This window comes from Microbulbifer mangrovi (genome assembly GCF_002009015.1).
In the GTDB taxonomy this organism is placed as follows: Bacteria; Pseudomonadota; Gammaproteobacteria; order Pseudomonadales; family Cellvibrionaceae; genus Microbulbifer; species Microbulbifer mangrovi.
On the sequence record NZ_LZDE01000346.1, the window covers coordinates 57,672 to 110,444 of the forward strand.

Annotated in this window: 48 protein-coding genes and 3 tRNA genes (1 of these 51 cut by a window edge); 33 read left to right on the forward strand and 18 right to left on the reverse strand. The window is 58.1% G+C overall.

Annotation, left to right across the window (positions count from 1 at the left end):
• On the forward strand, positions 1 to 641 hold the end of the coding sequence (locus B4U49_RS17920) for an indolepyruvate ferredoxin oxidoreductase family protein (protein WP_078085982.1). Its footprint begins 2,911 nt before the window's first position; 641 of the gene's 3,552 nt are visible here — the last part of the coding sequence; its start codon lies beyond the left edge, outside the window; its stop codon occupies positions 639 to 641.
• Between the two features lie 141 nt (positions 642 to 782).
• On the opposite strand, the gene B4U49_RS17925 is transcribed toward B4U49_RS17920, so the two are convergent.
• A complete protein-coding gene (locus B4U49_RS17925) occupies positions 783 to 2,024 on the reverse strand; it encodes an OprO/OprP family phosphate-selective porin (RefSeq protein WP_078085983.1) in 1,242 nt (413 codons plus the stop codon).
• Between the two features lie 336 nt (positions 2,025 to 2,360).
• Positions 2,361 to 3,281, reverse strand: coding sequence for a TraB/GumN family protein (locus B4U49_RS17930; protein WP_239692701.1), 921 nt, complete (start codon positions 3,279 to 3,281; stop codon positions 2,361 to 2,363).
• Positions 3,282 to 3,547: 266 nt separating this feature from the next.
• Between B4U49_RS17930 and B4U49_RS17935 the strand changes: the two genes are divergently transcribed.
• Positions 3,548 to 4,696: a glycosyltransferase gene (locus B4U49_RS17935; RefSeq protein WP_158078651.1), complete on the forward strand. Its 1,149-nt coding sequence runs from the start codon at positions 3,548 to 3,550 to the stop codon at positions 4,694 to 4,696.
• On the opposite strand, the gene B4U49_RS17940 is transcribed toward B4U49_RS17935, so the two are convergent.
• The 5 genes from B4U49_RS17940 to B4U49_RS17955 all read right to left on the reverse strand — a co-directional run bounded on the left by B4U49_RS17940 (position 4,675) and on the right by B4U49_RS17955 (position 8,559).
• Positions 4,675 to 5,688 (reverse strand): glycosyltransferase family 4 protein, encoded by a 1,014-nt coding sequence (locus B4U49_RS17940; RefSeq protein WP_158078652.1) that lies wholly within the window; start codon positions 5,686 to 5,688, stop codon positions 4,675 to 4,677. The two genes, B4U49_RS17935 and B4U49_RS17940, sit on opposite strands and share 22 nt — an antisense overlap.
• A 207-nt stretch (positions 5,689 to 5,895) precedes the next feature.
• Positions 5,896 to 6,492: an acyloxyacyl hydrolase gene (locus B4U49_RS17945; protein ID WP_078085987.1), complete on the reverse strand. Its 597-nt coding sequence runs from the start codon at positions 6,490 to 6,492 to the stop codon at positions 5,896 to 5,898.
• 147 nt (positions 6,493 to 6,639) lie between these two features.
• Positions 6,640 to 7,791, reverse strand: a complete 1,152-nt coding sequence (locus B4U49_RS17950; protein ID WP_078085988.1) for a sigma-70 family RNA polymerase sigma factor — start codon at positions 7,789 to 7,791, stop codon at positions 6,640 to 6,642.
• A gap of 10 nt (positions 7,792 to 7,801) precedes the next feature.
• Entirely contained in the window at positions 7,802 to 8,074 is a 273-nt protein-coding gene (locus tag B4U49_RS18930; RefSeq protein ID WP_143735737.1) for a hypothetical protein, read from the reverse strand.
• Positions 8,075 to 8,106: 32 nt separating this feature from the next.
• Positions 8,107 to 8,559: a hypothetical protein gene (locus B4U49_RS17955; RefSeq protein WP_143735738.1), complete on the reverse strand. Its 453-nt coding sequence runs from the start codon at positions 8,557 to 8,559 to the stop codon at positions 8,107 to 8,109.
• Positions 8,560 to 8,732: 173 nt separating this feature from the next.
• Here B4U49_RS17955 and B4U49_RS17960 point away from each other — a divergent pair, with 173 nt between their 5' ends.
• Positions 8,733 to 9,071: a hypothetical protein gene (locus B4U49_RS17960; RefSeq protein ID WP_078085990.1), complete on the forward strand. Its 339-nt coding sequence runs from the start codon at positions 8,733 to 8,735 to the stop codon at positions 9,069 to 9,071.
• Between the two features lie 130 nt (positions 9,072 to 9,201).
• Here the strand turns inward: B4U49_RS17960 and murQ are convergent, their stop codons facing one another.
• The 5 genes from murQ to B4U49_RS17985 form a co-directional block, all read right to left on the reverse strand.
• Positions 9,202 to 10,137 (reverse strand): N-acetylmuramic acid 6-phosphate etherase, encoded by a 936-nt coding sequence (gene murQ / locus B4U49_RS17965; protein ID WP_078085991.1) that lies wholly within the window; start codon positions 10,135 to 10,137, stop codon positions 9,202 to 9,204.
• 185 nt (positions 10,138 to 10,322) lie between these two features.
• Positions 10,323 to 11,078 (reverse strand): YciK family oxidoreductase, encoded by a 756-nt coding sequence (locus B4U49_RS17970; protein ID WP_078085992.1) that lies wholly within the window; start codon positions 11,076 to 11,078, stop codon positions 10,323 to 10,325.
• 63 nt (positions 11,079 to 11,141) lie between these two features.
• On the reverse strand, positions 11,142 to 11,810 hold the full coding sequence (locus tag B4U49_RS17975; protein ID WP_078085993.1) for an HAD family hydrolase: 669 nt from the start codon (positions 11,808 to 11,810) through the stop codon (positions 11,142 to 11,144).
• 18 nt (positions 11,811 to 11,828) lie between these two features.
• Complete coding sequence (gene ubiG, locus B4U49_RS17980; protein WP_078085994.1) at positions 11,829 to 12,533, reverse strand: bifunctional 2-polyprenyl-6-hydroxyphenol methylase/3-demethylubiquinol 3-O-methyltransferase UbiG; 705 nt, start codon at positions 12,531 to 12,533, stop codon at positions 11,829 to 11,831.
• A 119-nt stretch (positions 12,534 to 12,652) separates the two neighbouring features.
• Positions 12,653 to 14,020 (reverse strand): TRZ/ATZ family hydrolase, encoded by a 1,368-nt coding sequence (locus tag B4U49_RS17985; protein ID WP_078085995.1) that lies wholly within the window; start codon positions 14,018 to 14,020, stop codon positions 12,653 to 12,655.
• 246 nt (positions 14,021 to 14,266) lie between these two features.
• On the opposite strand from B4U49_RS17985, the gene gyrA reads away from it, so the two are divergent.
• From gyrA to B4U49_RS18055, 14 genes are all read left to right on the forward strand, one after another.
• Positions 14,267 to 16,846 carry a DNA gyrase subunit A gene (gene gyrA, locus B4U49_RS17990; protein ID WP_078085996.1) on the forward strand — a complete coding sequence of 860 codons (2,580 nt, stop codon included), beginning with the start codon at positions 14,267 to 14,269 and terminating at the stop codon, positions 16,844 to 16,846.
• A 221-nt stretch (positions 16,847 to 17,067) separates the two neighbouring features.
• Entirely contained in the window at positions 17,068 to 18,147 is a 1,080-nt protein-coding gene (gene serC, locus B4U49_RS17995; RefSeq protein ID WP_078085997.1) for a 3-phosphoserine/phosphohydroxythreonine transaminase, read from the forward strand.
• A 33-nt stretch (positions 18,148 to 18,180) separates the two neighbouring features.
• Entirely contained in the window at positions 18,181 to 19,284 is a 1,104-nt protein-coding gene (pheA, locus tag B4U49_RS18000) for a prephenate dehydratase (RefSeq protein WP_078085998.1), read from the forward strand.
• Positions 19,285 to 21,576 carry a bifunctional prephenate dehydrogenase/3-phosphoshikimate 1-carboxyvinyltransferase gene (locus B4U49_RS18005; protein ID WP_193432864.1) on the forward strand — a complete coding sequence of 764 codons (2,292 nt, stop codon included), beginning with the start codon at positions 19,285 to 19,287 and terminating at the stop codon, positions 21,574 to 21,576.
• A 73-nt stretch (positions 21,577 to 21,649) separates the two neighbouring features.
• Entirely contained in the window at positions 21,650 to 22,336 is a 687-nt protein-coding gene (gene cmk, locus B4U49_RS18010) for a (d)CMP kinase (protein ID WP_078085999.1), read from the forward strand.
• Between the two features lie 181 nt (positions 22,337 to 22,517).
• Positions 22,518 to 24,197 carry a 30S ribosomal protein S1 gene (gene rpsA / locus B4U49_RS18015; protein WP_078086000.1) on the forward strand — a complete coding sequence of 560 codons (1,680 nt, stop codon included), beginning with the start codon at positions 22,518 to 22,520 and terminating at the stop codon, positions 24,195 to 24,197.
• 140 nt (positions 24,198 to 24,337) lie between these two features.
• Positions 24,338 to 24,646: an integration host factor subunit beta gene (gene ihfB, locus B4U49_RS18020; protein ID WP_078086001.1), complete on the forward strand. Its 309-nt coding sequence runs from the start codon at positions 24,338 to 24,340 to the stop codon at positions 24,644 to 24,646.
• A gap of 76 nt (positions 24,647 to 24,722) precedes the next feature.
• Positions 24,723 to 25,031: a lipopolysaccharide assembly protein LapA domain-containing protein gene (locus B4U49_RS18025; protein ID WP_239692703.1), complete on the forward strand. Its 309-nt coding sequence runs from the start codon at positions 24,723 to 24,725 to the stop codon at positions 25,029 to 25,031.
• 1 nt (position 25,032) lies between these two features.
• Positions 25,033 to 26,223 carry a lipopolysaccharide assembly protein LapB gene (gene lapB / locus B4U49_RS18030; RefSeq protein WP_078086002.1) on the forward strand — a complete coding sequence of 397 codons (1,191 nt, stop codon included), beginning with the start codon at positions 25,033 to 25,035 and terminating at the stop codon, positions 26,221 to 26,223.
• Between the two features lie 54 nt (positions 26,224 to 26,277).
• The gene (pyrF, locus tag B4U49_RS18035) at positions 26,278 to 26,994 is read left to right on the forward strand and encodes an orotidine-5'-phosphate decarboxylase (RefSeq protein WP_078086003.1); all 717 of its coding nucleotides are present in this window, start codon (positions 26,278 to 26,280) and stop codon (positions 26,992 to 26,994) included.
• 180 nt (positions 26,995 to 27,174) lie between these two features.
• Positions 27,175 to 27,477, forward strand: a complete 303-nt coding sequence (locus B4U49_RS18040; protein ID WP_078086004.1) for a ComEA family DNA-binding protein — start codon at positions 27,175 to 27,177, stop codon at positions 27,475 to 27,477.
• A gap of 98 nt (positions 27,478 to 27,575) precedes the next feature.
• A complete protein-coding gene (locus B4U49_RS18045) occupies positions 27,576 to 28,508 on the forward strand; it encodes an NAD-dependent epimerase/dehydratase family protein (protein ID WP_078086005.1) in 933 nt (310 codons plus the stop codon).
• Positions 28,509 to 28,711: 203 nt separating this feature from the next.
• Positions 28,712 to 29,401 (forward strand): MraY family glycosyltransferase, encoded by a 690-nt coding sequence (locus B4U49_RS18050; RefSeq protein WP_158078653.1) that lies wholly within the window; start codon positions 28,712 to 28,714, stop codon positions 29,399 to 29,401.
• Between the two features lie 81 nt (positions 29,402 to 29,482).
• Positions 29,483 to 31,483: a polysaccharide biosynthesis protein gene (locus B4U49_RS18055; protein ID WP_239692704.1), complete on the forward strand. Its 2,001-nt coding sequence runs from the start codon at positions 29,483 to 29,485 to the stop codon at positions 31,481 to 31,483.
• 160 nt (positions 31,484 to 31,643) lie between these two features.
• Here B4U49_RS18055 and B4U49_RS18060 read toward each other — a convergent pair.
• A tRNA-Asn gene (locus B4U49_RS18060) sits at positions 31,644 to 31,719 on the reverse strand.
• Between the two features lie 237 nt (positions 31,720 to 31,956).
• Between B4U49_RS18060 and uvrB the strand changes: the two genes are divergently transcribed.
• From uvrB to B4U49_RS18090, 6 genes are all read left to right on the forward strand, one after another.
• Positions 31,957 to 33,966, forward strand: a complete 2,010-nt coding sequence (gene uvrB, locus B4U49_RS18065; protein WP_078086008.1) for an excinuclease ABC subunit UvrB — start codon at positions 31,957 to 31,959, stop codon at positions 33,964 to 33,966.
• Between the two features lie 102 nt (positions 33,967 to 34,068).
• Positions 34,069 to 34,752, forward strand: a complete 684-nt coding sequence (locus B4U49_RS18070) for an ABC transporter ATP-binding protein (protein ID WP_078086030.1) — start codon at positions 34,069 to 34,071, stop codon at positions 34,750 to 34,752.
• Positions 34,740 to 35,708 (forward strand): HlyD family secretion protein, encoded by a 969-nt coding sequence (locus tag B4U49_RS18075; protein WP_078086009.1) that lies wholly within the window; start codon positions 34,740 to 34,742, stop codon positions 35,706 to 35,708. Before B4U49_RS18070 ends, B4U49_RS18075 begins: the two co-directional genes overlap by 13 nt.
• Positions 35,705 to 36,724, forward strand: coding sequence for an HlyD family secretion protein (locus B4U49_RS18080; RefSeq protein WP_078086010.1), 1,020 nt, complete (start codon positions 35,705 to 35,707; stop codon positions 36,722 to 36,724). The genes B4U49_RS18075 and B4U49_RS18080 overlap by 4 nt, the downstream gene beginning before the upstream one ends.
• 2 nt (positions 36,725 to 36,726) lie before the next feature.
• Positions 36,727 to 37,944 (forward strand): efflux RND transporter periplasmic adaptor subunit, encoded by a 1,218-nt coding sequence (locus B4U49_RS18085; protein WP_078086011.1) that lies wholly within the window; start codon positions 36,727 to 36,729, stop codon positions 37,942 to 37,944.
• A complete protein-coding gene (locus tag B4U49_RS18090; protein ID WP_078086012.1) occupies positions 37,941 to 39,179 on the forward strand; it encodes an ABC transporter permease in 1,239 nt (412 codons plus the stop codon). Before B4U49_RS18085 ends, B4U49_RS18090 begins: the two co-directional genes overlap by 4 nt.
• Positions 39,180 to 39,203: 24 nt before the next feature.
• Here B4U49_RS18090 and B4U49_RS18095 read toward each other — a convergent pair whose 3' ends face one another.
• The 5 genes from B4U49_RS18095 to B4U49_RS18115 all read right to left on the reverse strand — a co-directional run bounded on the left by B4U49_RS18095 (position 39,204) and on the right by B4U49_RS18115 (position 44,421).
• Entirely contained in the window at positions 39,204 to 39,914 is a 711-nt protein-coding gene (locus B4U49_RS18095) for a proteasome-type protease (RefSeq protein WP_078086013.1), read from the reverse strand.
• Between the two features lie 67 nt (positions 39,915 to 39,981).
• The gene (locus B4U49_RS18100; protein WP_078086014.1) at positions 39,982 to 40,845 is read right to left on the reverse strand and encodes a transglutaminase family protein; all 864 of its coding nucleotides are present in this window, start codon (positions 40,843 to 40,845) and stop codon (positions 39,982 to 39,984) included.
• A complete protein-coding gene (locus B4U49_RS18105; protein WP_078086015.1) occupies positions 40,842 to 41,777 on the reverse strand; it encodes an alpha-E domain-containing protein in 936 nt (311 codons plus the stop codon). Before B4U49_RS18105 ends, B4U49_RS18100 begins: the two co-directional genes overlap by 4 nt.
• Positions 41,771 to 43,204: a circularly permuted type 2 ATP-grasp protein gene (locus tag B4U49_RS18110; protein WP_078086016.1), complete on the reverse strand. Its 1,434-nt coding sequence runs from the start codon at positions 43,202 to 43,204 to the stop codon at positions 41,771 to 41,773. The genes B4U49_RS18105 and B4U49_RS18110 overlap by 7 nt, the downstream gene beginning before the upstream one ends.
• A 230-nt stretch (positions 43,205 to 43,434) precedes the next feature.
• The gene (locus B4U49_RS18115) at positions 43,435 to 44,421 is read right to left on the reverse strand and encodes a DMT family transporter (RefSeq protein ID WP_078086017.1); all 987 of its coding nucleotides are present in this window, start codon (positions 44,419 to 44,421) and stop codon (positions 43,435 to 43,437) included.
• Positions 44,422 to 44,633: 212 nt separating this feature from the next.
• On the opposite strand from B4U49_RS18115, the gene B4U49_RS18120 reads away from it, so the two are divergent.
• The 10 genes from B4U49_RS18120 to B4U49_RS18165 all read left to right on the forward strand — a co-directional run bounded on the left by B4U49_RS18120 (position 44,634) and on the right by B4U49_RS18165 (position 52,771).
• Positions 44,634 to 44,710, forward strand: a tRNA-Val gene (locus tag B4U49_RS18120).
• A gap of 133 nt (positions 44,711 to 44,843) precedes the next feature.
• Positions 44,844 to 46,790, forward strand: a complete 1,947-nt coding sequence (thrS, locus tag B4U49_RS18125; protein WP_078086018.1) for a threonine--tRNA ligase — start codon at positions 44,844 to 44,846, stop codon at positions 46,788 to 46,790.
• A 54-nt stretch (positions 46,791 to 46,844) separates the two neighbouring features.
• A complete protein-coding gene (gene infC, locus B4U49_RS18130) occupies positions 46,845 to 47,372 on the forward strand; it encodes a translation initiation factor IF-3 (RefSeq protein WP_078086019.1) in 528 nt (175 codons plus the stop codon).
• Positions 47,373 to 47,516: 144 nt separating this feature from the next.
• The gene (gene rpmI, locus B4U49_RS18135; RefSeq protein WP_078086020.1) at positions 47,517 to 47,711 is read left to right on the forward strand and encodes a 50S ribosomal protein L35; all 195 of its coding nucleotides are present in this window, start codon (positions 47,517 to 47,519) and stop codon (positions 47,709 to 47,711) included.
• Positions 47,712 to 47,747: 36 nt separating this feature from the next.
• The gene (rplT, locus tag B4U49_RS18140; protein ID WP_010131381.1) at positions 47,748 to 48,107 is read left to right on the forward strand and encodes a 50S ribosomal protein L20; all 360 of its coding nucleotides are present in this window, start codon (positions 47,748 to 47,750) and stop codon (positions 48,105 to 48,107) included.
• Positions 48,108 to 48,300: 193 nt separating this feature from the next.
• Positions 48,301 to 49,314 (forward strand): phenylalanine--tRNA ligase subunit alpha, encoded by a 1,014-nt coding sequence (pheS, locus tag B4U49_RS18145; protein ID WP_078086021.1) that lies wholly within the window; start codon positions 48,301 to 48,303, stop codon positions 49,312 to 49,314.
• Positions 49,315 to 49,394: 80 nt separating this feature from the next.
• Positions 49,395 to 51,773 (forward strand): phenylalanine--tRNA ligase subunit beta, encoded by a 2,379-nt coding sequence (gene pheT / locus B4U49_RS18150; RefSeq protein ID WP_078086022.1) that lies wholly within the window; start codon positions 49,395 to 49,397, stop codon positions 51,771 to 51,773.
• 132 nt (positions 51,774 to 51,905) lie between these two features.
• Positions 51,906 to 52,211: an integration host factor subunit alpha gene (gene ihfA / locus B4U49_RS18155; protein WP_043315900.1), complete on the forward strand. Its 306-nt coding sequence runs from the start codon at positions 51,906 to 51,908 to the stop codon at positions 52,209 to 52,211.
• Complete coding sequence (locus tag B4U49_RS18160) at positions 52,192 to 52,557, forward strand: MerR family transcriptional regulator (protein ID WP_078086023.1); 366 nt, start codon at positions 52,192 to 52,194, stop codon at positions 52,555 to 52,557. Before ihfA ends, B4U49_RS18160 begins: the two co-directional genes overlap by 20 nt.
• Before the next feature lie 137 nt (positions 52,558 to 52,694).
• Positions 52,695 to 52,771 (forward strand) — tRNA-Pro (locus B4U49_RS18165).
• Positions 52,772 to 52,773 lie beyond the last annotated feature (2 nt).

Genomic DNA, 52,773 nt, shown 5'->3' on the forward strand with positions numbered 1-52,773 from the left:
CGCGGCGCTATCAGGCACTGGTTGACAAGGTCAAGGATGCGGAAATCCTCAAAGTGCCAGGCAGCGAATCGTTGGCCGAGGTGGTCGCGCGCAACTACGCGAAATTGCTGGCCTACAAAGACGAGTACGAGGTGGCGCGCCTCTACAGCGATGGTCGCTTCGTGGAATCCCTGCGCGAAAACTTTGCCGGTGACTTTGAGCTGGAATTCAATTTGGCGCCGCCGCTGATTAGCCGGTTTGATAAAAACCTCGGGCGACCGCGCAAAATCAAATTCGGTGGCTGGATGCATAAGGCCTTCGGGATGCTGGCCAAGTTCAAATTCCTGCGCGGCACCGCTCTTGACGTATTTGGGTATACCGCCGAGCGCAAGATGGAGCGCTCACTGATCCGCGAATACGAAAAGCTGGTCGATGAAGTGGTGGGCCGTTTGAATGCGGATAACCACGCAGCAGCCATTGAACTGCTGGGTTATGCGGATCAGATTCGCGGTTATGGCCCGGTCAAGGACCGCAATGTCGACCTGGCTCGGGAAGCGCGCGATCTGTCTCTACAACGGTTCTACAACCCGAAGGAGACTGTGAAGGACATGCCCGCTCAGGTGGAAGTGTTTGACCCAGCCAAAGCCCAGCAGGTGGGTTGATCCCGGGGACGCGGCGATTGTCGCGGAATTGAGAAGTACAAAAAAAGCGAGCTGGATAGCTCGCTTTTTTTGTGGGTCACATTGGTTGTAGCCTCTGTGGGCTTCTGGGATTGGCGAGTGCCAGCCCCCTTGTCAGCCGTTTTACCAGCCCATTTGCACCCGCAATCCCAGCTGGTTGGTTTTGTCACCGGTAAATTCGTTGTCGCCAAAGATCAGGTTCAGCATCACGCGCACGTTGCGATTGGCATAGTAGTTCACACCAACCTGTGCACTGTTGGCTTTCAGGTCGCGAATGTCCCGGTTTTCCATGGTGTCGTAACGGGCGGTGAGTTCCCAGGCGCCGCCCCAGAGGCCATCACCTGACGGTCTGGCGGAATTGAAGGCGCCGCGCTTTTTATTGTACGTCTTGTGCTCTCCGGTCAGCATCCAGCTGCCCTGGACATACCAGGTGTGTACTGACTGATCCTGGATATAGCAGCCGAATTGCGGATCGCAATAGAAGGGTGCCGGTGCGCCAAACTCGTCTTCGAAATCGGCCTCACTCAGAAAGTAGTCGGCCTCAAAATCCCCGATGGCATATTCAGACTGTACATACAGGGGGCCGTAGCTACCTGCCAGCTCCAGTGCTGCAGTGGTGACATCTCCACCAAACTCGCCTGGGGTCAGCGCCATCAGCTGGGAGGGGCCACGGCGGCCAGCGTAGTCCGCCTCGGCGGTGAGGTCGCTGGAGTTCTGGTTGGCGTTCTCGTAGTTGATGGACGTGCCCAGGTGGAACGTGGCCATATCGGTATTGATCGGGGCCCAGGCCAGGCGGCCAGCAGTGCCGATACCGGCGTTGCGCGGGGTGCTGGCGTCGCGCAGGTTGAACGCCATCAAGCCCATGGTGAAGCAGTCCATTACCCCGGTCCAGCCGATGCCCTGCTGGAACTGGTAGTCCTCGTAGAGGCCGGTGGCGCTGGAAAAGGGGCGTTCCAACATGGTGATTTCGTTGGAGCTGGTCATCTCGGCCATGGAGCGGAAGGGCTTGAACTGCCCGATGCGAACCTCACCGTTTAGAAATTTGTGGGCAATAAATACATCGCGGAAGCCGCCAGTGGTGCTGCCGCCGGTAAAGTCCTGCTCCAGCACGTATTTCCAGTCGTAGATACTGCCCTTGAGGGTGATGCGCGCCCGGCGAAAATCCGTGGTGCTCACGGGATCCTCGATATCGGTATCAAACAGGTAGGTATCAAAGTGAATGCGCCCACCCAGCGAAGCGGAAAAGTTTCCGTCGTCGGAGGTGATTTTCAGGCCGCCCTTGGTTTCCGCTTCATCTGCCGCGGCGGCTCCAGAGAGCAGGCTGGTCAGGGTCAAGGCCATCAGGCTCTTGTGGAAGGGTTGCATGTACAGTCCTATTTTTTCTGGGAATTTATGGCGGCGGAGTCTATCAGTGTCATCAATCCGTAAGAAATTAGAAACATTTCTGACATGCCGGGGATCCATAAAATGATTTATGTCCACCTGTAATAATCCTGTAACAAACTCAGGTTATGGCTCCACGGGCTTAATACCGGAGAGTCTTGTGGTCGCCGAATTCGTTGGGGCACAGGGGGCTGCGGCAGATCGCAGTCATCACTTGGGGGGAGTATAGGCACCTCACGCGCAAGGTGTGAGGTGCGGGGAAGGGGTGAGTGTAAAAGGGTGTCCGAGATCGCCTCTGATGGCAACCCCGGGAATTACTCAAATCTGTTCGATGGTAAATCCGGAATTTTCCAGCAGCTCGGTGACAGATTTACTGCCCACGAGATGGCCGGCACCGACTACGACAAACAGGGATTGATAGCGTTGGCTGAGTTTGTCGATGTTCTCTGCCATTTCCCGGTTGCGCTGGTAGAACAAGAGCTCGTACAGCTGTGCATATTCCGGATGCTCGTCCAGCCCTTCCTTGATTACCAACTGGTACAGGTCTTTCTGGTCCCCCGATTTCCAGGCTCTGGTCATGCGCGGGACAAAGGTGTCCATTTGCGACACCTGTTCCAGTGTCTGTTGTAGGAAGAGCTCCGGTTTCTGGAGGCTGTTCAGGAGGCGAAGCTGCTGCAGGACACTCTCGAGCTCCAGAACCTGTTTCCCCTCCCTGTGCGCCTGATTCAGGAAGTGCCGGTCGATACCGGCTTTGGGGTCAAGGCCGCGCGCCTGCATTTCGATCAGGCTAAGCGTAATCATTGCGATGGCCGGGCGCATACGGTTGAAGTTGGCTTCCGGAATCTGCCGCTTGCGCAACCACTCCTGCAGTTGCCCATAGACCTCCGGAGAGATGTTGTCTTTCAATTGTTGTCCCGGTGGGTACAGGGATTCCAGCATGACCTTTCGCTGGAGTTCCGGATCGGACTCCATTGCGATGACGTCCGCTTCCACCACCAGTGCATCACTGTTCCGGTAGGCTTTCTCGATGGTACCTCGGAGCGGGTAAAAAGTGTCATCGGCGAGATGGATGGAGCCCAGCATGTAGACAGTGCGATTGTCCTTTTTTGCTTGCAGTAACAGACCGCGGTCGTTGGCTGCCAGGGCAGGGGGCGCGCACAGGATGATCAGCAGAGCGAGTGCGGCGAAAAGCCCGCCCCAACAGATCTGGAATTTTTGCGAGTAGTGGCTGACTGCCATAGGAATCCGGGCGTGCATATAGGTTCCGTCGTATTGTAGTTATGAACTGCTCGTTATGTGTCCGGTTAAGGCCGCACTAAAACGAGTCAGGCGGCAGAAAATTCTACATGATTCCGCGCGACTTGTGATTTACATCGCCAATGTGGAAATTGTGCGCCTTGGCGCAGAAATCAGCTGTACAATCAAGGTTCCTTTGGCGGCTGAGCATCGTTCAGTCAGTAGGAAATAATTCGAACGATTTACAGGGATTTGAGGCGTTAACCATTATGCGGATTGTACAACTGGTGCCATCTCTCGATGAGGGAGAGTTGGCACAGGAAGCACTGGAGTTCGCTGTTGAACTCGTCCGTCTGGGGCATGAGTCCGCAGTGATATCCGCGGGAGGGGCGCTGGTTTCTCGGCTGACCCTGCACAATTGTCAGCATGTCGAAATGCCTGTGAATCAGAGGAAGTGGCTGAATGGGAGATTACACCGCAAGTTACGCCAGCAGCTGAAGGCGCTGGATGCGGACATCCTGCTATGTCGCGGTGCTCAGTGTGCCTGGCACGGTGCCCAGGCAGTAAAGCGCCTGCCAGCCGGGCAGCGCCCGCGACTGGTCACCAGCGTTCACCAGTGGCCAACGACGGGCCTGTTCCGCAAGCGTCGCGTGAATGCGGCGCTGGTGCGGGGGGAGTTGGTCCTGTCGGCTTCCGACGGCCTGGGGCAGCAGGTGTCTCAGCGCTACGCGGACGCCCGGGCGTTGCGCACCCTGTATCGCGGTGTGAACACGCGTGAACTGGACAAAAATGCACCGGTTTCCGGCCATTGGCATCACCGTATGCTGAATGATTTCCCGCAGCTGGAAGAGCGCAATTGGCTGTTGTTGCCCGGTCCCATAGGCCCGGGAAGAGGGCAGGAGCAGTTTCTAGAGCTATTGGCGGTGCTCAAGCAGGAGCGGCAGGATATTTTCGGCTTGATCGTGGGAGACATCTCGCCCGGGCAGGAGAAATTTGTCCGTGCCCTGGAGCAACGCGCGGCGACTATGGGTCTATCGGAGTACGTATTATTTCTGGGGCCGCGGCGGGATATGCGGGAACTCTATGCCAGCGCGCGTATCACGTTTGATCTCGCCGGAGATCGCTCTGCGGCACAGCGTCCGAGCGGCCGTGTGGTGGCGGAATCCCTGGCAATGGGGTGTCCTGCGGTCGCCCTTGGTGGGACCGGAGTTGAGTTGCTGAAACACTGTTTCCCCCAGGGCGTACTGGATGAAACTGCCGCTGGCACCGCGGTTGCGCGGCTCGATGCACTGGCGGCGATCACCAGGGATATCCTGCAGAATCCGGGGCCGCTGGATTTTTCTGGATTCAGTCTCACCGAGACAACGTCGCGCGCAGTGGAATGGTTTAACGACCTTCAGGCGATCAGCTGCGAGTAAACCTGCCACGTAGCCCTGGCCATAGATTCCAGCGTGAACTCTTCCCCGGCCCGCTCAAACAGCGGGCCAAAGTCCTGCTCGATGTTCGCGCGCGAGAGTGCTCTGTCAATTTTTTCAGCGATATGCCTCGGCTCGAGGTTGTCCAGCAAATATTCGCTGGGCAGGTAGTCAATGGCGTTGCCACTGCGATTCGCTATCACGGGTTTTCGGTGTAGCAACGCTTCTATCAGGGTATAGGGAGTTCCTTCTACCGCCCCCGGAATAACCACTAAATCGGCCATCTCAATGAAGTTGGCGACAGTGTTGTCGCCGGTGAAAAATGTCACTCGCTGCTCGAGCCCGAGTTCCGAAACCTGATTGCGCAAGGTTTCTTTTTCCGGACCATCCCCCAGCACCATCAACCTGCATTCCGGAAGCCGTTGCATGGCTTCGATCAGTAAATCTACATTGCGTGCCTTGATCAGGCGACTCGCCACGAGCAACCTGGGTTTGTCGTTTGGCAGGGAGTTCTGGAGAGATGCGTTCGCGGCGGGTGTGACCAGCTCAACGCCATTGTGAATGATGTTCCAGTCGAGCTTGGAATTTGCGACTGTGGCGTTACTGATGGCGATACGCGCATCAAAGGCGCTGGCAAGTTTGTCTCGCGGGTGCCGGACATTGTGCCGTGTAATTACCTGTCGGGTTTCCGTGTAGGGTTGCACCGCGGCCAGTAATTGCGCCGATTTGGAGCCGTGTCCGTGGACGATCTGGTATTCGCCTTTGCGGATTAGATTGGCAAGTCTCCAAACCAGATTGGGATGGTGTCGGCTGCGATCGGTATTCAGAGGAATGAATTGAATGCGCTCATCAAGGGTTGTGAGGTATCTGGGGTGGGCGATTACCGCTACCCGGGCGTTGGTGTTGCACGCCTGCCAGCGTGAAAGGTCGGCGACATGCTTTTCAAGGCCGCCGTGCTCCCGGCTGGCGATCAGGTGACAGATAGTCTGAATCATGGGGCTACACATCCGCTGTCTCTGGTGCGCCGTTCGGGAATATATCAACAAGATTCAGGCAGGATATTTACGGATACGTAACTATCTGTACGGCGCCCTTCCTATCGCCGCGTTGGGCGTTCAGTGAGGCTCCATTATCTGTCGGTGGTATGACAGGTTTTTTATCGATGTGTGACGGTTTTGTTGCTTCGCCAACGGCTAATTAGCCTAAAAACTGGTGTGCCAGTTCAGTGAGGCAAAGTCGAAACCCGGGTTGGGGGTATTCGTGTAGCCGTTGGAGAAATGGCTGTATCGCAGTGAGATTGTATTGCCACTCTGCAGGGTATAACCCGTGGCAAAATGCAGGGAAAAATTGAGGTTGGTGGAAAGGTCGACGGCGCCGAAGCTGCGCTCATCCAGGTAGGCGGCGCCCACACCGATTTCTCCAAAAAGCCCCTGCGCTTCTCTGCGTGGATACCAGCGCAATACCGGCTTCAATTCCCAGATATGCTGTTTTTGATCCCGTCCGCGGTAGTCCCGCCACATATAGCTGTAGCTGACCTGGGCCCACCATTGGAAGTGGTGTTCGCTGGGGTAGTCATAAAACAGATACGACCAGTTCGCGCCTACCAGATCGGCACCAGCGGTGGAATTTTGCTGGATGAGCGCGTTGCCGATTCCCTTGCCCCCACTCAGGATCAGTTCCTGCGAGCCTTCCTGCAACACGTCCCCTGCATGCGCTGTTGGGCCAATTAGGACACCGGCAATCATCAGGCTGGGGAAGACGCGGCGTATCAGGGCGGCCGCAGTTCGAGAGAGAGGCATAATTCAAATCGCCAGTTATTGCTGTTAGAGGCTGGTCATTGCAAGGTTAGCCGGAAATAGGGCATTGGCAAGCCCCACACCTCCGTACGAGAAGGTGCAGGGCTTGCTCGGTTTGACCGGATTTCACCGGAGATAGATTTCTCCGGGTCAGCGCCACTGTCGTTTAAGTTGCCTGAGCGCGTCCGAGTGCAGCTGTCGCGCACGTTCCTGACTCAGGCCGAGCTGCTCGCCGATGACACGGAAGGAGCAGTCGCGGTCGGAAATAAGGCCGTAACGCAGGCTAAGCACCGTGCGTTGCCTCGGTGGTAGCTTGTCTACCGCTTCCCGCAGGCGCTGAGCCAGCTCCTGATTGGACACCAGTTCATCGGTGTTAAACAGCTCATTGGCAGGCGCATAATCTAGCCTGGTGCTGCTCTGGTCATCCGAAATCGGGTCGTCCAGTGAACCGGTAGGGCCGGGTAGCTTTAACAGGCTCTGCACTCGTTCCAGATCGAGTCCGGTTTGCTTGGCGATATTTTCGTCGGAGGCCGGCAGCCCCTCGGCACGCACCTGGTTGATGGCCCGATAAATATTGCGCAGGTCGTCCTGCACATTGGCGGGCTGGCGCACCAGATCGTCATTGCGCCGCAGGGTGAGCTGGATTTCCTGCTGGATCCACCAGTAGGCGTAAGTGGAAAAACGGTATCCCATCTGTGGCTTGAAGCGCTCGATGGCCTTCATCAGACCGACATTGCCCTCCTGAATCAGATCGATAAACGGTACTGACGGATTGCGGAAGCGTTTGGCGATCGCGATCACCAGCCGTAAATTACACTGGATGAGCTTTTTACGCTGGGCCTTGAAGCGCTTCATCAGGTTTTGCAGTGAACTGCGGTCCCTCTGGGAAATTTTGCCGGTTGCCAGCAGCTCCGAGGCCTTGGCGATAATCAGACCGTGATCGTATGCGCCGGTACTACCGCGCTGTTCCACGCCCTCACTGCGCAGGTCTACCAGGGTGACCCCGCGTTTTTGCAGCAGGGCGATAATTTTGTCCTCCAGTTCGCGGAGCAGGCTGGTCGTTGCGCTTTCCTCTTCCGGAGTCAACAGGTCGAGCCGGTACAGATGCTTGAGGTAGTTCTGCATCGGTGTACTGACACTTTCCCCCGTTGATTCGCTGGATGCACTTTCCTCTTCACGAGGTTCCGCACGGGTCTGTATGGGTTGCGCCGGGTCTTCCTGAGAGAAGTCATCTCCGGCGAGATTGTTGCTATTTTCCTTCAGCCATTGGTCATCCCTTGAGTCGATGTTTACTCGGGACAAAGTCTGAACCTTATGCTTGTGGCAGAGCGGTGTAGCCTTTGTGACCGCCTGCCTGCCGTAAATCACCGGCGTCGTCCTTTCGCAGGATCGAGACATGGCGTACAAATTGCCATGCAGACAAGTTGAATATAGATGATGGTTGAAAGTTGCGCCGGAAAAAGGCCGACCAGCAGGTTTTCTGTGAAAAATAACGGGTGTAAGACAGCGCTGACAGAGAAAAACGAAGTGAAAAAAGAAAAGGGTAGAAGTTTTGGTTATAACCACGCCAGTTCGACGTGGTCATAACGATTATTTTCCGCGCGTCGGCAAAAACTGCTATTTGACCCGCTTTACTCTCATCGAGCGGCCACCGGTGGCCTTGCGCATCAGGAAGGAGCCGAACGCACCGCGCTCGATGCTAATCTGGTCGCCGTCACGCAATATTGAGCGCTTGGTGTCTGTCTGGCGCCACACCTGGCCGTTGTCGAGGGTGAAGATAAGTTTGCCGTAGGCCCCGTCATCGACCTTGGTAATGGTTGCGGTGATGGATTCTGGTGCCTCTTCAACCGCCTGTTTCTGTTCCTGACCGAATTGTTTTTCGGCATGTTGTTGCAGGCTGCCGGTGAGTTTGTCATAGCAGGCAAGGCGCTTTTTATCGTTGCTGAACTGACTGCACTGCTGCAGTTGTGCCTGCAGGGAGTCGGCGTTGGCCATGGGCGTTACAGCGAGTGTGACGACGGCCGTCGCGGTCAGGATCAGGGAGGTGGGGAGAAGGCGGGCTTGTGTCATTTTTCTCATAATGTCAGTTGTGATCGTTGAGTTCTAAAGATTCTGCCCCAGCAGCGGGCGTCGCACAATCCAAATTGAGTTGCTGGTCACATTTCCGCCGGGCTCGGCATGGAAAAATGGTGATGCTGCACTATTAGAAAATAATCATAAATCAACACTTTCAGGGGTTGGAAATGAAAAAACTTGTCGTTCCCGCCATAGCCATTGCCGCCATCGGCGGATACTTCTATTACACAAACCTGGATAACGCCGCGCCAGAATCCGTTACTGGGGAAGAGGTGATTGTCGAAGAAATGGAAGCCGCGGTCGCCGAGGCGGAAACCGCCGGTGCCGAGGCTGCAAAGTCTGCCGACGACATGATGGCTTCCGTCGAGGGGGATGTGTTTGCCGATGTGCCGGAAGCCATGGGGCACGCGCTCGACGAAACATCTGAAGCCGCTGAGGAAGTCGTTGAAGAAGTGGCGGACGAAGTTGCAGAGGTTGCCGAGGATATGGAATCCGCCGCGGAGTAATCGCCAGCGCTTTTGCGGACTCATGGCTGCTTTGCAGGCTTAAAAAAACCCGGGTTTTCCCGGGTTTTTTTATGAGCGGCCCAAAGTATCTGCCTGAGGGCGCTTCTTGAGCAAGCTGCTCAGGCCACAACTAGGCTGGACGGCCCTTTGCGCCGAGGTTCTGTAGCGCCAGGCGAAGAAATCCATCCGCATTTTCCAGCGCTGCCTCCGCTGGCGCGCGTTCCAGTCCGCTCAGGATCACCATGATCGCCAGCTTGGCGTTGTGATCGCACTGCTCCAGTATGTGGTCTGCTTCCTCGTAGGATACCCCGGTCGCTTCGACTACGATGCGGCGGGTGCGATCCACCAGCTTCTGGTTGGTAGCCTTCACATCCACCATCAGGTTGTAAAAACTTTTGCCGATGCGGATCATGCTCGCGGTGGTGATCATATTCAGTACCAGCTTCTGTGCTGTACCCGCCTTCATGCGTGTGGAGCCGGTAAGTACCTCGGGTCCTACTTCAGGCAATATCGCGATATCCGCGTCTTTGGCGATCACCGCCGACTTGTTGCAGGCCAAGGCGATCGCGGTGCAGCCAAGACTGCGCGCATAGCGTAACCCACCGGAAACGTAAGGGGTGCGCCCGCTTGCGGCGATACCCACCACCACATCGTTGCTCTTTAGCCCGATGGCCTTCAGGTCTTCTTCGCCCAGTTCCGGGCTGTCTTCCGCCCCTTCCTGGGCCCGGTGTACGGCGGCCTCGCCACCGGCAATCAAGGGGATGACCATCCCCTCCGGCACACCGTAAGTCGGCGGACATTCCACGGCGTCCAGCAGCCCGATACGACCGCTGGTACCCGCGCCCATATAAATCAGGCGGCTGCCGCTTTTGAAGGCAGTGACCACGGCATCTACGGCGCGGGCGATATCGGGAAGGCATTGTCGGACGACAGCGGGCACCCCGCTGTCTGCATCATTGATTTTTTCGAGGATGCCCAGAGTCGGCAACAGGTCGATATCCTGTGTATCCGGGTTGCGGGATTCGCTGGCCAGGGATCCGAGTTCGTTCGCGAGTGACGTGTTCATATCCCCCTCGCCGATTGGGCGCGATGATTGTTTGGGTGCGCGGCAGGCAGATAGGGATGCAGCCGGGCCTCGGAAAGTGTAATCACGGGGTTTCCGCGCCACCACCCGGGGCCCAATGGGATTGCGATAAGTGCGAACGGAGTCTCTTAAGGAGTTGTTGTTACGGCGCCGTCTGACGATTGGGATCAGCCCTGCGCGTTGAACTGCTTGCCGTTGACACCAATGCTGTCGTCACCCATCAGGTAGAGATAGGTGGGCATGATGTCTTCCGGAGTGGTGACACTTTGCGGGTCTTCGGCCGGGTAGGCGGCGGCGCGCATATTTGTGCGGGTGGCGCCGGGGTTGATGCTGTTGACGCGGATGTTCGATACGCCTTCCACTTCATCTGCCAGCACCTGCATCATGCCTTCGGTGGCGAATTTGGATACGGAGTAGGCGCCCCAGTAGGCGCGGCCCTTCAGGCCGACGCCGGAGCCAGTGAAGATCACTGATCCCGCCTTGGACTCTTCCAGCAGAGGCAGCATGGCCCTGGTGAGGCCGAAGGCGGCGTTCACGTTGATCTGCATCACCTGTTGCCAGGTGGCGTAGTGGTAGTTGGCAATCGGTGTGCGTTGGCCGAGTACACCGGCGTTGTGCAGCAGGCCGTCCAGGCGGCCGAACTCCTGGTCGACGCCCTGAGCCAGATATTCAAGCTCTTCCCATTTCACGCCGGCCAGGTCCACTGGCAGGATGGCGGGCTTGGCGCCGCCCGCGGCTTCAATCTCGTCGTAAACCGCTTCCAGTTTCGGCACGGTACGGCCGAGAAGAATTACGGTGGCACCGTGGGCTGCGAAGGTCTTCGCAGCCACCCGTCCAATGCCGTCTCCGGCGCCGGTAACGAGGATGACCTTGTCTTTAAGCAGGTCTGCGGGTGCGTTGTAGTCGGTGATGGTTTCAGACATCAATGGTCGAGCTCGTCTTTTTATTGCGGATTTCGATGTTCGCTTGCCGGGTGGCGGCAGCGATCATGGCTTGTTCAGGTAGTGTTGCTGGATGAGCGGCCAGATTTCGCTGGCGTCGTGTATCAGGTGGTCGGCGTTCCAGTTTTCCGGGTCGTCACCGCTGTCGACGTAGCCGTAGCTGCAGGCGACGGTAGGCATGCCCGCGGCGCGCCCAGCCTGGATGTCACGCACGTGATCACCCACATAAATTGCTTCAGACGGCTCGCAGCCGATCCGGCTACAGGCGAGCAGAATGGGCTCGGGGTCGGGCTTGCGGTTGGTGACGTCGTCCGGGCAGATAACTGCGCCCGGTGTGGGCAGGTGCGCAAATGCCTGTAGTAGTGGAATGGTGTAGGCGGAAGGCTTGTTGGTGACCACACCCCAGGCTATTCCATATTCTGCCAGCTGGTTCAGCAGTTTTTCGATCCCCGGGAAGGGCACCGTGTGCTTGGCCAGATGTGCGAGATACAGGTCGAGGAGCCGCTCGCGCAGCTGGTCGAACCCGGTCTGTCCCTCGTCGACACCGAACCCGAGGCGCACCATTGCACGGGCACCATTGGAGACCACTTCACGAATGGTGTTGTCCGCGAGCGGTGGGAGTTGCTCCTGTTGGCGCAGTTCATTGAGTACCACCACAAAGTCCGGGGCGGTGTCGAACAGGGTGCCGTCGAGGTCGAACAGTACAGCTTTCATCAATAGGTACTTCTGGATTTATTCTGCGGGTCGGGTGGTGTGCATCAGGTAATTGACGTCTACGTCCCTCGGGTTGAGTTTGTACTGCTTGGTGAGGGGATTGTAGGTCATACCGGTGATATCGCGGCTTTGCAGGCCGGCTTCGCGCACCCAGCGGCCGAGTTCTGACGGGCGGATAAACTTTCCGTATTCGTGGGTGCCCTTGGGCAGCATACGCAAGACATACTCGGCGCCAACTACGGCGAATAACCAGCCTTTGGGGGTGCGGTTAATGGTGGAGAAGAACAGGTGGCCACCGGGCTTGACCAGTTTGGCACAGGCGCGAATGACGGAGGCTGGGTCGGGCACGTGTTCGAGCATTTCCAGGCAGGTGACGATATCAAAGCTGCCGGGTTCTTTTTCGGCGAGCTCCTCTACGGGGAGGCGGCGATAGTCGATACTGACCCCACTCTCGAGAGCGTGCAGCTTGGCGACATTGAGAGGGGCTTCCCCCATATCGATGCCGGTAGCCTGGGCGCCGCGCTGGGCCATGGCTTCGGTGAGAATGCCGCCACCACAGCCGACGTCGAGCAGTTTCTTGCCGGCGACGGGGGCACGCTGGTCGATATAGTTGGCACGCAGGGGATTGATCTCGTGCAGGGGCTTGAATTCACCCTGCTGGTCCCACCAGCGGCTGGCCAGTTGTTCGAATTTGGCGATTTCTGCCGGATCTACGTTGGTCATTTGGGCCTTAATGTCTTTGTGGGATCCGTTTTCCCACCTTTGCTGGCGCTGCCGCTCTCGGAAACGATTACCGAGACCACCAGCTTCGATTCTTATTGTCTGACTATGTCAGCAACTGCCTAGTTCAGGCGACCCGCGATTCTATCACGCCATACCCCGGCCCGTTGCCTGAGTTCCTCCTCGTTCAGAGTGGTCAGTTCGCGCTCTTTCAGGAGCTGCTTCCCAGCTACCCACACATTGCGCACGTTGTGCCCGTTGGCGGTGTAGATCAGCTGGGACAGCGGGTCGTGCAGCGGTTGCTGCTCCAGCGCACTCAAATCCACCGCGCACAGGTCTGCGGCCTTGCCCACTTCCAGGCTGCCGGTCACATCGTCGATGCCCAGGGCGCGGGCACCGTTGATGGTGGCCATGGCGAGGGCCTGGTGGGCGGGCAGGGTGGCGGCGTCGCCGGCGACGGCCTTGGCCAGCAGGGCGGCGGTGTTGGTTTCGAGCAGCATGTCGAGACCGTTATTGCTGGCGGCGCCATCGGTGCCGATGGATACGTTGATACCGGCTGCCAGCAGTTTCCCAACGGGGCTGAACCCGGAGGCGAGCTTGAGGTTGGAGCGCGGGCAGTGGGCGATGTGGGCGCCGGTTTTCTGCAGCAGGGTAATGTCGTCGTCATTGAGTGCGGTCATGTGCACGCACAGCATTTCAGGCGACAGTAGACCGAGACGGTGCAGGCGCTGGGTGGGGCGTTCGCCGGTGTCGTTCACGGCACGTTCCACCTCACCGGCGGTTTCGTGCAGGTGCATCTGTACCGCCATGCCCAGCTCACCGGCGTAAATGGCGATTTTCTTCAGGGTTTCGTCGCCCACGGTATAGGGCGCGTGGGGGGCGAAGGCGAGGCCAACGCGCGGGTGGGATCGGTAATCGTCACGCAGGGCGAGGCCTTTCTCGATGGCGTCAAAGCCATTTCGGGACCAGGCATTCGGGAAGTCGATTACCGGAAAGGCGATCTGCGCGCGCATACCGGCGTCGCGGGCGGCGCCAGCGGTGGCCTCCGGGAAAAAGTACTGGTCGGAGAAGGTGGTGGTGCCGCTTTTGAGCATCTCAGCGATGGCCAGGCGGGTACCGTCGCCGACAAATTCCGGGGCAACCCACTTTTGTTCCGCAGGCCAGATATGTTTTTCCAGCCAGGTCATCAGCGGGTGGTCGTCCGCAAACCCGCGCAACAAGCTCATGGCGGCGTGGTTGTGGGTGTTGATCAGCCCCGGAATAAGGACCTGGTCGTCCAGGTGGTGCTCATCCGTGGGGGTAAACCGGTGCTGCGCTTCGCTCCTGGGCAGGATGGCAACGATGGTGCCGTCGTCAATGGCTAGCGAACAATTTTCATACACTCGCTGTTCGGGGATCACGGGAATGATCCAGCGGGCATGTATCAGGGTATCAATCGGTTGCTTTTTGTTCGCGTTGAAGGGTTGATCGGGGGTTTTTGCGGTAGCCATTGTGTGTTTTTTGTTCCATTGGAAAGCCGCTGACTTTAACGGTGAGAGCGCTCGTGAACAAGTCTGCACAAGTCGTCCTACGCGGCGCCAGTTGTGGTAGAATCGCCCGCTTGATCGGGGCTGTGACCAGTGAGCCCCGCCTGTTTCTCAGCCTTTGGCTGTGCTGCCCGATGCCGGGTATGCCGTCGGGGCATTGAGGGGGCCAGCCCTTGCTGGCGGCGTTAACGATAAGGAATGCCTGAAAATATGGGCGAAATAGCCAAAGAAATTTCTCCGATCAATATCGAAGAAGAGCTTAAGCAATCCTACCTCGACTACGCGATGAGCGTGATTGTGGGCCGTGCGTTGCCTGATGTGCGCGACGGACTCAAGCCGGTACACCGGCGCGTGCTCTTCGCCATGAACGAACTCAAAAACGACTGGAACAAGCCCTACAAAAAGTCTGCTCGTGTAGTGGGCGACGTGATCGGTAAGTACCACCCGCACGGCGATAGTGCGGTGTACGACACCATTGTGCGTATGGCCCAGCCGTTCTCCCTTCGCTATATGCTGGTCGACGGCCAGGGCAACTTCGGTTCCATCGATGGTGACAGCGCGGCGGCCATGCGTTACACCGAGATCCGCATGGACAAGCTCGCGCACGAGCTGCTGTCGGATCTGGATAAAGAGACCGTCAACTTTATCGATAACTACGACGGCTCCGAGCAGATGCCGGAAGTACTGCCGTCGCGGGTGCCGAACCTGCTGGTGAACGGCTCCTCTGGTATTGCGGTCGGTATGGCTACGAACATTCCGCCTCACAATATGAGTGAGGTGGTGCGCGGCTGTCTGGCGCTGATCGATAACAGTGAGCTGTCCATTGATGAGCTGATGGAATATATCCCCGGTCCGGATTTCCCCACTGGCGCGATCATCAATGGCCGCGCGGGCATTCTTATGGCCTACCGCACCGGCCGCGGACGAATCTATATCCGTGCCAAGGCGGAAGTGCTGCGGGATGAGAAATCCGGTCGCGAGACCATCATCATCCACGAGATTCCCTACCAGCTTAACAAGGCACGCCTGATCGAGCGTATTGCCGAGCTGGTAAAAGACAAGAAGATCGAAGGTATTTCCGAGCTGCGCGATGAGTCTGACAAAGACGGTCTGCGCGTGGTTATCGAGCTCAAGCGTGGCGAATTGGGTGATGTTGTTCTTAACAACCTTTATTCCCAGACGCAGCTCGAGAGCGTGTTTGGTATCAACATGGTGGCGCTGGTGGACGGCCAGCCAAAGCTGTTGAACCTCAAGCAGCTGCTGGAATACTTCATTCGCCACCGCCAGGAAGTGGTTACCCGACGCACCGTTTACCTGCTGCGCAAGGCGCGCGAGCGCGGGCATATCCTGGAAGGTCTGGCGATTGCTATTTCCAACATCGATCCGGTGATTGAGCTGATCAAAGCCTCCGCCACCCCGGCAGATGCCCGCGAGGCGTTGCTGGCCAAGGGCTGGCCGGTAGGTGAAGTGCAGCAGTTCCTGGAGCGTGCCGGTGCCGATGCATGTCGACCCGACGACCTGCCGCAGGAATTTGGCCTGCGCGACGGCAGCTACTATCTGTCCCCGGCCCAGGCCCAGGCCATCCTGGAATTGCGCCTGCACCGCCTCACCGGCATGGAGCACGACAAGCTGCTGGCGGAATACAGTGAGCGCCTCGAGCAGATCGCCGAGTACCTGGAGATTCTGGGTAGCCCGGAGCGCCTGATGCAGGTAATCCGCGAAGAGCTCGAAGTGCTGGAAAAAGAGTACGGCGATGCCCGTCGCACCGATATCGTGGCTTCCCGTCAGGATCTTTCCGTAGAAGACCTGATCACCCCGGAAGACAAGGTGGTGACCATCTCTCACGGCGGTTACGCCAAGAGCCAGCCGCTGGCCGACTATCAGGCACAGCGTCGTGGCGGCATGGGTAAATCCGCCACCCAGGTGAAAGACGAAGACTTTGTCGAACACCTGCTGATCGCCAACTCCCATGACACCATCCTCTGTTTCTCGAACAAAGGTAAGGTCTATTGGCTGAAGGTTTACGAGGTGCCCACCGCCGGTCGTGCATCGCGCGGCCGCCCGATGGTCAATATGTTGCCGCTCGAAGACGATGAGCGTATCAGTAGCCTGATGCCGGTATCCGAGTACGACGAAGACCACTTTATTTTCTTCGCCACCGCCAACGGCACGGTGAAGAAGACCCCGCTCACCGCTTTCTCCCGCCCGCGCAGCGTTGGTTTGCGCGCGATTGAGTTGGAAGAGGGCGATCGCCTGGTGGCCACCGCGATTACCGATGGCAGCCGGGACGTACTGCTGCTGACCAGTGCCGGCAAGGCCGCGCGCTTCTCCGAGCAGAATGTACGCTCCATGGGTCGTGTGTCCCGCGGTGTGCGCGGTATCCGCATGGCCGACGAGGTTTACGTTATCGCCATGGTGATCCCGGAAGAGGGTGGTTCGGTGATGATGGTTACCGAAAACGGTTACGGCAAGCGCACTGCAACTGCTGACTTCCCTACCAAGGGACGCGGCAATCAGGGTGTTATTGCTATCGCGGAAAGCGAGCGTAACGGCGCCCTGGTCGGTGCCTGTCAGGTGCACCCGGGCGAGGAGATCATGCTGATTTCCGACCAGGGTACCCTGGTGCGGACTCGTGTCGACGAGGTGTCTATCCTCGGCCGCAACACTCAGGGTGTCCGGGTTATCCGTCTGAAGAGCGGTGAGCACCTGGTAGGCTTGGCGCGGATTCAGGAAGCGGATGACCCCGAAGGTGAGGGTGAAGCGGCTGCTGACGGCGCCGCCGAGGAGTAATGACTGAATCTGGTTGACACCAAAAAAGGCTGCGAAATCTCGCGGCCTTTTTTGGCTTTGTGCGGTCAGCATTGTTTCTGGGCGAAAGGCCTGTAACTCCCGGCGAGTTGTTTTGCGTTTGGGGGTTTCGACATTGGCCTATCTGGTGAATTTTTAATTCAGGGCGCTTCGGTTTACTCGAGAGTGTCCATACATTTGTTTTCTTCTGTGGAAGTACGTCGATGAGGAAGTTTAATTTCTGTGCGGGTCCTGCGGCGCTGCCGGAGCCAGTTTTACGGCAGGCGCAGGAAGAGCTATTGGATTGGCAGGGCGTTGGGTGTTCGGTAATGGAGGTCAGCCACCGGTCGCCAGAATTTACTGCCGTGGCGGAAGCTGCCGAGCAGGATCTGCGGGATCTGTTGAGTATTCCCGGTAATTACAAGGTGTTGTTTCTGCAGGGCGGCGCCACCGCGCAGTTCAGTGCAATTCCCTGGAACCTGTTCGGTGCCGGCAGCAAGAGTGCCGATTACATCCATACTGGACAGTGGGCGGAAAAGGCCATCAAGGAAGCGCGGCGCTACGGCGAGGTGAACATCGTCGCTTCAGCGGAAGATCGCAATTTTTCCTATGCACCTGCGGCGGATGCCTGGCAGGAGAGTGATGATGCGGCTTACTTCCACTACACGCCCAATGAGACCATTGGTGGTGTCGAGTTCCCGTATATCCCGGAAGTGAAAAGTCCGCTGGTGGCAGACATGTCCTCTACGATCCTGTCGCAGCCTCTGGCGGTAGAGAGGTTCGGGTTTATCTATGCCGGGGCGCAGAAAAATATCGGCCCATCTGGCATCGCCGTGGGCATTGTGCGCGACGACCTGCTGGACCGTGCGCTGCCGGATATTCCGCGCAGCCTTAGCTGGAAGATCGCCGCAGATGGCCAGTCCATGGACAACACGCCGCCCACCTTTGCCTGGTACCTGTCCGGCCTGGTGTTCAAGTGGCTGAAAGCTCAGGGCGGTGTAGAGGCGATGGCGGAGTTGAGCTTGAAAAAGTCCCAGCTGCTGTACGGCTTTCTCGATCGCAGTGCTTTCTTCTCCAGTCCGGTGTCGGTGGAGAGCCGTTCGCGGATGAATGTACCGTTTGTCCTTGCTGACGAGAGTCTCGACAAGAAGTTCTTGAAAGAGTCCGAGGAGGCCGGCCTGCTGGCGCTCAAGGGGCATCGTTCAGTGGGCGGTATGCGCGCCTCCCTGTACAACGCAGTTCCGCTGGAGGCGGTGGAAGCGTTGGTGGCCTTTATGGCGGACTTCGAACAGCGCAACGGTTAATTCGAATATTGAATCAGTATTTAGGCGAGAGATATGTCTGAACAAAAGCCGCCGCAGGGCGAGCGTCTGCTCGAACTGCGCAATCGTATCGACAATATCGACAGCGATATCGCACGGCTGATTTCCGAGCGCGCCAATTGTGCGCTGGAAGTGGCAGAAGTGAAAAAGAGCAACGGTGAAGATGCGTTGTATTACCGCCCCGAGCGCGAGGCGCAGGTGTTGCGTCGCGCTATGGAGCGCAATCCCGGGCCGCTGACGGGCGAAGAAATGGCGCGCCTGTTTCGCGAAATCATGTCTGCGTGCCTGGCCCTCGAGGAGCCCATTAAGGTGGCTTACCTCGGGCCCGAGGGGACGTTTACCCAGCAGGCGGCACTGAAGCATTTTGGCCACTCCGCAGTATCCAAGCCGCTGGCAGCAATCGATGAGGTATTCCGCGAGGTGGAGGCCGGTGCGGTGAATTACGGCGTGGTGCCGGTAGAGAACTCCACCGAGGGCGTGGTCAATCACACCCTGGACAACTTCATGACCTCCAACCTGAAGATCTGTGGTGAGGTGGAGTTGCGGATTCACCAGCACCTGATGATTTCGGATATCACCCGCAAGGAATCCATCACGCGTATTTATTCCCATGCACAGAGCCTGGCGCAGTGTCGCAAGTGGCTGGACTCCTATTATCCCAACGTTGAGCGGGTCGCGGTGGCGAGTAATGCGGAAGCGGCCAAGCGGGTGAAAGGTGAGTGGAATGCGGCGGCCATCGCTGGCGATATGGCGGCAGATCTGTACGGGCTGAAGATCCTGAATGAAAAAATTGAAGATCGCCCGGACAACTCCACGCGTTTCCTGATCATCGGCTCCCAGGCAGTGCCTGCCAGTGGCGATGACAAAACCTCACTGATGGTTTCCATGCGCAATGAGCCGGGTGCATTGCACGATCTGCTGGTGCCTTTCCAGACTCACGGTATTGATCTGACCCGGGTGGAAACCCGTCCTGCGCAGACCGGTAACTGGACCTACGTCTTCTTTATTGATTTCGTCGGCCACCGGGATAGCGACAATGTGGCGGCAGCGCTTAAGGACGTCGGTGCCTGCGCATCGGATATGAAAGTGCTGGGTTCCTATCCCCGCGGAGTGCTGTAAATGTCGCTGGCGGGGAATCTGGTCGGGCAGGAGGCCTCAGGTGGGGAAGGTGCGGATAGCCATGTAGTGGGGCGCTTGGTCGTGGTCGGCATCGGCCTGATCGGGGGCAGCCTTGCTCTGGGTCTGAAGGCGGCCAGTGGTTGTCGCGAGGTCATTGGTGTGGCGCGTCGCGCACAGACCTGCGAGCAGGCGCTGGCACTGGGTGTTGTAGACCGAGCGGTTACCGATATTGCCGAGGTGCTGCCGGAACTTCAGGCGGGGGATGTGATTTTCGTCTCCGTGCCCACGCTGACCGTGGAAGCGGTATTTGCCCAGCTGAAAGATCGACTACCTGCCGGTGTTACCGTCACCGATGGCGCCAGCGTCAAGGGCAGTGTGGTTGCCGCGGCGGAAAATGTATGGGGTGTGGTGCCGGAATTCCTGGTGCCTGGCCATCCGATTGCCGGTTCCGAACAGAGCGGTGTTACTGCCGCGCGCGACGATCTCTATATTGCTCACCGCATTATCCTCACCCCGGAGGAGAGCACCGGGGCAGAGCATGTGCAGCGCATTCAGGCAATGTGGCAAGCCGTGGGCGCAGAAGTGCTGAGCATGCCGGTGTCGGAACACGACGAAGTGCTGGCTGCCACCAGTCATCTTCCCCATGTGATTGCCTTTGGTCTGGTGGATACCCTGGCGCACGATGCGGAAAATGAAAATATCTTCCGCTATGCCGCCGGCGGTTTTCGCGACTTCACCCGTATCGCCTCCAGTGATCCGGTGATGTGGCGGGACATCATGCTTGCCAACCGGGATGCAATTTTAAAATCCATCGATCTCTACACCTCCAATCTGGCGTCCCTGCGCAGTGCCATTGCCAGCGGCGATAGCGAACACCTGATGGGGGTTTTTACCCGTGCCAAGGCGGCGCGGGATCACTTTACGAAAATGCTGGCCAAAAAAGCGTATACAGAAACTATGGAAGCGAAGGAAGTAACATTTATCGCCCAGCCGGGCGGTGCTGTGAACGGTGAACTGCGGGTGCCCGGAGACAAATCCATGTCGCACCGCTCCATCATGCTGGGTTCCCTGGCAGAGGGTGTCACCGAGGTAGAAGGATTTCTGGAAGGCGAGGATGCGCTGGCCACTCTGCAGTCTTTCCGTGATATGGGCGTGGTGATCGAGGGGCCGGTCAATGGCCGCGTCACCATCCACGGTGTCGGCATGCATGGCTTGCAGGCGCCTCCGGGGCCTCTGTACGTTGGCAACTCCGGTACTTCCATGCGCCTGCTGGCAGGATTGCTGGCGGGGCAGAAGTTTGATGTCACCCTGACCGGTGATGAGTCCCTTTCCAAGCGCCCGATGAATCGCGTGGCCAATCCGCTGCGTGAAATGGGTGCCGAGGTGGAGACTGGCGAGGGTGGTCGTCCTCCGTTGAAGATCAGGGGTGGCAAGGCGCTCAAGGCGATCGATTACATCTTGCCCATGGCGAGTGCGCAGGTGAAATCCTGTGTGCTGCTGGCCGGTCTTTACGCCGATGGCGAAACCAGTACCACCGAGCCTGCGCCCACGCGGGACCACACAGAGCGTATGCTGGCAGGCTTTGGTTACGAGGTGCTGCGCGATGGTGCCCGCGCCAGTCTCGCCGGTGGCGGCAAACTGTCCGCCTGCCAGATCGATGTACCTGCAGATATTTCCTCCGCAACCTTCTTTATGGTGGCTGCGAGTATCGCGCCGGGCTCGGACGTCTTGCTGCAGCACGTGGGAATCAACCCCACGCGCGATGGTGCTATCACTATCCTGCGCGAAATGGGTGCCGACATCACCCTGGAAAATCGCTGCGAAGTGGGTGGTGAACCGGTCGCGGATATCCGCGTGCGCTACGCTCCCCTCAAGGGCATCAATATTCCGGAAGATCAGGTTCCCCTGGCGATCGACGAGTTCCCAGCAATTTTTGTCGCCGCCGCCTGTGCCGAAGGTGAGACAGTCCTGACTGGCGCAGAGGAGCTGCGAGTCAAGGAGAGTGACCGCATCCAGGCGATGGCGGATGGCCTCAAGATTCTCGGTATTGACGCCGAGCCGACCCCGGATGGCATTGTGGTTCAGGGTAAGGGTGGCAGTGGTGACGGCGCTGTATTTGGCGGCGGCGAGGTGGACAGCCTCGGCGATCACCGCATCGCCATGTCTTTCGCCGTGGCTGCCCTGCGCTCTGGTGCGGATATTCGTATCCAGCACTGTGCCAATGTGGCGACCTCGTTCCCGAACTTCGCCGAGCTGGCCACCAATGCGGGTATGAATCTGGACGTGCGCTGAGTGCGTCGCCAGCCTATACCGCTAAGTTAGAACCCGATCCGCAATATTCACGCGAGCAGCAGTACCGATCGTTATGACAGAAGCTACCCCCAAGGCCCCAGTGGTCACCATCGACGGCCCCAGCGGCTCCGGCAAGGGCACCATCGCCAAGTTGCTGGCGGACAAGCTGGGCTATGCACTACTTGATAGCGGTGCACTTTACCGCCTGACTGCATTGGCTGCTCTCAACGCCGATGTGGATCTGGCGGACGAGGCGCGCCTCGCCGAGACCGCGGCAAATCTGGATATTCGCTTTGCCATCGCGGGGGGAGAGGTTGCTGCAATGCTCGAAGGTAAGGATGTCAGTCGGGATATCCGTATGGAGCGGGTGAGCATGGCGGCGTCTCAGGTGGCCGCGGTTCCTGCAGTGCGTGCGGCACTGCTGCAGCGTCAGCGGGACTTCCGCGCGGCCCCGGGGCTGGTGGCTGACGGTCGCGATATGGGCACTACGGTGTTTCCCGACGCGCCAGTCAAGATATTCCTGACCGCCAGCGCGGAAGAGCGCGCCCGCAGGCGCTTCGACCAGTTGCAGGGTAGGGGGGTTTCTGTTAGCCTCCGCGACCTGCTGGAGGACATCCGCGCCCGGGACGACCGGGATATGAACCGCGCAGCCTCCCCACTGGCACCGGCGGAAGACGCCACAGTGCTGGATAGCACGGACATCGATATAGACGGTGTTCTGCAAAAGGTGCTCGAGTTGGTACAAAAACGTATCGCCTGAGCCGGACTGGCAAACAGTTCCTAAAATCAGTTTTTTAACAACAGCGGCCGGGATCAGCCAGAATCGCCCGGCCGCTGTTGTAATCCGACCCGCGTGCTGGCAGCGCGGTGGGGTCTGAGCTGAAGATTGACTACCTTTTACAGTCATCCCCGGCCGGGCCTGCCCCATATAGGTATGAGTAATGACCGAGAACTTTGCTGAGTTATTTGAAGAGAGCTTGAAGAGTGTTGAGATGGCGCCTGGCGCTATCGTGACCGGTATGGTTATCGACATCGATAAAGACTGGGTAACCGTACACGCGGGCCTGAAGTCTGAAGGTGTTATTCCGGCAGAGCAGTTCAAAAACGAGAAAGGCGAAGTCGATCTGCAGATCGGCGACGAAGTACAGGTAGCTCTGGAAGCCGTTGAAGATGGCTTCGGTGAAACCCGTCTGTCCCGCGAAAAAGCCAAACGCGCTGAAGCCTGGAAAATCCTCGACGCTGCACACGCTGCAGACGAAGTGGTTAAGGGTGTTATCAGCGGCAAGGTTAAAGGTGGCTTCACTGTTGACGTTGCCAACATCCGCGCGTTCCTGCCGGGCTCTCTGGTAGACGTACGTCCGGTTCGCGACACCGCGCACCTGGAAGGCAAAGAGCTCGACTTCAAAGTGATCAAGCTGGATGCCAAGCGCAACAACGTTGTTGTTTCCCGCCGTGCAGTAATGGAAGCAGCGAACAGCGAAGAGCGCGAAGCACTGCTGGCCAGCCTGCAAGAAGGTATGGCGATCAAGGGTATCGTGAAGAACCTGACCGACTACGGCGCGTTCGTAGATCTGGGCGGTATCGACGGCCTGCTGCACATCACCGATATGGCTTGGAAGCGCATCAAGCACCCGAGCGAGATCGTGAACGTCGGCGACGAGATCGAAGTAAAAGTCCTGAAGTTCGACCGCGAGCGCAGCCGCGTATCCCTGGGTCTGAAGCAGCTGGGCGAAGATCCTTGGGTATCCATCAAGCAGCGTTACCCGGAAAACAGCCGCGTGAAGGCTGTTGTAACCAACCTGACCGACTACGGCTGCTTCGCGGAGCTGGAAGAAGGTGTGGAAGGTCTGGTACACGTTTCCGAAATGGATTGGACCAACAAGAACATTCACCCGTCCAAAGTTGTCAATGTTGGCGACGAGGTCGAGGTAATGATTCTGGACATCGACGAAGAGCGTCGTCGTATCTCCCTGGGTATCAAGCAGTGTCAAGAAAACCCGTGGGATGCCTTCGCGCGTAAATTCGCTAAAGGCGACAAGATCTCCGGTAAGATCAAGTCCATCACTGACTTCGGTATCTTCATCGGTCTGGACGGCAGCATCGACGGTCTGGTTCACCTGTCCGACATCTCCTGGAACGAAGCTGGCGAAGAAGCCGTACGCAAGTTCAAGAAAGGTGACGAGCTGGAAACCGTTATCCTGGGTATCGACTCCGACCGCGAGCGCATCTCCCTGGGTATCAAGCAGCTGGAATCCGATCCGTTCTCTGATTACGTAACCAACAACGATCGCGGCAGCATCGTAATGGGTACCATCAAAGAAGTGGACGCCAAGCAAGCCATCATCACCCTGGCGGACGAAGTTGAAGGCGTTCTGCGCGCTTCCGAAATCAGCCGCGACAAGGTTGAAGATGCCCGCAACGCCCTGAAAGAAGGCGAAGAAGTAGAGACCAAGATCACCAGCGTGGATCGCAAGAACCGCGTGATCAGCCTCTCCATCAAAGCCAAGGATCAGGACGACGAGAAGCAGGCGATCAAGGATCACAGCAAGAAGCAGGCAGAACAGGTTCAGCCGGCAACTATCGGTGATCTGATCAAGGCTCAGATGAATAACAAAGACTAATAGGTCCTTGCTATTCATGGTCTCAGCTCAATGAGTTGAGGCTATCCGAAAGCCGGACTGGGGTTGCCCAGTCCGGCTTTCTATTAGATGATTGCCGCTATTCCAGAATAATCAATGACTTAGAAAGGATTGCGGACTGCATGACCAAGTCTGAACTGATCGATAAGATAGCTCTGAGGTTGGATCAGCTGCCGGTAAAGGATGTGGAGCTGGCGGTCAAAGTCATGCTGGACACCATGTCGGGTGTGCTGGCGGAAGGAGAGCGGATAGAAATACGCGGATTTGGCAGCTTTTCCCTGCATTACCGCGCACCGCGAACCGGGCGTAACCCCAAAACCGGGGACTCCGTCGAACTGGCCGGGAAGTATGTACCTCACTTCAAGCCGGGAAAAGAACTCAGGGACAGAGTAAATCAGCAGATGCAGCGCGACGAGTACGAGAGCGCCTGATTGCCGAGCTGATTGCAGTGGGCTAACACTGTAACGGAATTAAGATTTTTCACTCCTTGCGGAGTCGGAGGTTCATTTGTCATTTCTGCGCTGGATATCTCGATTACTGTTTGGGGTGCTCGCACTCGCCTGTATTGCCCTGGGCGTATATTTCGCCGTAGACAACCCGGAAAGTATTACGCCACGATTTGCAGGGTATGACCTGTTTCCGGGTAGCGTGGGATTCTGGCTGATTGGTTTCTTGCTGATCGGTGCCTTGCTGGGCTTCCTGGCCAGCCTGCTGCCCTACTGGACCGAGCGGCGCCGGGTAAAAGCGCTGGAGCGTCAGTTGCTGCGTACCGAGCGCGAGCTGCACACGGTTCGTCGCCAGGTTGCCGGAGAGTGAGTTGAGCGACCTGACATTTTTCATTTTTATTTTTGCCGCCATCGGGATCGGCTGGTATCTCGGTCGTAAGAGCGGCAAAAAGAAAGGTGCTAAAAACAATCAGCACCAGGCGCTGGCGCAGTCCTATGCGCAGGGCCTCAATTATCTTCTCAGCGAGCGCCACAACGATGCCATCGAGAAATTTATCGATGCGTTGGAGGTCAGCAGCGCCACCTTCGAAACCCATCTGGCCCTCGGCAACCTGTTGCGCAAGCGTGGCGAGTACGATCAGGCCATCCGGGTGCACCAGAACCTGTTAGCCCGTCCGAGCCTGAACCGTATCAGTCAGCAGAAGGCCCAACTAGAGCTGGCCCGGGACTATATAGCCGCGGGATGGCTGGATCGCGCCGAGCGCCTGCTGCAGGAGCTGGTGGAAACGTCTTCCGAGCTGCGCAGTACCAGTCTGGAATACCTCGTTGAGGTTTACCGGGATGAGCGGGAGTGGGCCAAGGCCATTCACGCGGTCAATCTGTTGCACAGCCGCCGATTCAAAAAATTGCCGGAAGAGTGGGCCCCGATCCAGGCGCACTTCTGCTGCGAGCTGGCGGACGAAGCCATCAATGGAAAAGACTATCTGAGCGCGCGCAAGCATATCGATGCGGCGCTGGGGTACGATCGTCATTCGGTGCGAGCCAACCTGTTGCTTGGGCGTCTCGAATACCTGCTGGGGCGTCCGCAGAGTGCCATCAAGGTCCTGGAGCGGGTGCCAAAGCAGAACCCGGACTATATTCCCGAAATCCTCGAGCTACTGATTACCAGCTATGAAGCGGTGGGTGATGAGGCTGGCCTCGTGGATTACCTGGAGCGGTTGCTCAAAGAGCATCCCTCCAACAGTGTGCTGATCGCTTTGACCGAGCGCATCCATCAGCAGAGAAGCGAGGCCGATGCTGCCGCTTTTATTGGCAAGCAACTGGCGCTGCGCCCGTCTCTGCGCGGGTTGGGGCATTTTCTCAACCTGCACGTGGATAGTACCCAAGGGCGCGCTCGTGAAAACCTGTTCCTGCTGAAAAACCTGATTGACCAGCTTATCGCCAGCCGGCCCCATTACCGCTGCAATAACTGTGGTTTTTCCGGTAACCAGCTGCACTGGCTTTGCCCCAGCTGCAAGCGCTGGGACAGTGTGCGTTCCGTAAAGGGTATCGAGGGCGAGTAAGCTTCGGCCCGCGGCGCGTACCCTTCAACCTGTTTCTGACTTTTGAGGTGTTCATTGACTGACTCTGTATCCTCTCCGGTGATCGTGGCACTGGATTACGACAACGCGGAAGCTGCTCTGGCGATGGCCGCACAACTTGACCCAACCGTGTGTCGGGTTAAGGTCGGCAAAGAGCTGTTTACCATTGCGGGCCCCGACCTGGTGCGCAAGCTCGTGGAGTCCGGATTTCAGGTGTTTCTGGATCTGAAATTTCACGATATTCCCAATACTGTTGCGGCTGCGGTACGCGCGGCGGCGAATCTGGGTGTATGGATGGTCAACGTGCACGCCAGTGGTGGCGAGCGGATGATGCGCGCTGCTGCTGAGGTTCTGGCCCCGCTGGGTGACCAGCGTCCGCTGCTGATTGGCGTCACAGTGCTGACAAGTACCGCGGAAGATGAGTTGGCACCGGTCGGGGTTACTCGCCCGCTTGCCGAGCAGGTGGTAGCACTGGCCAAGCTCGCGCAAGAAAGCGGGCTGGACGGCGTGGTGTGTTCCGCTCAGGAAGCCGAAAAACTGAAGTCTGAATGCGGTTCTGATTTTGCCCTGGTAACCCCCGGCATTCGTCCGGCGGGCTCCGACGCGGGCGATCAGCGGCGTATCGTGACCCCGGTGCAGGCGCTGAAGAATGGTTCCGATTATCTGGTGATTGGTCGCCCGATTACCGGGGCTGAAAATCCGGCAAAAGCGCTCGCGGCCATCGTCGAGGAAATTCAGCAATCGGAGCGATAAGCTCCGGTTGGAACGGTTGTTCAAATTTGAGATCGGGTGTATTGCGCTGTAATAGCGCGTAATGGCTATTCGCTCAAAAATCCCGGTATTAGATGGTAGAGTCTTTCAGGCCTTGGGGAAGTTTGTGGTCCCATGGAGTTAAAAGGAGTGTAAACCCAAAACAATCAAAAGGATTTTGCCATGAAATTTTTCCGTATCCCGCTGGCCGCAATTTTTGCGATTGCCCTGTTGGTCACCAACGCTCAGATGGTGAGCGCTGAGGAGACTGCGTCGCAGGAGCAAGTGCAGGCGCTGGTTAACCTGAATACAGCCTCCGTGGAGGAGCTGTCCGAGGTGCTGGAAGGCGTAGGCCCCGCAAAGGCGGCGCTGATCGTCGAGTACCGCGAGGCGAACGGAAACTTTTCCAGCACGGAGCAGTTGCTGGAGGTGAAGGGAATCGGGGTTGCCACGCTGGAGAAGAACAAGGATCGGATCCAGCTGTAATGATCTCATCGAGACAGCGCCAGAGGGCGCTGTCTTTTTTTGTGGGGTCGGATTGAGCTGGGACCGATTGAAATATACAGAAGGTAGAAAAGGTAAAAATGCGCTGGGTGGTAATAGGCAGCTCGGGATATATCGGTTCGGCTTTGTGCCGTTACCTGATTGAGGACGGTAGGGCGGTGCTCTCCGTATCTCGTGGTGCGGCAGGTCCACAGGGGTGTCGCCACCTTCAGATCGGGGAGTTTGTTGCGGAGTCGTTTGCCGGTTTATTCGAGCCCGGGGACATCGTCGTCTACGCAGCCGGGATGTCGTCCGCGCGGGATTGCCGCAAGAACCCTGTGCTGGCAGATATGTTGAACAGTCAGCTGCCGGGCGCACTACTGCCGCTCGCCGACAAGGCGGGGGCGGAACAGTTTATATACCTTTCCAGTGTCAAGGCGGTGCGTGCGCCCGCTGGAGAGGTTGTGATAGAGGGAGTGGGGCAGCCTGCTGAAGATCCGTACGGCCATAGCAAGTGGCGTGCAGAGCAGGGTTTGCTGGCTCTGCATTGCGCTACACGGATCAATATCCTGCGCCCGGCGGCTGTTTACGGGGAGTATTCCGGAGATGCGGGAGTAGGGCAGCCGACCCCGCGCAAGCGCGCGTTCGTGTGGCGGAATAGATTGAAGCGGTGGTGCAAGTTGATTCCCGTGGTGCCAGCGACCGGGTATCGGAGTTTTGTAGCATTGGGGGATCTGCTTTCCGCCATAGTGATACTGGCGGAATCCAGCTGTAACCGGGAAGTGTTTATTGCTGCGGAACCCCGATATTACAATCTGGCTGCGATCGGCGAGGCAGCCAGTGGGCGCCGTGTAAAAAGTGATCGATTTTTTGCCGGGTTACTGCTGCTGCCATTCCGGGTTCTGTCGGTCCTAGGCGTCAAGACCAGCATCCTTGAAGTGACGCGGAGCGAGCTTTATAGTGCTGGGCGCCTAAAATCGCGGCTCAACTGGCGGCCGGATGGGCAATACAGTCAATTTTTGAGGGGTAAATAATGGGGGCGGTTCTGGAAATTTGGCTGGCCCCGTTATTAGTATCCTCTGTGGTAACCGCGTGCATTTTACGCGTGCTGCTTGCCCGCCTGGGTAACCTGGCGCTGGACACACCGAATCATCGCTCCCTGCACGAGACGCCGGTGCCGCGTACCGGTGGCTGGGCACTAATTGGCGGTGTCTGCTGCGGCATAGCGATCAGTGGTATGACGCTATCTGTTGGCACCGTTTTTGCTTTTCTCCTGTTGTTTTTAGTGTCACTGGTTGACGATTTGCGTCAGCTTGGCGCTGGATTGCGCTTTGCTGTACAAACTTTATCCGTATCGTTGCTATTGTATTCACTGGCGCCTCAGGTCGAGCTTTTGCTTTTGTGGCCTGTTCTGATTTTTGCCGGTGTGTGGTCCATCAACCTGTACAACTTTATGGACGGGATGGACGGTTTTGCTGGCAGTATGACGGGTATCGGCTTTGCCACATTGGGTATCGTCTGCGCTTTACGGGGGACGACCGCACTGGCGGGGATCTGTTTCCTGATGGCCATCTGTAGTGTCGTGTTTCTGTACTACAATTGGCCGAAGGCGCGTATCTTTCTTGGAGATGCGGGCTCTACGGTAATCGGCCTGGCTGTGTTCGCTGTAGGCGTCTCGGGTTGGCAGCAGGGAGTATTCCACTGGTTGGTGCCGCTACTGGTATTTTTACCGTTCTGGCTGGATGCGACAGTTACCTTGATGATCCGGGTGTTGAAGAGAGAGCGCTGGTGGGAGGCGCACCGGCAACACCTGTATCAGCGTATGGCTTTGAGGTTTGGGGTAAAAACTTCACTTTTTATCGAGTTGTCCGTGATGCTCTGCACGTCCCTGTTGGCGTTGCTACTGGTAGTATCTGGGGTGGCTTGAATTATTCCATCGGAAGGTTGAGATGTATTTGTTTAGGGAATGGATCACTCTGATCCTGGACCGGATCATATTGGGGGAATAGTGAAGCGCTTTTACAAGGCTGCGCAAAAAAACTACAAGCCGGTTTTAATGCTGTGTTACGACCTGCTGATGCTAACGGCGGCATTTCTGCTGGCGATGACCATCCGGTTCAATGGGGCCGGACTGGTTACCGAGCCTGCAATGGCGCTGTGCCTCGGGATGACGCTGGTCTCCAGTAGTTTCATATTCCTGCGGTTGGGGCTGTACCGCACGGTAATTCGCTACATGGGGCAGCAGGCGATTGTAGCTGTGCTCCAGGGGGTTACCGCCTCGGCGGTGGTGCTGGCCGTCGCTTCCTACCTTACCTACGCCGGCGTACCCCGTTCGGTTCCTGTTATTTACTGGTGTTTCGCACTGATAACCGTGGGCGGCTCCCGCTGGCTGGTGCGTATCTATTACCAGATGGCGCTGGAAATCCACAAAAACAGAGTGGCGATCTACGGTGCGGGCACCGCCGGACTTCAGCTCTATAAAGGGTTGATCCATGGCGAAATGTACAAAACTGTCGCCTTTTTCGATGACAATGCCTCCAAGCAGAATACCCTGATCGACGGTGTGCTGGTCTACAGTCCGGCGAATATTCTGGAAGTGATCGCTGAGCGGGATATTTCCGAAGTGCTGCTGGCCATGCCGGGCGTGCCCAAGCGACGTCGCCGGGAAATTACCCGCAGTCTGCGAGAGCGCGGCATTGTGGTGAAAGTGATTCCGGGCATGGAAGAGCTGGTAGACAGTGCCGGTCGCGTGTCCGATGTCTCCCAGATCTATGAAAACATTCTCGGCCGCGCGCCGGTCGAGCCCCAGAAGGAGCTGGTATCTTCCTCGATAGCCGGCAAGATCGTGCTGGTGACTGGCGCAGGTGGCTCTATCGGGTCTGAATTATGCCGTCAGATCATCCAGTGGGAGCCGGCGCAGCTGATCATGCTGGAGGCGTCGGAATTCTCCCTGTACCAGATCGAGCGCGAGCTGCGTCAGCAGCAGCAGGACGAAAACCTTCAGGTGGAAGTGACAGCGCTGTTGGGGGATGTCCGTAATCGCACCCGCATGGCGGAGATTATCCAGTCGTTCAAGATTCATACTATTTATCACGCAGCGGCCTACAAGCATGTCCCGCTGGTAGAGCAGAACGTTGCAGTGGGCGCCGAGAACAACGTCCTCGGCACGCTGTCTGTACTGGAAGCCGCTGAGGCCTCAGGCGTTGAACAGTTTGTACTGGTCTCCACCGATAAGGCGGTGCGCCCCACCAATGTAATGGGGGCCACCAAGCGTCTTGCCGAGCTCGTCTGTCAGGATTTCGGGCGGCGCTTCGGTCGCACCCGCGTATGTATGGTGCGCTTTGGTAATGTACTCGGTTCTTCGGGTTCGGTTATTCCCCTGTTTACCGACCAGATCAATGCCGGTGGCCCGGTAACGGTGACCCACCCCAAAGTGACCCGATTCTTTATGACCATCCCGGAAGCTGCACAGCTGGTCCTGCAGGCGGGCAGTATGGGGCGCAAGGGCGAAGTTTTCGTGCTCGATATGGGGGAGCCGGTACGTATCCTCGATATCGCCCGGCGCCTTATTCAGATCATGGGGCATACCGTGCGTGATGACGCCAACCCGGATGGGGATATCGAAATTCAGATCACCGGCTTGCGTCCTGGCGAAAAGCTGTATGAAGAGCTGTTGCTGGGTGACACGGTCGCGGGAACCGACCATCCCATGATTATGCGCGCGGAAGAAGAGCGCTTGTCCAGTGAGCAGTTGCAGTTGTTTATTGGTGAGCTGCGCGAAGCTTGCGCCCGGCAAGACGCGGAAAGTGTCCATCGGATCCTGGTGGAAGCGGTGAAAGACTATGCGCCGAAGCAGGAACTGATCGACGTGGTGTGGAACCAGTCGATGGCGAGTGCTGCAGATCGCGGACTGCCGGTGGCGGCAGAGCGCGGTGCGGAAGTGAAGCAGTTGCCGACCGCAGGAAGGGGTAGGGTACGGCGCCTGACGGGTGAAATGCCTGAGGTGTAGTGGGTGGTATTTGTCCGGCCGAGAATTTGGAAGAAGCCCCGCATCATGCGGGGCTTCTTCTTTTCTGGCGTTTCTCGATAGCGTTTCACGCAGATCTATTTGGTGGATCTTCAGGCAATAAAAAACCCCGCGACCTTTTCAGGTGCGGGGTTTCTTTATTTGGCTCCGCCTGCTGGGCTCGAACCAGCGACCCAATGATTAACAGTCATTTGCTCTACCAACTGAGCTAAGGCGGAACTGTGTCTGATCAGTCTGCAAAATGCCGTCCCGGTCAGATGGCGCGTATCTTATAGAGCACCCCAGAGTAGGTCAACCCCTTTATTTAAAATTAACCCTTTGATTTTGCAGTGTTTATTTTCTCGCCGGGTGAGTGTGGCCGAGGGGGTGAAATTTGTCGCCGCGGTGTTCATCCGCCTACAATTTCCGTCTTGGGAGCGCGCGCCGCGCGCACAGCAGATTGGTGAGTAGGGCATATGGAATCGCGACCATTTGAAGTGGTGAGCAAGTACGAGCCGGCCGGTGACCAGCCAGCCGCAATTGAAGCGCTGGTAGAAGGTATCGGTGACGGTCTCGCACACCAGACCCTGCTGGGGGTTACCGGCTCGGGCAAGACCTTCACCATGGCCAATGTGATCGCCCAGGTGCAGCGGCCCGCCATTGTCATGGCCCACAACAAGACCCTCGCGGCGCAGCTCTACGGCGAGCTCAAGGAGTTCTTTCCGCGCAACGCCGTGGAGTACTTTGTTTCCTACTACGACTACTACCAGCCGGAAGCCTATGTGCCGTCGTCGGACACCTTTATCGAGAAGGATGCGTCGGTCAACGAACACATCGAGCAGATGCGTCTGTCCGCCACCAAGGCATTGATCGAGCGCAAGGATGTGATCGTGGTGGCCACCGTGTCCGCCATCTACGGCCTGGGTGATCCGGACAAATACCTGAAAATGGTACTGCACCTGGACCGCGGCGATATCGTCGATCAGCGCACTATCCTGCGCCGTCTGGCAGAGCTGCAGTACACCCGCAACGATGCCGATTTCCGCCGTGCGACCTACCGGGTACGCGGGGACATTATCGATATTTACCCCGCCGACTCGGATATGGAGGCGGTGCGTCTGTCCCTGTTCGATGAGGAGATCGAAGAGATCACCCTGTTCGATCCGTTGACCGGGGAGATTCTGCACAAGGTGCCGCGTATCACGATCTTCCCCAAATCGCACTATGTGACACCGCGGGAAACCATCGTCAAGGCCATCGACCAGATCAAGGAGGAGCTCACCGAGCGTCTCAAGCAGCTGCGTGACAACAACAAACTGCTGGAGGCCCAGCGCCTGGAGCAGCGCACCCGTTACGACCTGGAGATGATGCAGGAGCTGGGCTATTGCAACGGGGTGGAAAACTATTCGCGCTATCTCTCCGGTCGCGACGTGGGGCAGCCACCGCCCACGCTGTTCGATTACCTGCCGCACGATGCCTTGCTGATCATCGATGAGAGTCACGTAACCGTGCCGCAGATCGGCGGTATGTACCGCGGTGACCGCTCGCGCAAAGAGACCCTGGTGGAGTACGGATTCCGCCTGCCTTCGGCACTGGATAATCGCCCGCTCAAGTTTGAAGAGTGGGAGAACCTGTCGCCACAGACGATCTTTGTATCCGCGACGCCGGGCAAATATGAGGCGGAGCACGCCGGGGCCGTGGTTGAGCAGGTGGTGCGCCCCACTGGCCTGGTGGACCCTATCGTGGAGGTGCGCCCGGCGGCCACCCAGGTGGACGATACGCTGTCCGAGATCCACCGGTGTGTGGATGCGGGACAGCGCGTGCTGATTACCGTGCTGACCAAGCGCATGGCAGAGGATCTGACCGAGTACCTGAGCGACAACGGCGTACGCGTGCGCTACCTGCACTCGGATATCGACACGGTGGAGCGGGTGGAAATCATTCGCGACCTGCGCATCGGCGAGTTCGACGTTCTGGTGGGCATCAACCTGCTGCGGGAAGGCCTGGATATGCCCGAGGTCTCTCTGGTGGCCATATTTGATGCGGACAAGGAAGGCTTCCTGCGTTCCGATCGCTCGCTTATCCAGACCATCGGTCGCGCTGCCCGTAACCTGCAGGGCAGGGCCATTCTGTATGCCGACAAAATTACCGATTCCATGCAGCGTGCGCTGGACGAAACCCAGCGCCGCCGGGAAAAGCAGCTGGAGCATAACGCAGAGCACGGAATTACTCCGAAAGGCATTGTCAAAAGTGTCGCCGATATTATGGAGGGTGCCATCGCGCCGGGCGTGCCGGCCCGTGGTCGACGCAAGGTGGCAGAGAAGGGCGGTACCTACAAAGCCGACCAGAAACCGCTCTCGGATAAGGAGCGTTGGGCAAGGATCGAAGAGCTGGAAGAGAAAATGTACCAGCACGCGAAGAACCTGGAATTTGAGGCCGCGGCAAAACTGCGCGATGAAATCACCCAGCTCAAGGAACAGCAGTAACGGGACACTTATTGCGCCGCACAGGCTGATTCGGTAGTCTGAAGTGGTACGTGAATATCGTACTACATAAGCTGGCTCCAACAGCCCACAATGGATTGGCGCGTGATAAAAATAAAAGGATTGCGCAGGGAGTATGGTGACGGCGATGCCCGGGTAGTGGCATTGCGCGATGTCTCCCTGCATATTGAAAAGAACGAATTTGTCGCTGTAATGGGCTCATCCGGGTCCGGCAAGTCGACACTGATGAATATCCTCGGCTGTCTGGATCAGCAGACAGCCGGCCACTACTGGCTCGATGATCGCGAAGTGTCGAGCTTCGACGACGCATCCCTCTCCGCCATCCGCAATCGCCATATCGGCTTTATTTTTCAGACTTTCCATCTTTTGCCGCGTCTTACCGCGCAGCAGAATGTGATGCTGCCCCTGCGTTTTGCCGACACCGACTTGTCAGCGGATGCCGGTGAGCGCGCCGTAGAAATGCTTGCGCGGGTGGGTTTGGGGCATCGTATTGATCATCGACCATTCGAGATGTCTGGCGGCCAGCGGCAGCGGGTTGCCATTGCACGGGCGCTGATTAATCGGCCAAAAGTCATTTTTGCCGATGAGCCCACGGGTAACCTCGATAGTAAGACCTCTGAAGAAATTCTCGAATTGCTGTGCGCGCTACATGACGAAGGGCAGACCATCGTCATGGTGACCCATGAGCAGGAAGTGGCAAGCCGTGCCCAGCGCATTATCCGCATGAGCGATGGCGAAGTGGTGGAGGATTCGAAATGTCCCGCCTAGTCGTCCTGCTACTGCTGCTCATATCGTCCCCAGTCCTCTCTTCACAGGCGCCACTGTTGCTCAGTGGCGAGCTGCGCGCGGAAAAAAGCCAGTCGTTCTTTTCGCCGACTACCGACAGCTGGCGGGTCGAAGTGCAATGGCTGATGCCTGAGGGGCAGGTAGCGCAGCCGGAGGAAATCGTCGCGGTATTTGACGGTGCTGCGATTCAGGGGGAGATTGATTCGCAAATCGCTGTCCTGGAGACCGCGGAAGAAAAACTGGACAAGGACGACAGCAAGTTTGCCCAGGATGTGCTGGAGAAAACCTACGCACTCAAGCGCGCGGAGTTACTGCTGAAAAAGGCGGGCATCGACGCCGCGGTCCCCAAGCAATACCTGAGTGCCTACGAGTATGAATCCTATCAGGTAGCCGAAAAGCAGGCGGAGTCCGCCGTGCGCAAGGCGCGCAAAGAACTCGCCCAGGCTGAGCTGACCCGCGAAGTGGCGACAAAAAAGCAGCGGGCCAAAATCGCCAGCACCCAAGCAATCCTGGCGTACAAGCGTGCACAGCTGGAGTCCATGTCCGTGCGTGCCGAGCGGTCCGGTCCGGTGCTCTATGGCAAGCATCCCTGGACCGGCGAGCGGGTATTTGTGGGAATGACTGCGCAACCGGGTTGGCTGATTGCCGAGATTCCCTCTCTCAGTAATTTGTATGTCGAGGCCTGGCTGCACGAGGTGGACGCAGAGCGGGTGCGCAGTGGCCAGGATGCGGCGCTGGTTTTTGATGCCTATCTTGAGCGTCGGATTCCTGTGCACCTTGCCGACATCGGAACCCAGCCACAAAAGCGACAGGAGCTTGGACCGGGACTTTACTACCGCCTTGTATTCAAGTTTATCGAGCAGCCCGAGCTGGAATTGTTGCCGGGTATGGGGGCGCGTATCGAGTTCCCGCAGCGTCTTGAGGAGGACGGCCAGTGAAATGGCGTATCGCTGTATTGGCATTGTTGCTCGCGGGTTGTAGCGATGGTGGGCAGGACGAAGCAGCAAGCACCGTTGGGCGCATATCCATTCCGCCGATCCCGGGAGAGCTGGAATCCGCGCGTGCGGTCATGGTCGCGCCGCCCGCGATCAAGCGGATGTGGCAATACAACATCAAGCGCATGGTGCCCGAGAACAGCCACGTGGAAGAAGGGGCCGTGGTTGTGGAATTCGATGATAAGCCAGTGCGCGAACGGATGATCGAAAGGCGCTCTGAATTGAAGCGGCAGCGCAGCGAGCTCAACAATACCCAGTTGAAAGAAAAGCAGACCGCGAAGGACGACATCCTTGCCATCGAGGAAAAGCGGGCCGAATTTGAAAAGGCCGAGCGCCGGGCCAACATTCTCGACCAGTCCATGTCGCGAATAGAGCGGGAAAAAGCCGCGATCGATTTTGAGATCGCGCGCAATGACCTGACTCTGGCGCGCGAGCTTGCTGAGATGCACAAGCGCACCGGTGCGTTGCGTATTTCCATGGCCAAGCACAAGGTGGCGCGTTACGAGGGCGAGGTGGCCGCACTCAAAGCCGAGATGGAAAAGCTCAAGGTCAAAGCGTCAATTGGCGGTCTGGTGCAGTATGTCGCCAACTGGAAAGGGGAAAAGCCCTCTGCCGGCGAGTCGGTGCGGTTTGGTCAGCCCGTCATGCAGATTTCCGATCTGAGCCAGATGCGGGTACGCGCACAGGCGGATGAAGTGGACAAGGCCCATCTCAGTGTCGGCGCCGGTGTAGAGGTGGCGATCGACGGCGCAGAGGCAATAACCCTGCGCGGCCAGATCATTGAGCTGGGACGAGTGGTGCGGGATCGGGCCAAGGGGGATCGCCGCCGGGTGCTGGATCTGCTGGTAGGGCTCGAAGAGGGCGGCAGTGCGTCGCTCAAGCCGGGCATGACCGCTTCACTATCTCTCGGTAAGTCCGCCGATAAAAAGCGGGCTTCTTCTGTGGCGGAGGCACTCTGAGTATGAAAACGCCGTTAGCGCCCGTTTTCCTGTGTCTGTCCGCGCTGCTTTACGCCTGCGGAGAGCAGCAGGCAGAGCCATTACTGTTTCAGGTTGAATACACCGAGCGTGCCGGTCTGGTACCCGCGCGGGGCGAGTTGGAAGCCGCGTCCGCGACTAGCATCCAGGCGCCTTCATCCGGACCGCCGAAATTCATTGCCTGGCTGGCTCCGGAGTATTCCCAGGTCAAAAAAGGGGACGTTATTGCGCGCTTCGACGGCGCGCAGATGCGGCGCCAGCAGAGCTACGTCGCCGGGGAGCTGATTCAGGCAGAGGAGGACTTGCGGGAAAAGCGCGGTCTTCTGGACACCGAGCAGGTTGCCATTCTTGCGGATATTGATCAGGTATCGGTGGAAAAAGGCTTTGCCGAGCGGTTTTCGGTAGAAGATGACCGGCTCAAGTCGCGCCTGGAAATTTTGGAGGAGCAGCTGGATACCCAGTACCTGCAATCCAAACTGAATTATCTCGACTGGAAGGGCGAGCGATTTGCCACCAGTGCGGAGGGCGAGTTGGCGGTGCTTGCGGTGACGGAGCAAAAGCACAGTGCAGAGATCGAGCGCCTGGCCCAGGGGCTTTCGGAGCTGGAAGTCGTTGCTCCACACGATGGCATATTGACCTACGCGGCCAATTGGCGTGGGGAGAAGCCCCAGGTGGGTGGCCAGGTCTGGCCCGGGCACAAGGTTGCCGACCTGCCGGATACCCGTGTAATGCAGGCAAAGCTGCAGGTGTCGGAGCGGGAGGCTATCGGGCTTGCAGAGGGGCAGCTGATCAGTGTCTGGTTTGAAACAGATCCGACGCAGCGCTTTGCTGCCAGGGTGCAAAGCATCAGTGCGGCGCCTTCGACCATCGAGCGCGGCAACCCGCAGAAGTACTACCAGGTAATCGCCGGGTTTGAGCAGCAGTTTCCCCGGCAATTTAAACTCGACCGCGACGTGCGCGCGGAAATTCGGGTGGTCGATACCGGACGGCGACTGGAGGTGCCGGTGCAGTGCCTGTTCCGGGATGGCAGCAGTGCCTATGTCTATTTGTATCGGGACGGCCGTTTCCAGCGGCGCGACGTCACGACCGGGCAGGTTACCCCCACGCATATTGAAATCACCGAAGGTCTGCTGCCCGGTGATCGCATTTCCCTGTACGAGATTTCGTCCTCGCACCCGGTTTCGCAGGAGGTGGATGCATGAAAGTGCAACTGGCGAGTTTTCGCGAGGCGCTGGCGGAGCTGTCCCAGCACAAGCTGCGCACCTTGCTGACCCTGCTGGGAATGATCTTTGGCGTCGGCGCGGTGATTGCCATGCTCAATATCGGCAAGGGTGCCGAGCGCGAGGCCTTGCGCATGATCGAGACCATGGGGCTCAATAACCTGATTGTGCAGGGTCCGGAGTTGGAAAAAGAGGAGCTGTTCGAGCAGCGCAAACAGTCCGCCGGCCTCAGCCTGCGCGACGGTGAGGCGGTGCTGGCAACGCTCGAGTTTGTCGAGGCATTTGCTGCGCAGAAGTCACTGGAAACCTACAGCCTGTACAGTCGTTTTGGCAAAAGTGAGGCTGCGGCCACGGGTGTGAGTCCCGCATATTTCCGTATGTCCCCGTTTGAGCTCTCGGCCGGTCGCCTGATCGATAGCGAGGACGAGCAGTATTTTGCTCAGGTGGCGGTGTTGGGGGAGTCGGTGGCACGCCAGTTGTTTCCCGGTGGTTCCGCGCTGGGCGAGCGGATCAAGATCAATCAGTTGTGGTTTACCGTAGTCGGTGTGCTGGATTCGCCCTTTGTCGCGGGCTCGGAGTTTGAGGGCGTGCGCCTCGGTGCGGAGCAGGACCGGGTATTTATACCGCTGTCCGCGGCCATGCAGCGCTACCCCAGTGAGCCGCTCGCCGCGGAAGTGACCGAATTGAAATTCAAGCTGGTCGATGGCACCGATGCCGGCGAAGCGGCGCGGGCCATTACCCATCTGCTCAATCGTCGCCACAACAGCGTCAAGGATTTCACCATGGTGGTGCCGGCGGCGTTGATGGCGCAGAAGATGGAGACCCAGGCCATTTTCAATATCGTGATGTCCTGTGTTGCGGGGATCTCCCTGCTGGTTGGCGGCATCGGCATCATGAACATCATGCTCGCCACAGTGCTGGAGCGCACCAGTGAAATCGGGCTGCTGCGCGCGATTGGCGCCACCCGGCGGGATATCCGCAGTCAGTACCTGATCGAAAGCTTCACCATCGCCATTTTGGGCGGGCTGCTGGGTATTCTGTTCGGGGTGTTGCTGTCGGAAGTGATCGCCCTGTACGCGGGCTGGGCTGTGTCCTGGTCCGTGAGCGGGATACTGCTGTCGTTCAGTGTATGCGCGGCTATCGGTCTGCTGTTCGGAGTTTATCCGGCGATCAAGGCTTCGCGCCTCAATCCCATCGACGCATTGCAGAGCGACTGACGCCTGGCCCGGCAGTGCGGGCTTTCAGGGCATATCGTCAAACAGCAGCTTGATACCGGCGCTCCAGGAGCGCCGCAGGCGATTGAAGTATTCATCCTCCTCCTCGATCCGCTCCATGCTAATTTCCAGCGCGTCATTGCGGTATACCGCAATATCCAGCGGCATGCCCACCGACAAATTCGAGTGCATGGTGGAGTCGAAGGAGATCAGCGCGCATTTCACCGCCTGATTCAGGCCGGTATCGTGATGGATGATCCGGTCCAGGATCGGCTTGCCGTACTTGCTCTCGCCAATTTGCAGGTAGGGAGTGTCTTCGGTGGCCTCGATGAAATTCCCCTCGGGGTAGATATGGAAAAGGCGCGGTTCCTCGCCGCGTATCTGCCCGCCGAACAGGATATGACAACCAAAATCCACGCCCGCATTCTGCTGCCCCTGGGCGTTGTGGGAAATAATCGATTTCACCTGCTCCCCAATCAGCTCCGCCGCGCGAAACAGGCTGCTGACGGTAAACAGGCTCGGCTCTTCTTTCTCGGCAATCTGGATTTGCAGGCGGCTGATCAGGTTCTGGGATGTAGCAAGGTTGCCGGAGGTGAGCAGGGTAAAGCAGCGTTCCCCCGACTGCTGGAAAAGGTGCATTTTGCGAAAGCTTGCAACCTGGTCGACACCGGCATTGGTGCGGGTATCAGAGGCGAACACCAGCCCCTCGTTTAATCGCATGGCTATACAGTACGTCATGGCATCCCTGTGCGCGTGTTGTGCGCAGGAAAGGTAGCACCGGCCGGGGCGGTTGTCATGAATCCGTTCACTGTTGTGCCTGTTGCTGTTCTTGCAGCCTATCTTTTTGCTTGTCTCTGAGTCGCGCCGCACGACGATCCATCTGGTCGACCAGGGCATAGGTGCGCATGCTTTCCGCGCCGCCCCCCCAGCGAACCCCGCGCACCGGTGATGCATCCAGATAGTCGATCCCGTGTGCCAGCTTCAGGTGGTGATTGGAGGAGGACAGGCCATTGCTCACATCAAAACTGTGCCAGGCGTTTTCGACCCAGGCCTCCGCCCAGGCGTGGCTGGCGATATGCTGGTCATCTCCGGCGTGGACATAGCCGCTGACGTAGCGGGCGGGAATACCGAGCCAGCGACAGCAGGCAATAAAAATATGGCTGTGATCCTGGCACACGCCAAACCCCTGGGCGAAAGCATCGGCTGCGCTGCTCTGTACATGTGTCATACCGCTGCGGTAGGGGATGCGCTCGAGCAGCGCAGACATTAGTTCAATCAGCTGATGGCGGCCTGCTTGCGCATCTGCGTTTGTGGCGCGAAAGCCCCGCGCAAACTCACGCATGGCATCGCTGGTTTGGGTGAGCGGGGATGTGCGCAGGAATACTTCCGGGGGAATCCGGTTGTCGCTTTCCGGTTGTTCATCTTCGCTGATCTCCGCGCTGCCCTGGGCGCGAATGGTGATGCCCTGGTGTGGCTGGTCGACGGTGCATACGTGCAGCACATTGCCATAGGTGTCCAGGGTGCGGTGCACGCTGCCGGGGACATCCAGGTGCCACTGCAGGATTTGCTGGCCTGCGGAGGGCAGGGGCGTCAGTCGCAGATACTGGATGCTGTGAGTGACTTCGGTGTCGTAGGTGAAGTCGGTGACATGGTCGATGCTGAGTTTCATGCGCCCTCCCAGTAGCTGCGATGAATTTCTTCGCCGATGGTGTGAATACGCCTCAGCAGGTCGTTCAGGTATTCGTGCAGGCCAAAGCGGGTGATGAAGTCGACCTCGCCGTACTCCAGTCGCGCGTGCAGTTCGGCGCACAGGCGTTTTGCCGCCTGGCCCTGGTCGCCCTCGATGGCAATCAGCTGGCTCATCAGCGCGCCGATGCAGTAGCGCAACGAGCGCGGCAATTCGGCAGAGAGGATCAGCAGCTCGGTCACATTACGGGTAGTGAGGCCGCCGGTGTATTTATCGTGATAGGCCTCATAAGCCCCCAGGCTCTGTAGCAGCGCATTCCACTGATAAAAATCGATCGCGTGGTTGCTGTTGTGTTGCGACTCCATTACCTCGAGCTTTACGCGCAGGATGCGCGCTGTATTGTCCGCCCGCTCGATAAAGGTACCCAGGCGCATAAAGTGGAAAACATTGTTGTGCAGCATGGTGCCGTACGCGGCGCCGCGGAATTCGTGGGAGCGCTGCTTGATCCAGTCGATCAGGCTTTTAACGCCCTCGTGGCTGATGCCGCGCTGGCGGCGGTGGCGCAGTTCCAGCCAGGTGGCATTGATGCTTTCCCATGCCTCTGATGAGAGTTTGTCGCGCACACTGTGCGCGTTGTCGCGGGCAGATCGGATGCAGCTGAAAATCGAGCCGTCGTTGGCTTCGTCGAACAGGAAGAAATCCAGCAGCGCCTCGGCATTTAATTGCGGATAGGTTTCCCGGAACTGGTCCAGGCGGCCGGTAATCGTCAGCGGTGCCAGCAGTTCCTGTTGGCCGCCCTTGGAATTCGGCATCAGCGACATGTTGTGGCTGACGTCCAGCAGGCGGGTGAGGTTTTCCGCGCGCTCCAGGCTGCGGGCCATCCAGTAGATACTGTTTGCAGTGCGGCTCAGCATGGGGCGCCCTCCAGTACCCAGGTGTCTTTGGTGCCGCCGCCCTGGGAAGAGTTGACCACCAGGGAGCCCTCGCGCAGGGCCACCCGGGTGAGCCCGCCGGGCACCAGTTTTATTTCGCTGCCGCTCAACACGAACGGCCTAAGGTCGATATGTCGCGGCGCTATGCCTTCGTTCACCATGGTCGGGCAGGTGGACAGGCACAGGGTCGGCTGCGCGATGTAATTGGCCGGGTTGTCGCGCAACAGCTGCCTGAAGGTATCCAGCTCCTCGGGGCCCGCCTTGGGGCCGATCAACATGCCGTAGCCACCGGCGCCGTGCACCTCCTTTACCACCAGTTCTTCCAGGTGCTCCAGCACGTAGGCCAGGTCCTCTTCGCGCCGGCACACCCAGGTGGGCACATTGTTGAGGATGGGTTCTTCGTCCAGATAAAAGCGGATCATGTCCGGCACATACGGGTAGATGGATTTGTCGTCCGCCACACCGGTGCCGAGGGCGTTGGCGAGAATGACATTGCCATCGCGGTAGGCGGAAAGTAGGCCCGGCACACCCAGCATCGAGTCGGGATTGAAGGCGAGCGGATCGAGGAAGGCATCGTCGATACGGCGGTAAATCACATGCACCTGGCGCGGGCCGGTGGTGGTGCGCATAAACACGCAGCCGTTGCGAACGAAGAGATCGGCGCCTTCCACCAGGGGAACGCCCATCTGCTGCGCGAGGAACGCGTGTTCGAAGAAGGCGCTGTTGTAGCGCCCGGGTGTCAGTACCACCACACAGGGGCTGTCTGCATCACTGGCGCTTTGCAGGGTTTCCAGAAGCAGGTTGGGATAGTGCTCCACCGGTGCCACGCCCTGCGCCAGAAACAGTTCCGGGAACAGGCGCATCATCATCTTGCGATTTTCCAGCATGTAGGAAACGCCGGATGGGGTGCGCAGGTTGTCTTCCAGTACGAAATACTCGCCATCGCTGTCACGAATCAGGTCGACGCCGGTTATCGGGATGTAGTTGTGCCCGGGCAGGTCGACGCCGAGCATCGCCACCTGGAACTGCTGGTTGGTCAGGACCTGGTCGGCGGGAATAATGCCCGCGCGGAGAATTTCCTGATCGTGGTAAATGTCGTGCAGGAACCGGTTGAGGGCGGTCACCCGTTGCCGCAGGCCCCGTTCAAGGTGGGTCCACTCGGAAGCGGGAATAATGCGGGGAATGAGGTCGAACGGAATCAGGCGTTCTGTGCCTTCTTCCTCCCCGTAGACATTGAAGGTAATCCCGAATCTCCGGAACAGGGTATCCGCCTCGCGGCGTTTCTGTTCCAGGGTGGCGTCCGGCGTATTTTCAAGCCACTGCAGGTAGGCTCGGTAGTGCTCGTGAACGCCCTCGTTACACAGCATCTCATCGTAGAGGTGGGGTGCAGGTTTTTCGATCGCAGTCATCCATGGGCCCCGCTTTATTTTTTAAACTTGCCCCAGGGAAACTGCAAGCACCGTGCCAGTGCTCGTGTGCCAGAGCGGGGCGCGATGCTGCCCAATACTGGGGTGCGGCGAGGGAGGAGGCGACTTGAATCCCGGTGGCGGTACCGCGCGGGTAAAAATGGGGCGACCGCGCGCGGGATTGCGTCGCGGTGCCTCAATATGGGGATGAATACGGCGAAGGACCGGTTTGCCTAGCGGGATTGGGTGCCTGAAGCAGGGGCTATCTCGGCTTTCGCTTCGGGTCGTTTTTTGATGCCGGCTACCTTTTTCATCAGCAACAGGCTGCCGATGATGATTGCCATGCCCGCAAAGTGATAGCCGCTGAATGGTTCGCCCAACACCAGCGCTGCGGCAATCAATGTGATCACCGGGCCCGAGGTGCCAATGGCGCCGGTGGTGGCCGAACCGATCTGTTGAATGGCGGCACTCATCATCAACGAGGGCACGACCGTGCACACGAAAGCCACGGTCAGCGCATACCCGTATACCGGCAGCGGTTGTTGAAGCCTGCTCCAGTCTGCCTGCAGGGCGAAGTGCAGTGCGATGGCGGCGCTCGCCACCAGCATCGCCAGCGCGGTAAATTGTCGGGCACCCAGCTGGCGAATTACGCCCTCGCTGAATGCCACATAGAGGGAAAAGCTCAGTGCGCTGCCGAAGGTGAGCAGAGCCCCCCAGCTGATTGCATCCATATTGACCCAGGCCGGGGCCAGCACACCGGTGCTGAAATTCTGGTCCTGCCAGTAAATCAGCAGTATCCCGGCGTAGGCGCCAAAGATGCACAGCAGCTGTGGGGCCGATATCGATTTACCCAGAAAGCACCAGCCCAGGAGTAGCACCAGGGTGGGGTAGAGATAGATGATCAGGCGCTCGAAGTTGGCGCTTATGTAGCGCAACCCCTGCAGGTCGAGGAAGCTCGCCAGGTAATAGCTGCAAAGCCCGAGTATTGCCGTCAGTAGCAGGTTGCGGCGGCTGACCGGGCGCCAGGCCTGCTGTCGCTTTAGCAGCATCAGGATGGCCAGGTAAAACGGCAGTGCCAGCGCCATGCGCAACAGGATAAAAGTTTCCACATCCACGCCATGGCGATAGGCCAGCTTGATGAAAATGGCTTTGATGGAGAAGAGGGCGGCGGCGCCCAGGGCCAGCAGGAACCCGCTGCTATTGGTGGGGGTGGTGCTCATAAGTTCCTTCAGATACCGCGGTGTGAGACCGAGTGGACACGAGAAAGGTCTCGGCGCTGCGTCCTGCAGCCGGGTCACGATACCCCAAGTGCTTGATTGGCGGAAATATTTTCTGATTTGAGTTGTTGAAAAGCAAAAAAGCTGGTGCTAAAGTTCGCGTCCTCTGCAGCGGGGCATAACTCTTATTGAAGTTCCCCAGTCTGCCAGTCTTTAGACCCGTAGCTCAGTTGGTTAGAGCGCTGCCTTGACATGGCAGAGGTCAGCAGTTCAAATCTGCTCGGGTCTACCAATTTCCCGTGAGTCTCTTCTGTTGCGCTAGTTCTGCTAGGCTGATTTGACTCGCTTCGGGCTTCCAGCCCGCCATCACCATGATAATCATGCGGTCTTTCGTAGGGATCGCCACTGATAGATAAGGAAGTGCAATGCCTGTTGTCACCCTCCCTGACGGTTCCCGTCGCGAATTTTCCAATTCCGTTTCCGTATTCGACGTTGCCAATGATATTGGTCCCGGCCTGGCGAAAGCTGCCCTGGCAGGTGTGGTCGACGGCAAGGAAGTGGATACCAGTTTTGTTATCGATCACGACGCCGAACTCGCCATCGTGACCGATCGCCAGCCGGAAGGGCTGGAAATCATCCGTCACTCCACCGCGCACCTGCTGGCCCAGGCGGTCAAGCAGCTCTATCCGGGCGCCCAGGTCACTATTGGCCCGGTGATTGAAGACGGCTTTTATTACGACTTCGCTTACGAGCGTCAGTTTACGCCGGAAGATCTCGAGAAGATCGAGAAGCGTATGGAAGAGCTGGCCAAGGAAGATATTCCGGTAAGCCGTCGCCTGCTGCCGCGGGATGACGCGGTCAAGTATTTCCGCGAACTGGGTGAGGAATACAAGGCGGAGATCATTGCCAGTATTCCCACTAATGAAGATATCTCCCTGTACCGTCAGGGCGACTTCGAAGACCTGTGTCGCGGTCCGCACGTGCCGTCTACCGGCAAGTTGAAGGCGTTCAAGCTGACCAAAGTGGCCGGTGCCTACTGGCGCGGCGATGCCAACAACGAAATGCTGACCCGTGTTTACGGTACCGCCTGGTCCAACAAGAAAGAACTCAAGGCGTATCTGCACCGCATCGCCGAGGCAGAGAAGCGCGATCACCGCAAGCTGGCGAAGAAGTTCGACCTGTTCCATATTCAGGAAGAAGCGCCGGGCATGGTGTTCTGGCACCCGAACGGCTGGACTGTATACAGCACCGTTGAGCAGTACATGCGCGAGCGCCAGCGCGAGCGCGGCTATAAAGAGATCAAGACCCCGCAGCTGGTGGACTTCTCCCTGTGGCAGAAATCCGGTCACGCCGACAAGTTCGGCGACGACATGTTCACCCTGACCAGCGAAGAGCGTCAGTTTGCCATCAAGCCCATGAACTGCCCCTGTCACGTACAGGTATTCAACCAGGGTCTGCGTAGCTATCGCGATCTGCCCCTGCGTCTGGCGGAGTTCGGCTCCTGTCACCGCAGCGAACCTTCCGGTTCCCTGCACGGCCTGATGCGTGTGCGCGGCTTCGTCCAGGACGATGGCCACATCTTCTGTACCGAAGACCAGATTCAGTCCGAAGTGTCCGAATTCATGGACCTGCTGCACGCGGTCTATAAAGACTTCGGCTTTGAAGAGGTGATCTACCGCCTGTCCACCCGCCCCGAGCAGCGCGTCGGTTCCGACGAGAGCTGGGACAAGGCGGAAAAAGCACTGGCGGACGCCCTGAATGCCGCGGACCTGCCGTGGGAAGAGCTGCCGGGCGAGGGTGCCTTCTACGGACCCAAGATCGAATTCTCCCTGAAGGACTGCCTCGGCCGCGTATGGCAGTGCGGTACCATCCAGGTGGACTTCTCCATGCCGGGCCGTCTGGATGCCCAGTATGTGTCGGAAGACGGTTCCCGTCAGACCCCGGTCATGCTGCACCGCGCGACCCTGGGTTCCTTCGAGCGCTTCATCGGTATTCTGATCGAGAACTACGAAGGGGCATTCCCAACCTGGCTGGCCCCCCAGCAGGTGGCGGTGCTGAATATCACGGATCGACAGTCCGACTACTGTCGCGATCTCGAGTCCAAGCTGGGAGCCGAAGGCTTCCGTGCAGCTGCTGACTTGAGAAACGAGAAGATCGGCTTTAAAATCCGCGAGCACACGCTTCAGCGTGTTCCTTATCTGCTGGTGATCGGCGATAAGGAAGTGGAGAATCAGACGGTCGCCGTGCGGACACGTAGCGGTGAGGACCTCGGAACCATGACTTACGAGTCATTCCTTGAGATCCTCAGCCAAGATGTGGATCGCCGCGGCCGTTCGTCTATTGAGAGTGCTAACGAGAGCGCTGACGCCTGAGCCATCTCATAGACATTTTATAAATCATCGGAGACGAGTGTTATTAAACGAGATATGAAAGGAAAGTCCAAGAAGGCCCGCATCAATGATCAGATCGAGGCGTCGCAACTGCGACTGATTGGTGCGGATGGTGAACAGGTAGGTATTGTTTCTCTGGAAGAGGCGCTGGAAGAAGCGCAGAAAGCCAGCCTGGATCTCGTTGAAATTGCCTCGGACTCCGATCCCATAGTCTGTAAGATCATGGACTACGGTAAGCACATTTTTGAGGCCAAAAAGGCCAAAAATGCGGCTAAAAAGAAACAAAAGCAGCAGCAGATCAAGGAAATGAAGTTCCGTCCCGGTACCGATATCGGCGACTACCAGATCAAGCTGCGCAACCTGACCCGCTTCCTGGAAGCCGGGGACAAGGCGAAAGTATCCCTGCGCTTCCGCGGCCGTGAAATGGCCCACCAGGAGCTGGGGATGGAAATGATGCAGCGCATCGAGAAAGATCTCGAGGAGCTGGGTACTGTGGAGCAGCGGCCGAAGATGGAAGGCCGTCAGATGATCATGGTCATCGCTCCCAGTAAAAAGAAAAAGTAAGGCGCAGGGGTAACCCTGCACCTTCTTTTCGGGAAGTGATCGGGCGACGGCTGCCTTCTCACTCCCAAGTCACTCCCTCGGGGGTGGCCAATATCAACGTAGGAGCCTGCTCGCAGGCGAACCTAAAACTATTTGGAGTACAAAATGCCGAAAGCAAAAGTACATTCTGGCGCTGCAAAGCGTTTCAAGAAGACCGCTGCGGGCTACAAGCACAAGCACGCTAACAAGAGCCACATCCTCACCAAGATGACCACCAAGCGTAAGCGTCAGCTGCGCGGCACCCAGACCATGAACAAGTCTGATGCCACCCTGGTCGATCGTATGCTGCGCGCCAAGTAATTGGCTGCACACGTTAAGTTTTAAGAGGATATTGTTATGGCCCGTGTAAAACGTGGTGTAGTGGCGCGTCGTAGTCACAAGAAAATTCTGAAGCAGGCTAAAGGTTACTACGGTGCGCGTTCTCGCGTATTCCGCGTAGCCAAGCAGGCAGTCATCAAAGCTGGTCAGTACGCTTACCGCGACCGTCGCGTTAAGAAGCGTAACTTCCGCGCACTGTGGATCACGCGTATCAACGCCCAGTCCCGCGCTGAAGGCCTGAGCTACAGCCGACTGATTGCTGGCCTGAAAAAGGCGGATATCGCTCTGGATCGCCGTGTTCTGGCTGATCTGGCGGTATACGATAAAGCCGCTTTTGCTGCCGTAGTTGAAAAAGCCAAGGCAGCCCTGGCAGCTTAATTAGCGCCTGCAGAATAAATCGGCCCGAAAGGGCGGATTTGTGCTTTAAGAATAGGGAAGGGCTGTTTGGCTCTTCCCTATTTTTTTATCAGCTTTTGCTAAAAATAATTCTGTCGCACCCGGTGTGTAGTATCGATACCGGGGCGGCCAAGACTCTCAATTGTCACTCATCGATCAGAACGAGAAGGTTTCAATGCAAGAATTGCAGTCCCTCACCGAGCAGGCACTGGCACTCGTAGAAGAGGCCAGCGACCTCGCGGCTCTGGACCAGGTGCGGGTAGATTACCTGGGGAAAAAAGGCCAGATTACCGCGCTGCTGAAAAGCCTGGGCAAATTGTCCGCGGAAGAGCGTCCGGCAGCGGGGGCCAAGATCAACGAAGCCAAGCAGCAGGTTCAGGCCGCGATCAACAGCCGCCGCGAAGCGATGGAAAAGGCTGCCATTGAAGAAAAGCTGGCCAAAGAGACCATCGACGTCACCTTGCCCGGCCGCGGAGAAGATCAGGGCAGCATGCACCCGATCACCCGCACCCTGCGCCGCATCGAGGAAATCTTCCAGCGCCTCGGGTTTTCCGTAGAGCAGGGCCCGGAAGTAGAGGGCGACTACTACAACTTTGAAGCCCTGAACATTCCCGCGCACCACCCGGCGCGCGCCATGCACGATACCTTCTACATCGATCCCTCCACAGTGCTGCGCACGCACACCTCGTCGGTGCAGATTCGCACCATGGAGAAGACCAATCCGCCGCTGCGCATCATCTGCCCGGGCCGCGTGTACCGTTGTGATTCCGATGTCACCCACTCGCCCATGTTCCACCAGGTAGAAGGCCTGGTGATCGATGAGGGTGTGAGCTTTGCGCACCTGAAAGGCTGTATTGACCAGTTCCTGAAAGCCTTCTTTGAAGCGGATGTACCGGTGCGTTTCCGCCCGTCCTACTTCCCGTTCACCGAGCCCTCCGCCGAGGCGGACATCCAGTGCACCAACTGTGGCGGCGAAGGCTGTCGCGTGTGCTCCGGCACCGGCTGGCTGGAAATTCTCGGTTGCGGCATGGTGCATCCGAACGTATTCGCTTCCTGCGATATCGACAGCGAAAAATATTCCGGCTTTGCCTTCGGCCTCGGGGTAGAGCGTATGGCCATGCTGCGCTACGGCGTGAACGACCTGCGCCTGTTCTTCGACAACGACCTGCGCTTCCTCAAGCAGTTCTAACGCGAATCCCATAGATTGGAGCCTGCTTCGCAGGTGAACAGCGCAAAGCGCATAACAGAATTCAGAATTAGAGAACGATTATGAAATTCAGCAATGCCTGGTTGCGGGAGTGGGTAAACCCGGACCTGACAGCACAACAGCTGGCCGACCAGATCACCATGGCAGGCCTGGAAGTGGACGCCGTTGAGCCGGTAGCCGGCGCGTTTTCCGGTGTCGTGGTGGGCGAGATCATCGCCTGTGAACAGCACCCGGACGCCGACAAGCTGCGTGTGTGCCAGGTGAAGGGCCACCCGGAAGGCGACATGCAGGTCGTCTGCGGTGCGCCGAATGCCCGCGTCGGCATCAAGATTCCGTTTGCACTGGTCGGCGCCAAGCTGCCCGGTGACTTCAAAATCAAGAAAGCCAAGCTGCGCGGCGTCGAGAGCTTCGGCATGCTGTGTGCCCAGACCGAACTGGAGCTCGGCGACGACAACGACGGCATCTGGGAACTGCCCAGCGATGCCCCCACCGGCACCGACCTGCGCGAATATCTGTTGTTAGACGACAGCGCCATCGAAGTGGACCTCACCCCAAACCGCTCCGACTGCCTTGGTGTGGCCGGTATCGCCCGCGAAGTGGGTGTACTGAACCGCTGCGCCGTCACCGAGCCGACCATCGAGCCTGTTGCCCCGGTGATCGACGAAAGCTTCCCGGTATCCCTGATGGCCGAAGACGCCTGTCCGCGCTACGTGGGCCGCGTAATCCGCAATATCAATGTGGATGCCGAAACCCCGCTGTGGATGCAGGAGCGTCTGCGTCGTAGTGGCCTGCGCAGCATCGATCCGGTGGTGGATGTCACCAACTACGTACTGCTGGAGTTCGGCCAGCCCATGCACGCCTTTGACCTCGCCAAGCTGAGCGGCGGCATCAAGGTGCGCATGGCAGAGCAGGGTGAAAAACTCACCCTGCTGGACGAGCAGGAAGTCGAGCTGAATGCCGATACCCTGCTGATCGCGGACGAGAAGGGCCCGCTGGCCATCGCCGGTGTGATGGGTGGCCTGGATTCCTCCGTTACCGACAGCACCCAGGACATCTTCCTGGAGAGCGCCTTCTTCAGTCCGCTGGCCATCGCCGGCAAGGCGCGCTCCTACGGCCTGCACACGGATTCCTCCCACCGCTTCGAGCGCGGTGTGGACTACCGCCTGCAGGAAAAGGCCATCGAGCGCGCTACCCAGCTGCTGCTGGATATCGTCGGCGGTGAGCCTGGCCCCGTGCACCTGCGCGAAGTGACCGAAGCCATGCCGGCAGAGCGCAGAATCAATCTGCGCCGTGCACGCGTACAGTCCGGTCTCGGCATCGATATGCCGGATAGCGACATCGTCGAGATCATCACCCGCCTGGGCCTTGAGAAACTGTCTGAAGACGCCGAAGGCTGGACCTTCCTGGTGCCGAGCTTCCGCTTTGATATCGCCATCGAAGCGGACCTGCTGGAAGAGCTGGCGCGGGTATACGGCTACAACCGCATCCCCAGCGTAAGCTTCAATGCAGCGCTGGACATTGTGCCGCGCAACGAAGCCATCGTCGCCCAGTCACATCTGGAGCAGACCCTGCTGGCGCGTGGTTATCAAGAGGCCATTACCTTCAGCTTTATTGATCGCGAGGCCTCCGCCAAATTCGATCCGGAAGTGGAGCCGGTGGCCCTGCAGAACCCGATCAGCGCGGAGCTGTCCGTGATGCGTACCACCCTGATGCCAGGGCTGGTCAAGGCGCTGCAGTACAACCTGAACCGCCAGCAGGACCGCCTGCGCCTGTTCGAGACCGGACTGCGCTTCGTGCCCGCCGGGGAAGCCCTGAAGCAGGAGCGCATGATTGCGGGCCTGATCTACGGCACCCGCCAGCCCGAAGGCTGGACCGGCAGTAAGGATCTGGTGGACTTCTACGATATCAAAGCCGACGTAGAGGCCCTGCTGGCCCACTACGAAGCCGATGCAGAATTCACCTTCGCTCCCGCCAAACACCCGGCGCTGCACCCCGGCCAGTGCGCCCAGGTCCTGCGCAACGGCGAACCGGTGGGCGTGCTCGGCGCGTTGCACCCACAGCTGCAGAAAGCGTTTGATCTGCCGAAGGGCGCCTTCCTGTTCGAGCTCAGCCTGGACGGATTGGGGCAGGCGGTGATCCCCGCATTCGCTCCGCTGTCCAAGTTCCCGGAAGTGCGCCGCGATCTCGCGATTCTGGCGGACGTTAACACCCCGGTCGGCCAGCTCGCCGAGACCGCCGTTCAGACTGCCGGCGAATATTTGACGGACTTCAACATTTTTGACGTCTATCAGGGCAAAGGCATTGATTTTAATAGAAAAAGTGTCGCCATGGGCTTGACCTTTCAGCATCCCTCGCGCACCCTTAATGACGAAGAAATCAATGCCGCTGTCGAAGCGGTAGTTCGTGAACTAGAACAAAAATACAACGCCAGTCTGCGCTAAACCGGTCAACGCTCCGGGATACGCGAACTGACGAGCGTATCCCGAGAGCGTCTGCCTCCGGGTTACAAGCCGCTGCGGTACCAGGCTTAAAAACCGGGAGTCGACGCCTCTGAATCTGTTGGGCAGGAACCAATGACAGAGGCACTGACCAAAGCCGGGCTCGCCGAGAAGTTGTACGAAGAGCTGGGTTTCAACAAGCGCGAAGCGAAAGAGATCGTCGAATACTTCTTCGAGGAAATCCGCAACGCCCTTGAAAATAACGAGCAGGTCAAGCTGTCGGGGTTTGGCAATTTCGATCTGCGTGATAAAAGCCAGCGTCCGGGAAGGAACCCAAAGACTGGCGAAGAAATCCCCATTTCCGCGAGAAGGGTAGTTACCTTCAAGCCGGGGCAAAAACTCAAGGCACGAGTAGAAGAAGATGCTGGAAGCGAGTCATAACAGCGAACTCCCGGTAATTCCGGGTAAACGCTATTTCACCATCGGTGAAGTGAGTGAGCTTTGTGCAGTCAAACCGCATGTACTGCGCTACTGGGAACAGGAATTCCCGCAGCTCAGCCCGGTAAAACGCCGCGGTAACCGGCGTTATTACCAGCACCAGGATGTCATCCTCATCCGCCAGATCCGCGCACTCCTGTACGAAGAGGGCTACACCATCGGCGGCGCACGCCTGCAGATGGAAAGCGGCAGCTCCGAAAAAGTACAGACCGTACAGCTGCAACAGGTGATCCCACAGATGATTGCCGAGCTGGAAGGGGTGCTGGAACTACTGGAAGTGGAAGCCTGATCTAACCTGGGTCAAAAAGGCGCAAAACGGGCTTGCATTCCCTCCGTACTTCGGTATGATTTGCGCCTCATCGCAAAGCGATGCCCCTTATAAATCAAGCACTTACGCGATTTTCCCGCAGCTTGATTTGCTCTTATCGGAGTGTAGCGCAGCCTGGTAGCGCACCACACTGGGGGTGTGGTGGTCGTCGGTTCAAATCCGGCCACTCCGACCATA

Coding starts and splice junctions, on each gene's coding strand:
- infC (WP_078086019.1), top strand. CDS start 46,845: ATGAAAGGAAAGTCCAAGAAGGCCCGCATCAATGATCAGATCGAGGCG.
- pheS (WP_078086021.1), top strand. CDS start 48,301: ATGCAAGAATTGCAGTCCCTCACCGAGCAGGCACTGGCACTCGTAGAA.
- B4U49_RS18050 (WP_158078653.1), top strand. CDS start 28,712: ATGACGCTATCTGTTGGCACCGTTTTTGCTTTTCTCCTGTTGTTTTTA.
- pheT (WP_078086022.1), top strand. CDS start 49,395: ATGAAATTCAGCAATGCCTGGTTGCGGGAGTGGGTAAACCCGGACCTG.
- B4U49_RS17975 (WP_078085993.1), bottom strand. CDS start 11,810: ATGAAAGCTGTACTGTTCGACCTCGACGGCACCCTGTTCGACACCGCC.
- B4U49_RS18160 (WP_078086023.1), top strand. CDS start 52,192: ATGCTGGAAGCGAGTCATAACAGCGAACTCCCGGTAATTCCGGGTAAA.
- B4U49_RS18110 (WP_078086016.1), bottom strand. CDS start 43,204: ATGACTGCGATCGAAAAACCTGCACCCCACCTCTACGATGAGATGCTG.
- B4U49_RS18090 (WP_078086012.1), top strand. CDS start 37,941: ATGAAAGTGCAACTGGCGAGTTTTCGCGAGGCGCTGGCGGAGCTGTCC.
- B4U49_RS17970 (WP_078085992.1), bottom strand. CDS start 11,078: ATGTCTGAAACCATCACCGACTACAACGCACCCGCAGACCTGCTTAAA.
- rplT (WP_010131381.1), top strand. CDS start 47,748: ATGGCCCGTGTAAAACGTGGTGTAGTGGCGCGTCGTAGTCACAAGAAA.
- B4U49_RS18005 (WP_193432864.1), top strand. CDS start 19,285: ATGTCGCTGGCGGGGAATCTGGTCGGGCAGGAGGCCTCAGGTGGGGAA.
- rpmI (WP_078086020.1), top strand. CDS start 47,517: ATGCCGAAAGCAAAAGTACATTCTGGCGCTGCAAAGCGTTTCAAGAAG.
- gyrA (WP_078085996.1), top strand. CDS start 14,267: ATGGGCGAAATAGCCAAAGAAATTTCTCCGATCAATATCGAAGAAGAG.
- B4U49_RS18105 (WP_078086015.1), bottom strand. CDS start 41,777: ATGCTGAGCCGCACTGCAAACAGTATCTACTGGATGGCCCGCAGCCTG.
- murQ (WP_078085991.1), bottom strand. CDS start 10,137: ATGAACACGTCACTCGCGAACGAACTCGGATCCCTGGCCAGCGAATCC.
- B4U49_RS18045 (WP_078086005.1), top strand. CDS start 27,576: ATGCGCTGGGTGGTAATAGGCAGCTCGGGATATATCGGTTCGGCTTTG.
- serC (WP_078085997.1), top strand. CDS start 17,068: ATGAGGAAGTTTAATTTCTGTGCGGGTCCTGCGGCGCTGCCGGAGCCA.
- B4U49_RS18040 (WP_078086004.1), top strand. CDS start 27,175: ATGAAATTTTTCCGTATCCCGCTGGCCGCAATTTTTGCGATTGCCCTG.
- cmk (WP_078085999.1), top strand. CDS start 21,650: ATGACAGAAGCTACCCCCAAGGCCCCAGTGGTCACCATCGACGGCCCC.
- B4U49_RS18100 (WP_078086014.1), bottom strand. CDS start 40,845: ATGAAACTCAGCATCGACCATGTCACCGACTTCACCTACGACACCGAA.
- B4U49_RS17960 (WP_078085990.1), top strand. CDS start 8,733: ATGAAAAAACTTGTCGTTCCCGCCATAGCCATTGCCGCCATCGGCGGA.
- B4U49_RS18075 (WP_078086009.1), top strand. CDS start 34,740: ATGTCCCGCCTAGTCGTCCTGCTACTGCTGCTCATATCGTCCCCAGTC.
- B4U49_RS17945 (WP_078085987.1), bottom strand. CDS start 6,492: ATGCCTCTCTCTCGAACTGCGGCCGCCCTGATACGCCGCGTCTTCCCC.
- B4U49_RS17925 (WP_078085983.1), bottom strand. CDS start 2,024: ATGCAACCCTTCCACAAGAGCCTGATGGCCTTGACCCTGACCAGCCTG.
- ihfA (WP_043315900.1), top strand. CDS start 51,906: ATGACAGAGGCACTGACCAAAGCCGGGCTCGCCGAGAAGTTGTACGAA.
- B4U49_RS18115 (WP_078086017.1), bottom strand. CDS start 44,421: ATGAGCACCACCCCCACCAATAGCAGCGGGTTCCTGCTGGCCCTGGGC.
- ubiG (WP_078085994.1), bottom strand. CDS start 12,533: ATGACCAACGTAGATCCGGCAGAAATCGCCAAATTCGAACAACTGGCC.
- B4U49_RS17940 (WP_158078652.1), bottom strand. CDS start 5,688: ATGATTCAGACTATCTGTCACCTGATCGCCAGCCGGGAGCACGGCGGC.
- pheA (WP_078085998.1), top strand. CDS start 18,181: ATGTCTGAACAAAAGCCGCCGCAGGGCGAGCGTCTGCTCGAACTGCGC.
- B4U49_RS18085 (WP_078086011.1), top strand. CDS start 36,727: ATGAAAACGCCGTTAGCGCCCGTTTTCCTGTGTCTGTCCGCGCTGCTT.
- ihfB (WP_078086001.1), top strand. CDS start 24,338: ATGACCAAGTCTGAACTGATCGATAAGATAGCTCTGAGGTTGGATCAG.
- uvrB (WP_078086008.1), top strand. CDS start 31,957: ATGGAATCGCGACCATTTGAAGTGGTGAGCAAGTACGAGCCGGCCGGT.
- B4U49_RS17930 (WP_239692701.1), bottom strand. CDS start 3,281: ATGGCAGTCAGCCACTACTCGCAAAAATTCCAGATCTGTTGGGGCGGG.
- B4U49_RS17985 (WP_078085995.1), bottom strand. CDS start 14,020: ATGGCTACCGCAAAAACCCCCGATCAACCCTTCAACGCGAACAAAAAG.
- B4U49_RS18095 (WP_078086013.1), bottom strand. CDS start 39,914: ATGACGTACTGTATAGCCATGCGATTAAACGAGGGGCTGGTGTTCGCC.
- B4U49_RS17935 (WP_158078651.1), top strand. CDS start 3,548: ATGCGGATTGTACAACTGGTGCCATCTCTCGATGAGGGAGAGTTGGCA.
- B4U49_RS17955 (WP_143735738.1), bottom strand. CDS start 8,559: ATGACACAAGCCCGCCTTCTCCCCACCTCCCTGATCCTGACCGCGACG.
- B4U49_RS18930 (WP_143735737.1), bottom strand. CDS start 8,074: ATGACCACGTCGAACTGGCGTGGTTATAACCAAAACTTCTACCCTTTT.
- thrS (WP_078086018.1), top strand. CDS start 44,844: ATGCCTGTTGTCACCCTCCCTGACGGTTCCCGTCGCGAATTTTCCAAT.
- rpsA (WP_078086000.1), top strand. CDS start 22,518: ATGACCGAGAACTTTGCTGAGTTATTTGAAGAGAGCTTGAAGAGTGTT.